At 73.4% G+C, this 51660-nt stretch carries 47 protein-coding genes (1 of these 47 cut by a window edge); 22 read left to right on the top strand and 25 right to left on the bottom strand.

Features of this window, described 5'->3' with window-relative positions:
• Positions 1 to 91 precede the first annotated feature (91 nt).
• Positions 92 to 3061: a discoidin domain-containing protein gene (locus CLV70_RS28525; RefSeq protein ID WP_170148670.1), complete on the bottom strand. Its 2970-nt coding sequence runs from the start codon at positions 3059 to 3061 to the stop codon at positions 92 to 94.
• A gap of 337 nt (positions 3062 to 3398) precedes the next feature.
• On the opposite strand from CLV70_RS28525, the gene CLV70_RS28520 reads away from it, so the two are divergent.
• The gene (locus CLV70_RS28520; RefSeq protein ID WP_106129681.1) at positions 3399 to 3992 is read left to right on the top strand and encodes a DUF305 domain-containing protein; all 594 of its coding nucleotides are present in this window, start codon (positions 3399 to 3401) and stop codon (positions 3990 to 3992) included.
• Positions 3993 to 4033: 41 nt separating this feature from the next.
• Here the strand turns inward: CLV70_RS28520 and CLV70_RS28515 are convergent, their stop codons facing one another.
• The gene (locus tag CLV70_RS28515) at positions 4034 to 5440 is read right to left on the bottom strand and encodes a DUF1996 domain-containing protein (RefSeq protein WP_106129680.1); all 1407 of its coding nucleotides are present in this window, start codon (positions 5438 to 5440) and stop codon (positions 4034 to 4036) included.
• A 347-nt stretch (positions 5441 to 5787) separates the two neighbouring features.
• On the opposite strand from CLV70_RS28515, the gene CLV70_RS28510 reads away from it, so the two are divergent.
• Positions 5788 to 6846 carry a LacI family DNA-binding transcriptional regulator gene (locus CLV70_RS28510; RefSeq protein WP_106129679.1) on the top strand — a complete coding sequence of 353 codons (1059 nt, stop codon included), beginning with the start codon at positions 5788 to 5790 and terminating at the stop codon, positions 6844 to 6846.
• Between the two features lie 306 nt (positions 6847 to 7152).
• Here CLV70_RS28510 and CLV70_RS28505 read toward each other — a convergent pair whose 3' ends face one another.
• Positions 7153 to 8253 (bottom strand): calcium:cation antiporter, encoded by a 1101-nt coding sequence (locus CLV70_RS28505; RefSeq protein WP_106129678.1) that lies wholly within the window; start codon positions 8251 to 8253, stop codon positions 7153 to 7155.
• Between the two features lie 219 nt (positions 8254 to 8472).
• Between CLV70_RS28505 and CLV70_RS28500 the strand changes: the two genes are divergently transcribed.
• Positions 8473 to 9477: a glutathione S-transferase family protein gene (locus CLV70_RS28500; protein WP_106129677.1), complete on the top strand. Its 1005-nt coding sequence runs from the start codon at positions 8473 to 8475 to the stop codon at positions 9475 to 9477.
• A gap of 126 nt (positions 9478 to 9603) precedes the next feature.
• On the opposite strand, the gene CLV70_RS28495 is transcribed toward CLV70_RS28500, so the two are convergent.
• Both CLV70_RS28495 and CLV70_RS28490 read right to left on the bottom strand, forming a co-directional pair.
• Positions 9604 to 9939, bottom strand: a complete 336-nt coding sequence (locus CLV70_RS28495; RefSeq protein WP_106129676.1) for a YciI family protein — start codon at positions 9937 to 9939, stop codon at positions 9604 to 9606.
• Positions 9940 to 9974: 35 nt separating this feature from the next.
• Complete coding sequence (locus CLV70_RS28490; protein ID WP_106129710.1) at positions 9975 to 12023, bottom strand: serine/threonine-protein kinase; 2049 nt, start codon at positions 12021 to 12023, stop codon at positions 9975 to 9977.
• A 95-nt stretch (positions 12024 to 12118) separates the two neighbouring features.
• Between CLV70_RS28490 and CLV70_RS28485 the strand changes: the two genes are divergently transcribed.
• Together CLV70_RS28485 and CLV70_RS28480 are read left to right on the top strand one after the other, a co-directional pair.
• Positions 12119 to 12919: an SAM-dependent methyltransferase gene (locus CLV70_RS28485; protein ID WP_106129675.1), complete on the top strand. Its 801-nt coding sequence runs from the start codon at positions 12119 to 12121 to the stop codon at positions 12917 to 12919.
• Between the two features lie 182 nt (positions 12920 to 13101).
• Complete coding sequence (locus tag CLV70_RS28480; protein ID WP_106129674.1) at positions 13102 to 14037, top strand: DMT family transporter; 936 nt, start codon at positions 13102 to 13104, stop codon at positions 14035 to 14037.
• 37 nt (positions 14038 to 14074) lie between these two features.
• Here CLV70_RS28480 and CLV70_RS28475 read toward each other — a convergent pair whose 3' ends face one another.
• Positions 14075 to 14719, bottom strand: coding sequence for an NAD-dependent epimerase/dehydratase family protein (locus CLV70_RS28475; protein ID WP_106129673.1), 645 nt, complete (start codon positions 14717 to 14719; stop codon positions 14075 to 14077).
• Between the two features lie 118 nt (positions 14720 to 14837).
• Here CLV70_RS28475 and CLV70_RS28470 point away from each other — a divergent pair, with 118 nt between their 5' ends.
• From CLV70_RS28470 to CLV70_RS28455, 4 genes are all read left to right on the top strand, one after another.
• Entirely contained in the window at positions 14838 to 17711 is a 2874-nt protein-coding gene (locus CLV70_RS28470; protein WP_106129672.1) for an SWIM zinc finger family protein, read from the top strand.
• Between the two features lie 191 nt (positions 17712 to 17902).
• On the top strand, positions 17903 to 18955 hold the full coding sequence (locus CLV70_RS28465; RefSeq protein WP_106129671.1) for an ATP-binding protein: 1053 nt from the start codon (positions 17903 to 17905) through the stop codon (positions 18953 to 18955).
• Between the two features lie 260 nt (positions 18956 to 19215).
• Complete coding sequence (locus CLV70_RS28460) at positions 19216 to 21753, top strand: DUF5682 family protein (RefSeq protein WP_106129670.1); 2538 nt, start codon at positions 19216 to 19218, stop codon at positions 21751 to 21753.
• Positions 21750 to 22934, top strand: a complete 1185-nt coding sequence (locus CLV70_RS28455) for a VWA domain-containing protein (RefSeq protein ID WP_106129669.1) — start codon at positions 21750 to 21752, stop codon at positions 22932 to 22934. Before CLV70_RS28460 ends, CLV70_RS28455 begins: the two co-directional genes overlap by 4 nt.
• 88 nt (positions 22935 to 23022) lie before the next feature.
• Here the strand turns inward: CLV70_RS28455 and CLV70_RS28450 are convergent, their stop codons facing one another.
• Together CLV70_RS28450 and CLV70_RS28445 are read right to left on the bottom strand one after the other, a co-directional pair.
• Positions 23023 to 23664, bottom strand: a complete 642-nt coding sequence (locus CLV70_RS28450; protein WP_106129668.1) for a 4'-phosphopantetheinyl transferase family protein — start codon at positions 23662 to 23664, stop codon at positions 23023 to 23025.
• A complete protein-coding gene (locus CLV70_RS28445) occupies positions 23661 to 24467 on the bottom strand; it encodes an alpha/beta fold hydrolase (RefSeq protein ID WP_106129667.1) in 807 nt (268 codons plus the stop codon). The genes CLV70_RS28450 and CLV70_RS28445 overlap by 4 nt, the downstream gene beginning before the upstream one ends.
• A gap of 60 nt (positions 24468 to 24527) precedes the next feature.
• Here CLV70_RS28445 and CLV70_RS28440 point away from each other — a divergent pair, with 60 nt between their 5' ends.
• On the top strand, positions 24528 to 24947 hold the full coding sequence (locus CLV70_RS28440) for a GNAT family N-acetyltransferase (RefSeq protein WP_106129666.1): 420 nt from the start codon (positions 24528 to 24530) through the stop codon (positions 24945 to 24947).
• Positions 24938 to 25381, top strand: coding sequence for a nitroreductase family deazaflavin-dependent oxidoreductase (locus CLV70_RS28435; protein WP_106129665.1), 444 nt, complete (start codon positions 24938 to 24940; stop codon positions 25379 to 25381). Before CLV70_RS28440 ends, CLV70_RS28435 begins: the two co-directional genes overlap by 10 nt.
• On the opposite strand, the gene CLV70_RS28430 is transcribed toward CLV70_RS28435, so the two are convergent.
• The 4 genes from CLV70_RS28430 to CLV70_RS28415 all read right to left on the bottom strand — a co-directional run bounded on the left by CLV70_RS28430 (position 25359) and on the right by CLV70_RS28415 (position 29309).
• Entirely contained in the window at positions 25359 to 26180 is an 822-nt protein-coding gene (locus tag CLV70_RS28430; RefSeq protein ID WP_106129709.1) for an ABC transporter ATP-binding protein, read from the bottom strand. The two genes, CLV70_RS28435 and CLV70_RS28430, sit on opposite strands and share 23 nt — an antisense overlap.
• Positions 26180 to 27211, bottom strand: a complete 1032-nt coding sequence (locus tag CLV70_RS28425; RefSeq protein ID WP_211303916.1) for a FecCD family ABC transporter permease — start codon at positions 27209 to 27211, stop codon at positions 26180 to 26182. Before CLV70_RS28425 ends, CLV70_RS28430 begins: the two co-directional genes overlap by 1 nt.
• On the bottom strand, positions 27208 to 28191 hold the full coding sequence (locus tag CLV70_RS28420) for a FecCD family ABC transporter permease (RefSeq protein WP_281260497.1): 984 nt from the start codon (positions 28189 to 28191) through the stop codon (positions 27208 to 27210). The genes CLV70_RS28425 and CLV70_RS28420 overlap by 4 nt, the downstream gene beginning before the upstream one ends.
• 104 nt (positions 28192 to 28295) lie before the next feature.
• Positions 28296 to 29309, bottom strand: coding sequence for an ABC transporter substrate-binding protein (locus tag CLV70_RS28415; protein WP_106129664.1), 1014 nt, complete (start codon positions 29307 to 29309; stop codon positions 28296 to 28298).
• 151 nt (positions 29310 to 29460) lie between these two features.
• Between CLV70_RS28415 and CLV70_RS28410 the strand changes: the two genes are divergently transcribed.
• Positions 29461 to 30603, top strand: coding sequence for a DUF5925 domain-containing protein (locus CLV70_RS28410; RefSeq protein ID WP_106129663.1), 1143 nt, complete (start codon positions 29461 to 29463; stop codon positions 30601 to 30603).
• On the opposite strand, the gene CLV70_RS28405 is transcribed toward CLV70_RS28410, so the two are convergent.
• The 5 genes from CLV70_RS28405 to CLV70_RS28385 form a co-directional block, all read right to left on the bottom strand.
• Positions 30531 to 31799, bottom strand: coding sequence for an adenylosuccinate synthetase (locus tag CLV70_RS28405; protein ID WP_106129662.1), 1269 nt, complete (start codon positions 31797 to 31799; stop codon positions 30531 to 30533). The genes CLV70_RS28410 and CLV70_RS28405 overlap by 73 nt on opposite strands.
• Positions 31796 to 32764: a hypothetical protein gene (locus tag CLV70_RS28400; RefSeq protein ID WP_106129661.1), complete on the bottom strand. Its 969-nt coding sequence runs from the start codon at positions 32762 to 32764 to the stop codon at positions 31796 to 31798. Before CLV70_RS28400 ends, CLV70_RS28405 begins: the two co-directional genes overlap by 4 nt.
• A gap of 13 nt (positions 32765 to 32777) precedes the next feature.
• Positions 32778 to 33755, bottom strand: a complete 978-nt coding sequence (locus tag CLV70_RS28395) for a protein kinase family protein (protein WP_106129660.1) — start codon at positions 33753 to 33755, stop codon at positions 32778 to 32780.
• Entirely contained in the window at positions 33752 to 34504 is a 753-nt protein-coding gene (locus tag CLV70_RS28390) for an NUDIX hydrolase (RefSeq protein WP_106129659.1), read from the bottom strand. The genes CLV70_RS28395 and CLV70_RS28390 overlap by 4 nt, the downstream gene beginning before the upstream one ends.
• Positions 34505 to 34648: 144 nt before the next feature.
• Positions 34649 to 35026, bottom strand: a complete 378-nt coding sequence (locus tag CLV70_RS28385; RefSeq protein WP_425440235.1) for a DUF1540 domain-containing protein — start codon at positions 35024 to 35026, stop codon at positions 34649 to 34651.
• A gap of 139 nt (positions 35027 to 35165) precedes the next feature.
• On the opposite strand from CLV70_RS28385, the gene CLV70_RS28380 reads away from it, so the two are divergent.
• Together CLV70_RS28380 and CLV70_RS28375 are read left to right on the top strand one after the other, a co-directional pair.
• Positions 35166 to 36299 (top strand): glycoside hydrolase family 26 protein, encoded by a 1134-nt coding sequence (locus CLV70_RS28380; protein WP_106129657.1) that lies wholly within the window; start codon positions 35166 to 35168, stop codon positions 36297 to 36299.
• 25 nt (positions 36300 to 36324) lie between these two features.
• Positions 36325 to 37152: a patatin-like phospholipase family protein gene (locus CLV70_RS28375; RefSeq protein ID WP_106129656.1), complete on the top strand. Its 828-nt coding sequence runs from the start codon at positions 36325 to 36327 to the stop codon at positions 37150 to 37152.
• Here CLV70_RS28375 and CLV70_RS28370 read toward each other — a convergent pair whose 3' ends face one another.
• Positions 37153 to 37776, bottom strand: coding sequence for a hypothetical protein (locus CLV70_RS28370; protein WP_106129655.1), 624 nt, complete (start codon positions 37774 to 37776; stop codon positions 37153 to 37155).
• Between the two features lie 108 nt (positions 37777 to 37884).
• On the opposite strand from CLV70_RS28370, the gene CLV70_RS28365 reads away from it, so the two are divergent.
• Genes CLV70_RS28365 through CLV70_RS28345 form a run of 5 tightly spaced genes read left to right on the top strand, consistent with a single transcriptional unit; the run spans position 37885 to position 40763 of the window.
• Positions 37885 to 38406 carry a SigE family RNA polymerase sigma factor gene (locus CLV70_RS28365; protein WP_245908509.1) on the top strand — a complete coding sequence of 174 codons (522 nt, stop codon included), beginning with the start codon at positions 37885 to 37887 and terminating at the stop codon, positions 38404 to 38406.
• Positions 38403 to 39134 (top strand): hypothetical protein, encoded by a 732-nt coding sequence (locus CLV70_RS28360; protein WP_106129653.1) that lies wholly within the window; start codon positions 38403 to 38405, stop codon positions 39132 to 39134. Before CLV70_RS28365 ends, CLV70_RS28360 begins: the two co-directional genes overlap by 4 nt.
• A gap of 38 nt (positions 39135 to 39172) precedes the next feature.
• Positions 39173 to 39772 (top strand): sulfite oxidase-like oxidoreductase, encoded by a 600-nt coding sequence (locus CLV70_RS28355; RefSeq protein ID WP_106129652.1) that lies wholly within the window; start codon positions 39173 to 39175, stop codon positions 39770 to 39772.
• Positions 39742 to 40491, top strand: coding sequence for a ferredoxin reductase (locus tag CLV70_RS28350; RefSeq protein ID WP_106129651.1), 750 nt, complete (start codon positions 39742 to 39744; stop codon positions 40489 to 40491). Before CLV70_RS28355 ends, CLV70_RS28350 begins: the two co-directional genes overlap by 31 nt.
• Positions 40488 to 40763 carry a DUF6510 family protein gene (locus CLV70_RS28345; protein WP_106129650.1) on the top strand — a complete coding sequence of 92 codons (276 nt, stop codon included), beginning with the start codon at positions 40488 to 40490 and terminating at the stop codon, positions 40761 to 40763. Before CLV70_RS28350 ends, CLV70_RS28345 begins: the two co-directional genes overlap by 4 nt.
• A 178-nt stretch (positions 40764 to 40941) precedes the next feature.
• Here the strand turns inward: CLV70_RS28345 and CLV70_RS28340 are convergent, their stop codons facing one another.
• The gene (locus tag CLV70_RS28340) at positions 40942 to 41322 is read right to left on the bottom strand and encodes a hypothetical protein (protein WP_106129649.1); all 381 of its coding nucleotides are present in this window, start codon (positions 41320 to 41322) and stop codon (positions 40942 to 40944) included.
• 239 nt (positions 41323 to 41561) lie between these two features.
• On the opposite strand from CLV70_RS28340, the gene CLV70_RS28335 reads away from it, so the two are divergent.
• Positions 41562 to 42365: an SGNH/GDSL hydrolase family protein gene (locus CLV70_RS28335; RefSeq protein ID WP_106129648.1), complete on the top strand. Its 804-nt coding sequence runs from the start codon at positions 41562 to 41564 to the stop codon at positions 42363 to 42365.
• Positions 42366 to 42425: 60 nt separating this feature from the next.
• Here the strand turns inward: CLV70_RS28335 and tuf are convergent, their stop codons facing one another.
• From tuf to CLV70_RS41815, 3 genes are all read right to left on the bottom strand, one after another.
• Positions 42426 to 43613 carry an elongation factor Tu gene (tuf, locus tag CLV70_RS28330; protein ID WP_106129647.1) on the bottom strand — a complete coding sequence of 396 codons (1188 nt, stop codon included), beginning with the start codon at positions 43611 to 43613 and terminating at the stop codon, positions 42426 to 42428.
• A gap of 231 nt (positions 43614 to 43844) precedes the next feature.
• Positions 43845 to 44621, bottom strand: coding sequence for a L,D-transpeptidase family protein (locus CLV70_RS28325; RefSeq protein WP_106129646.1), 777 nt, complete (start codon positions 44619 to 44621; stop codon positions 43845 to 43847).
• 17 nt (positions 44622 to 44638) lie between these two features.
• The gene (locus CLV70_RS41815) at positions 44639 to 46366 is read right to left on the bottom strand and encodes a serine/threonine-protein kinase (protein WP_281260496.1); all 1728 of its coding nucleotides are present in this window, start codon (positions 46364 to 46366) and stop codon (positions 44639 to 44641) included.
• Positions 46367 to 46660: 294 nt separating this feature from the next.
• Between CLV70_RS41815 and CLV70_RS28315 the strand changes: the two genes are divergently transcribed.
• Positions 46661 to 48754 carry a hybrid sensor histidine kinase/response regulator gene (locus CLV70_RS28315; RefSeq protein WP_106129645.1) on the top strand — a complete coding sequence of 698 codons (2094 nt, stop codon included), beginning with the start codon at positions 46661 to 46663 and terminating at the stop codon, positions 48752 to 48754.
• On the opposite strand, the gene CLV70_RS28310 is transcribed toward CLV70_RS28315, so the two are convergent.
• A complete protein-coding gene (locus tag CLV70_RS28310) occupies positions 48733 to 49347 on the bottom strand; it encodes a TetR family transcriptional regulator (RefSeq protein WP_106129644.1) in 615 nt (204 codons plus the stop codon). The genes CLV70_RS28315 and CLV70_RS28310 overlap by 22 nt on opposite strands.
• 69 nt (positions 49348 to 49416) lie before the next feature.
• Here CLV70_RS28310 and CLV70_RS28305 point away from each other — a divergent pair, with 69 nt between their 5' ends.
• Positions 49417 to 49872, top strand: coding sequence for a nitroreductase/quinone reductase family protein (locus CLV70_RS28305; protein ID WP_106129643.1), 456 nt, complete (start codon positions 49417 to 49419; stop codon positions 49870 to 49872).
• On the opposite strand, the gene CLV70_RS28300 is transcribed toward CLV70_RS28305, so the two are convergent.
• Together CLV70_RS28300 and CLV70_RS28295 are read right to left on the bottom strand one after the other, a co-directional pair.
• Positions 49824 to 50786 carry a glycoside hydrolase family 88 protein gene (locus CLV70_RS28300; protein ID WP_106129642.1) on the bottom strand — a complete coding sequence of 321 codons (963 nt, stop codon included), beginning with the start codon at positions 50784 to 50786 and terminating at the stop codon, positions 49824 to 49826. The genes CLV70_RS28305 and CLV70_RS28300 overlap by 49 nt on opposite strands.
• Positions 50783 to 51660 carry the 3' portion of a ribose-phosphate diphosphokinase gene (locus CLV70_RS28295; RefSeq protein WP_106129641.1) on the bottom strand. It continues 61 nt past the right edge of the window, so 878 of the gene's 939 nt are visible here — the last part of the coding sequence; its start codon lies off the right edge, out of view; the stop codon is at positions 50783 to 50785. The genes CLV70_RS28300 and CLV70_RS28295 overlap by 4 nt, the downstream gene beginning before the upstream one ends.

Raw genomic sequence — 51660 nt, 5'->3', positions numbered from 1 at the left:
GCAGCGATCTGGCACAACAACAAGACCGGCGCACCCGTCACCCGGTCACTGATCGCCTACGACCACTGACCGGGATATCGGAACTACTCGTCTAGACCCGGTAGACCCCGAATTCGTAGAGCGAATAGCCCCAACCGGTCGCCCGGGTGGTGCCGTTCATCCGTACGTACCGGCCGGAGCCGCTGATGTTCAGGCTGTCGAAGCCGCCGTTGCCGCTGGTGGTGCTGTAGACGGTGGTCCAGGTGGAACCGTTGTCGGACGTCTGGATCGCGTACGCCTTCGCGTACGCGTCCTCCCACGCGAGCTGCACGTGGTTGAAGGACTGCACCGAGCCGAGGTCCACCTGCACCCAGGCCGTGTCCAGCCACTCGCTCGCCCAGCGGGTGCCGTAGTCGCCGTCGACCGCGTACGCCGGCAACTGCGGCCCGTTGCTCCCGGTCGGCTGGTACGACGAGGCGGTGGCCGTACGCCCCCGGGCGAGGTTGGTGCCCGGGACCGTCGGCGGCACCACGCGCAGCGACCGCTGCTCGATGCCCACGTTGCCGTGGCCGTCGAACGCGTACACGTAGACCTTCCACACGCCGAGCTTCTCGGGCGCGCGTACGGTGAACGAGCCGTTGCCGTTGTCGGTGAAGACCACGTTCGTCAGGCCGGTGTTCCCGCTGATGTGCTTGTCGGAGTACATGAGGTTGTAGCGGATCAGGTCGCCGTCGGGGTCGGTGGCCGCCGTGGTGAGCGTGAACGTCCCGCCCGCGGGCACCGCCGTCTGGTTGCTCACCGTCATCGAGGTGATCTCCGGCGGCGTGTTCGCCGAGGCCTGCCCGGTGTACGCCTGCCGCAGCGCGTGGTAGCCCAGCCGCCGCCACCCGCCGGTGAAGGTGTTCAGCCAGACCCCGCCGAAGTCGTTCTCGAGTCCGTAGTGGAACTCGGTCGCGCCCAGCGCCACGCCGGGATGCGCCTTGATGGCGTTCCAGCTGCTCGTGTAGCCCGCGCGCTTCTGCAGATCGGACGGCTCGGTCGGCACGCCGTTGACGTCGGCGGGCACCTCCCACTCGCCGGCCGGCCCGCCCTCGGTGAGGATGTACGGCTTGGTGTAGCCGCCGTTGATCCAGTCCTGCTTGACGTTGCCGATCGCCCCGTACGAGTTGACCGCGAGCAGGTCCAGGTCGGGCGCGTACTGCTTGTAGTAGGGCCAGGCACCCGTGTACGCGTCGGTCGACGTGACCGGGTGGTTCGGGTCGGCGGCGTGGATGGCCTGGGCCACCTCGTTGACGAACCGGGCGTAGCCGACGCGCCGCGCCTCGACCTCGGCGGCGGACAGCCCGTGGTCCTGCATGGTGAGGATGACCTCGTTGCCGACGTCCCACATCAGCACGCCCTGGCGGTTCTTGAGCGCGTTGACCCGGGCGACGATCTCCGCCTTGACCGAGTTCTTGTAGGCGGTGTCGTTGACGTAGTCGGCGCCCTGGTTCAGCCAGTGCCCGACGACCACCTTGATGCCCTGCTGCGCGGCGCGGTCGAGCAGCGCCGGGGTGTTGGCGTCGTCCACGCCCCAGATGCGGATCGTGTTGACACCCATGTTCCGCAGGTCGCGCAGGTACCCGTCGGCCGCCGCCTGCGGCGGGCCGTAGGTCAGACCCTTGATCTCGTACGCCGACCCGTTGACGTTGAGCTGCCAGTTGCCCTGGGAGCCGGTCACCCGTACGGTCGACGGCCCGCCGGGGGTGGCGGGATCGGTCATCGCCGCGGGTGTCGCGCCGGTGGCCCGGGCCACCGAGACGGAGTCGACCGACAGCACGCCGCCGGAGGTCGTCTCGGGGGTCGGCGTGGTGAAGCCGGCGATCGCGTTCGGCAGCGACCCGCCGATGGCCAGGTCGAGGCGGAGGAAGAAGCCGTGGTGCACGGCGGCGTTCCACGCGGTGACGCCGACCTGGGACTCGCGGACCACCCAGGTCTGCCGCCCGTCGAGGTAGAAGCGGATCTCCTCGTCGGTCTTCGTCCGGTCGATGACCTGCGAGTACTCGTGGTAGCCGGTCTGGCAGCCGGTGCAGCTCGCGAACCCGCTCGCCCGGCCGTTGTACTCGGCGCAGGGGCCGTCGGGCGCGGTGCCGCAGTGCAGGGTCTGCGACAGCTGGCTGCGCCCGTTGACGCCGGTCATGATGTCGGTCTCGCCGACGCCGGGCCAGTTCGTGTAGTTGCCCCGGTACGCCGCACCCGTGGCGCGGAAGCCCGGCCAGTAGCCGAGGCCGTTGGCGACGTCGGGCTGCTTGAGCACGGCGCTGAACTTCAGCAGTTCGCCGGCGCGCGGCTCGAAGTCGGTGCGCTGGGTCTCGAGGCGCCCGGAGGTCCACCTTCCGGCACCGTCGCGGATCGCCTTGACGGACAGCTTGCCGGTGCCGTCGAGGGACACGTTGGCGGTCGAGTCGGTGGCTGTCTCGACCTCGCCGGTGCCCCAGTTGGCCGCGCCGCCGGGATACTGCGTGCCGGTGCGCAGCAGCCAGTTGGCCGCGCTGGGCGAGGTGTTCGCCGGTCCGGTGAAGTCCTCGCTCCACACCGGGGTCCAGTTGCCGGGCACCGGCGTCGGGTCGGTGGGGTCGGGCGTGGTGCCGCCGGTGCTGCCGTAGACCCTGAACTCCCACAGTGAGTAGCCGTAGGGGCTGCCGCGCTGGGTGCCGTACATCCGGACGTAGCGCCCGGAGCCGCTCACCGTGAGCGTCTCGGTGCCGCCGGCACCGTTGGTGGTGCCGTAGATGTCGGTCCAGGCGGTGCCGTCCGCGCTCGTCTGGATCTTGTACGCCTTCCCGTACGCGTTCTCCCACTGGAGGACGACCTGGGTGACCGTGGCGGTGGCGCCGAGGTCGACGCGGATCCACTGGGGATCGGCGAACTGGCTCGACCACCGGGTGCCGGGATTGCCGTCGACCGCGTTCTCCGCCACCACGTCGTTGCCCTCGAGCGACGAGGCGAGCGCGGGCTTGCCCTGCGAGAGCAGCGCGTCCGCGGCGTGCGCGGTCACCTGCACGACGCTCAGGTACGCGGCGACGACCGCGAGCACGACCACGAGGACGAGCCCGCGCCTGCGGGGGCCGGTGCGGGCGGGCGGCGGAACCGGTGGGCTGAGGGAAAAGGCCGGATGCACGGGGACTCCTGACGTTCGCCGGACGGAGCCGGGAGGGGAACGGAGCGCGCCTCGGATCGGGGATGGAGAGCGCTCTCCAACGCATGCCGCAGTGTTACGCCCGCTTTTCCTCCGTGTCAATAGAACGGCCCGTACGCCCCCGCCGGATCGCCCGGCCGCCGCCGCATACAGGACATACCCGCCCCCGTTCCGGCGGTCGGGACGCATTGACACGATCGAAATGGCGGTCGAGACTCGCGGTGTGCGTCGATTTCCCCCCGTGCGCTTTTCCCGCCTGAATCGATTTCCCCCGCCCGCTCGATTCGCGATCACCGGCACCCTGCTGCTCGGCCTGTCCGCCTGCGGCACCACGACCGCCCCGGGCCCGGCCGCCCCGGCCTCCGTGGCCGCCGCCGCGCCCTCGGCCGCCACGTTCGGCGGCACCGATCTGGCCTGGGTCGAGATCACCATCGCCATGGACGAGCAGCTGCTGCCGCTGCTGGACCTCGTGCCCGGCAAGGCCGCCGACCAGCGGCTCGTGCAGCTGTCCACGCAGGTCAGGGACCTGCACGAGCGGGAGCTCGGCGACCTGCGGGCCCTGCACGACGAGGCCCGGCTGCCGGCCGAGAACCCGCACAAGGGCATGCCGATGCCGGGCATGGTGACCCCGGAGCAGGTCGCCGAGGCCGCCGCCGCGCGCGGTGCCGCCTTCGACGACCTGGTCGTGCGGCGCCTCACCGCGCACCTCGAGCAGGGCGTCACCCTGGCCGAGAGCGAGCGGAAGGCCGGCGTCGAGCCGCGCACCCGGGCGCTCGCGGAGCAGGTGCTCGACAGCCGGCGGACGTACCTTTCTCTGCTGACGTCCTTTTCCTGAAATGGTCCGGGCCCCGCATTTCACGGGACCCGGACGATCGATCACGGCAGTTCGTAGTTCTCGTTCAGGGCGGCGCCCCGGTCCGGCTTGTACTGGTCGTAACCGCGCGGGTCGCACTGCAGCCCGCCGTTGATGCAATGGGTCACGAGCGCCCGCAGCGTCGGCGCGTCCCACGCGTTGTAGAAGTCGTAATGGAACGAGTAGCCGCGGCCGCTCGACAACCGCACGTTCGCCATGTTCCCGCTCACCGGGAAGGCCACCTTGAACTCGATCATCGGTACCGCCACCGGGTGGCTGGCCGGGCAGATCCCGACCACCGGGTACGCCATGTGGCTCTTGTGGTCCGGCGTGTCCAGGTGGAGGCCGTCCCAGCAGCTCGGCGCCTGGTAACGCATGTTGAGCTGGCTACCGGCCACGCAGTTCGCCGGGAAGTCCCAGTTGCGGACGCTGTCGCCGCACTCCCAGCCCTCGACGGCGCCGGGCGCGTTGCGGAACTCGTCCAGCGTGGCCGACGGGCTGCCGACCACGTAACGCAGGCCGGGCGGGGACGGGCGCACGCTGCGGTAGTCGATGACGCCGCTCTTGTAGTAGATGACCTGCCGGCCCACCGGCTGCACGGCCGTGTCGCCGTTGAGCAGCGTCGGCATCCAGTAACCGGTCTTGTCGCCCGGCGTGATGCACGACGTCTGCCCGGCCTGGAGGCTGGCCAGCGTGGTCGCCGCGTTCGTGGTCGTGTTGCCCATGAACGTGTGCGAGTGCGAGGCGCCCGGCATGTTCGGGAAGACGATCGGGTCGTCCGGCAGGTTCGACCGGCTCACCGAGCAGTTCGCCTGGAACTCGTGGTGCGTGGTCGGCGGGTTGGTCGCCGGCGGCACGGCCGTCGACGGTACGACGCCGGTGACGGGCGGGTTCGCGAGCACGTAGCCGCTGCCGCCCGGGTCGGGCTGGGCGCCGGTGAGCGAGCCGTACACCTTGAACTCGTACAGGGAGTAGCCGTAGCCGGTGCCGCGCTGGGTGCCGTACATCCGGACGTAGCGCCCGGAGCCGCTCACGTTCAGCGTCTGGGTGCCGCCGGCGCCGGTCGTGGTGCTGTAGATGCTGGTCCACGCGTTGCCGTCGGGGCTCGTCTGGATCTGGAACGCCTTGCCGTACGCGGTCTCCCACTGCAGGACGACCTGGGTGACCGTCGCGGTGCCGCCGAGGTCGACGCGCAGCCACTGCGGGTCGGCCCACTGGCTGCCCCAGCGGGTGTCGGCCCGGCCGTCGACCGCCGCGGCGGCCGGCGACTCACCGTTCTCCAGCGACGACGCGAGCGCCGGACGGCCCTGCGAGAGCAGGGTGTCGGCGGCGTGCGCCTGCTGGATGCCGACCGCGAGCAGCGAGCCCGCCAGCACGGCGGCACCGATCGGGGCGACGAGCCGTCTGAGCCTTCTTCTCGTGGGTGTCATGGGTCCTCCAGGGGACGGGTTCCCGGGCCGGACACCTCGCGGCGGTCGCCACGAGCTGCGGGGAAAGGGCCGCGGGGGTACGGGGAACGCGGAGAGCGCTTTCCGAAGTGTTACGCCGCTATTGCACGGACGTCAATACGCCCGCGCGGTTCCGGAACCGGCTCTGCCCGTTCACCCGTCAATCGCCGCCGCCGCTGCCGCATCCAGCCCCATCCCGGTCCCATCCCGGGCCGTTCCGGTCTTATTCCCGCCGCATCCCGGCCGCGGCCCGACCGCGTCCGGCTCTTGCCGGAGAGCGCTCTCCGGCTGTGCTATAAAGACGTCATGGAGACTCGGAGGTCCGCTCGATGACCACCACGGGCGGACGCGTGCGCGTCGGCGAGCGGCTGCCGACGCTGGAGGACGTGGCCCGCCTGGCCGGGGTCTCCCGGGCGACGGTGTCCCGCGTGATCAACGGCATCCGCAACGTCGACCCCCAGCTGCACGAACTCGTCTGGGACGCGGTCGGGCGCACCGGCTACGTGCCCAACCGGCTGGCCCGCTCCCTGGTCACCCGGCGCACCGGCACCATCGCGCTTGTCGTGTCCGACTCCGAGAGCCACGACGACGACCCGTTCATGGGCCGCTTCTTCGCCGACCCCTATTTCGGCCGCGTCGTCGGCGGCCTGATGAGCGTCCTGCGTACGGCGGGGATCCAGCTCGCCCTGCAGATCGTCGGCACCGAGGACCAGCGCACCCGGCTCGTCGGCGACCTGCGCCACGGCCAGGCCGACGGCGTCGTGGTGCTCTCCCTGCCGGGCCACGACCCCCTGCCCCGGATGCTCACCGACGCGGGCGTCCCGGCCGTGATGATCGGCCGCCCCGCCGACCCGGTGCCGATCAACTACGTCGACCTCGCCAACGACGCCGGCGCCGCCCTGGCCGCCGACCACCTCGTCGCCCGCGGCTGCCAACTCGTCGGCATGATCGCCGGCCCCGCCGACGTCCCCGCCAGCAGCGACCGGATCACCGGCTTCCGCCGCTCCATGGCCCGCCACGGCCACGGCTGGGTCCCCCAGGTCTCCGGCAACTTCACCCAGGAAAGCGGCGAGGCGGCGATGCGCACCCTGCTCGCGGACCACCCGCACCTCGACGGCGTCTTCGTCGCCAACGACCTGATGGCCCTCGGCGCCCTCCTCGCCCTGCGCGACGAGGGCCGCACGGTCCCCGCGGACGTGGCGGTGGTGGGCTTCGACGACAGCAGCGCGGCCACGGCGGCCGACCCGGCCCTGACGACGGTCCGGCACCCCCTCGAGGACATGGCCGCCGAGGCGGCCCGCCTCCTGATGACCCGCATCGACGACCCGGACATGCGAGTCTCCTCCGTCATCTACGAACCCACCCTGATCAAGCGCCGCTCCGCCTGACCCCGCCCGCCCCGGCTTCACGCGCTCGACGACCTGCGCCTGGTCCGCCCCGCTGGGCTCGAGCTGATCGGTCCGGCCCGCGCCGCCGGGAGCCGGACGGTCGTCCCCTTGCTCTTCCGGCTCCGGTTCCGGCATCGCGCCGGCCGCCCGATCCGCCCCGGCGCGGCCCGCGCCGCACGCCTTCCCCCAGCCACCCGCGCCCGCCCTCTCCCAACCACCCGCGGCGCGCCAGCCCACTCCCAGCCTCTGCCGGTCGCCGGTCGGCGCGGCCTGCGACCAGGCCCTCCGCTCACCCCCTCTCCGCTGTCACGGGCTGGCGGCGAGGAAGAGGAAGACGCCGAGGAGGCTGAGGTGGATGCCGCCCTGGAGGACGTTCGCGCGGCCCGGGACCACGGTCAGTGAGCCCACCACCACCGTCAGGGCCAGCAGCACCGTCTGGGTGCCGCCGAGGCCGAGCAGGAGCGGGCCGTCCAGCCAGATCATCGCGATCGCGATCGCCGGGATGGTCAGGCCGATGCTCGCCATCGCCGAGCCCAGCGCCAGGTTGAGGCTCGTCTGCATGCGGTCGCGGGCTGCCGCGCGTACGGCCGCGATGGTTTCCGGGAGCAGGACCAGGAGGGCGATCACGACGCCGACGACCGACTGGGGCAGGCCCGCGCCGGCGACCGCGGTCTCGATCGCCGGGGAGACGCCCTTGGCGAGGCCGACCACCGCGATCAGCGCCACGAGCAGCAGGCCTAGGCTGGTCAGCGCGGCGCGGCCGGTGGGCGGGTCGACGTGCTCCTCGCCGTCGATGACCTCGCCGGCGGTCGTGATGGGCAGGAAGTAGTCGCGGTGCCGGCGCGTCTGGACCAGGACGAACAGGAGGTAGAGCCCGAGCGAGGCGACCGCGGCGAAGGCGAGCTGGGCGGGCGAGAACTGCGGGCCCGGGCGGCTGGTCGTGAAGCTCGGGAGAACCAGGCTGAGGGTGGCGATCGTGGTGACGGCGGCGAGGGCTCCGCCCGTACCCTCGGGGTTGAAGACCGCGATCCGGCGGCGGACCGCGCCCACCAGCAGCGACAGCCCGAGGATCCCGTTGCAGGTGATCATGACGGCGGCGAACACCGTGTCGCGGGCGAGCGACTGGGTCTTCTCCCCGCCGCTGATCATCAGCGTGACGATCAGGGCCACCTCGATGATCGTCACCGCGACGGCGAGCACCAGGGAGCCGAAGGGCTCACCGACCTTGTGCGCGACCACCTCGGCGTGGTGCACGGCGGCGAGCACCGCGCCCGCCAGCAGCAGCCCGCTGATGATCACCGCGGGCGGTGGCAGGTCACGGCCCCACGTCAGGACGAGCGCGACGACGGCCGCCCCGGGCACGTACGCGGTCCATCGGGCGAGGTACGAGTTGATCTTCACTGCCATCCGTCAACCCTGCCAGAATCCGCGCCCCGTCGCCCGGTCCTGGGCTTTCGGGGTGACCATTCACGCACGTCGCCGGGTGGGGCGATCCGCCCATGAGCCCCCGGCGAATGGATCGCCCCGCCCGGCCCTCGGCGTGAGCGACGGTCCGAACCCTTACGGAGCTACGACAAAAGCCTTTGAGGTTTGCTTCGACGGCGCCGGGGCGGGAATGGTGGACGCATGGCTTACGTCTCGACGTCCGGGGAGTTCACCCGCGACCAGCGCTACATCGCCTCCCGGATCACGGCCGACGGCCGCGACGGCTATCCGGTCGAGGCGGGCCGCTACCGGCTTGTGGTCAGCCGGGCGTGCCCGTGGGCGAACCGCGCGATCATCGTACGGCGGCTGCTCGGCCTCGAGGACGCGCTGTCCATGGGGGTGGCGGGGCCGACGCACGACGAGCGGAGCTGGACGTTCGACCTCGATCCGGGCGGGCGCGACCCGGTGCTGGGCATCGAGCGGCTGCAGGAGGCGTTCTTCAAGCGCTATCCGGGCTACGAGAAGGGCATCACCGTGCCCGCGATCGTGGACGTGCCGACCGGCCAGGTGGTGACCAACGACTTCGCCCGGATCACCATCGACCTGTCGGTGGAATGGGCGGCACACCACCGCGAGGGCGCCCCCGCGCTCTACCCGGAGGAGCTGCGCGCCGAGATCGACGACATCAACAAGGTCGTCTTCGCCGACGTCAACAACGGCGTCTACCGGGCCGGCTTCGCGGGGTCGCAGGAGGCGTACGAGAAGGCCTACCACCGGCTCTTCGACCGGCTCGACCTGCTCTCCGAACGCCTCGAGGACCGGCGCTACCTGGTCGGCGACACGATCACGGAGGCGGACGTCCGGCTGTTCACGACGCTCGTGCGGTTCGACCCGGTCTACCACGGGCACTTCAAGTGCAACCGGAGCAAGCTGACGGAGATGCCGGTGCTGTGGGCGTACGCGAGGGACCTGTTCCAGACGCCCGGCTTCGGCGACACGATCGACTTCTCGGACATCAAGCGGCACTACTACGAGGTGCACCGCGACATCAACCCGACCGGCATCGTCCCCGCCGGCCCGGACCTGAGCGGCTGGCTGACCGAGCACGGCCGCGAGAAGCTGGGCGGCCGGCCCTTCGGCGACGGGACGCCGCCGCCCCCGCCCCGCGCCGGCGAGGAGGTCCCGGCCGGCCACGGAGCCACCTGACCCGGCAGCCGCCCCGCGGCCGACGAGCACCCGGGCCCGCGCACGGCCGGGCCCGCGCACGGCCGGGCCCGCGCACGGCCGGGGCCACGAAAGACAGGGAGCCCGGGAGGGAGCCGCGAGCGGCGTTCAGGGGCCCGGCATCGGCGGGCACTCCAGCACTTCGATCCAGTTGCCCTGGAACAGTCGCAGGTGGGGGTGCTCGGCGAAGATCCCGTCGGCCTCGTCCTGGGAGGCCGCCTCGACGATGGCGTACCCCGTCTTGCTGTCCGTGAAGTCGTCGCTCCCCTCGGCGGTGACCCGCCGCTTGCGGAACAGCGGCGAGCCGTTGTCGACGATCGCGTCCGCGTGGTTTCGCGCCCACGTCGCCCAGGCGTTCAGGAACTCGGCCTGCTGCTCATCGCTCACCTCGGGCTTCTGCGCGTCATCGGCGGCACCGTGGTAGATGGCGAGGAATCTGCTCATGGGCGCAGGCTAGTGGACCCTCGGCCGGGCAGCCGTCAGGCAGGGCGGATCGCCGTCAGACGGGTGGCCGTGCCGTTGCTGGTGGTCACCGCGACCAGGGCACCCGGGTTCTCGGCCAGCCAGATGCGGAAGTTCGACACCGATATCTTGCCGCTGCCCTCGCCGGTCCGCACGGCCGCGGGGACGTCGCCGATCGGCCCCTCCCACACCCTGAGGGCCGGCGACCTCCGGACCGGGATCGTGACCTTCTGCCGGCTCTCGACGACCTGGTACGGGTCGCTGCACAGCAGGTCGTCCGGGTCCACCCGGAACTGCTCGCAGTAGTCGGCGCTGTCCAGCACCCGCACCGGCTGGGCCACCGCGGCGCGCTCGTCCGGGTCGTACGAGTAGAGCCTGACGACCGACGTGCCGGAGCCGGTGGCCGGGTCGGCGAAGGGCGTCCGCTCGCCCGCCACCGGGGACCGCAGCTCGACGTCGGCGAAGGACACCGACGCGCTGTCGCCGGCCGACTCGTTGAGCACCCCCAGCTCGATCCGGCCCGCGACCAGCAGCGGCTCGGTGAGCGGCAGGCTGAGCAGGGCCGCGCCGTCGACCGTCAGCCCGGCCGTGCCGTCGCGCACGGCGATGCCCACCCGGTGCGTGCGGCCGGGCCGGAAGGCGGTCGTCGCGGCCGTACGCTCGCCGGTGAACCCGTTGCCCGAGTTCGTGTCGATCCCCAGGCGGACCTCTTTCTCGCAGAAGGAGGCTACGTAGCCGCTCGTGCCGACGTACCGGAACCAGATCACCGCGCACGAGCCCCGGGTGACGATGCCGGTGTCGACCGCGATCGTGTGGTCGCCGGTGAACGACTCCTCCGGGCCCCGGCACCGGTAGAGGCTGGCCTCGTGGGTCGTCGCCAGCATCCGGCGGTCGAAGGTGCACCATCCCCTGGCGTGCGTGGTCCGCTCGTCGGCCTTCCACAGCCCTGGCCGGTCGAGACGGTCGGACACCGACGGCCCCTGGAGCAGCGGCGTGGCGGGGGCGGCCGGCGCCGGGGACGGCGACGCCGCCGGGCCGGACACGAACGAGGCCGACGTCTGGTCGCTGCGGCCGCGCGACACCGCGAGGCCGATGCCGGCCGAGACCACGGCGGCCGCCGCGGAGGCGGCGACGAGACGGGTCAGCCGCCGGCGGCCGGCGCGCGGGGCGGGACGCGGCACCCGTCCGGTGTGCTGTGCCGCCTCGGCGGCCCTGAGCAGCTCCGGCCGCTGCGCCAGCCCTCCCCCGGTCTCCGCCTCGAGCAGCAGGTCGAGCAGCTGGTGGGCGGTCGGCCGGTCGGCCGGGTCCTTCGCCAGGGCCCGTTCCACCAGGGAACGCAGCGGCCCCTCGATCCCGGTGAGGTCCGGCGGCTGGGTCAGGATCCGCGCGGCCGTGGCGGCCGGCGAGTCCGTGCCGAACGGCGTGCGACCGGTCGCGGCGTAGGCCACCACGACTCCCCACGCGAACACGTCCGCGGGCGCGCCCGCCCGCCGGTCCGAGTCGGCCTCGAACCGCTCCGGCGCCATGTACGCCACCGTGCCGACCATCTGGTCCGGCCTGGTGTGCCGGCTGGTCACCTCCAGCGCCCGTGCGATCCCGAAGTCGATCACCTTGGGCGTACCCAGCGAGAAGAGGACGCTCTGCGGCTTCAGGTCGCGGTGGATCACGCCCGCGCCGTGGATCGCGGCCAGCGCCGTGGCGACCCCGACGGCCACGCTGTGCAGGGTGCCGCCGTCCAGCGCGCCCCGCTCCCGGATCACCTGGGAGAGGCTGGGTCCGTCGACGTACTCGACCACCAGGTACGGCGTCTCGTGGTCCGGGTCAGCGTCGAGCACCGCCGCCGTGCAGAAGCCGGGCACCTCCCGTGCCCGGTTGACCTCGCTGCGGAAGCGGCCCCGGAACTCGGTGTCCCAGGCGTACTCGGGACGCACCATCTTCACGGCCACCAGCCGGCCGTCCGGCGAACGCCCCAGGAAGACCGTGCCCATGCCGCCCTGGCCGAGACGCCGGAGCAGCTCGTAGCCGCCGAGCCGGCGCGGATCCCCGGGCATCAATGGTTGCGTCACCCGCAGCACGATACCCATCGGCGGGCCGCTCCTGGCCGGGGACCGACCGGGGGCCCTGGCCTAGAATGGCCGCACATCCATAGTGGAGGGCCCTGATGACCGACCAGATCGACAGCTCGACGCCGCAGCCGGCGCGACGCTACAACTACTGGCTCGGTGGCAAGGACAACTTCGCCGTGGACCGGGCCTCGGGCGACGAGATTCTCAAGACCTTCCCGACCGCCCGCATCGCCGCCCTCGAGAACCGGCGGTTCCTCCAGCGGGCGACGCACTTCCTGACCGCGGAGGCCGGCATCCGGCAGTTCCTCGACATCGGTACGGGTCTGCCGACCGCCGACAACACCCACGAGGTCGCCCAGCGGGTCGCGCCGGAGTCCCGCGTGGTCTATGTCGACAACGATCCGATGGTGATGGCCCACGCCCGCGCCCTGCTGACCAGCACGCCGGAGGGGCGGACCACGTACATCGAGGCGGACCTCCGCGAGCCCGCCAAGATCCTCGCGAACGAGGATCTCCTGGAGACCCTCGATCTCCGCGAGCCGGTCGCGGTCATGCTGGTGGCGGTGCTGCACTTCATCGAGGGGTACGGCGCGGGCAAGCCGATCGTGCGCACCCTGATCGACGCCATGCCCAGCGGCAGCTATCTGGCCGTGACCAACTCGACGAAGGACCCGCTGCCCCCGGAGACGGCGGCCCTCTACGACGCGGCCCTCGCCTCGGGCATCACCAACATCTGGCCCCGCGACCGCGCCGAGTTCACCGACCTGTTCGACGGGCTGGAGCTGGTGGAGCCGGGCGTCACCCCGGTCAGCGAGTGGCGGGCCGTGACCGACCCGGCCGAGCGCCCCGACCCCGCCCACGTCGCGATGTACGGCGCCGTCGGCCGTAAACCGTAGCGGCTCCGGGCGGGTCATCCGCTACGGTCGGTGCGTGCACAGCTTCCCGGCCATTCTGCCGCCGCCGCGCTCCTGACGGAGCGACGAGCCGACAGCCGGACAGGTCACCCCTGACCGGCCGTGATCTGCCGCCCTCGCTCCGTTGACGTCGTCCTTCACGACTCAATCCCCGGAGCGAGCACATGTCCCGGTTGTCCCTGTCCCCGCAGTCCCGCACGGCCGCACGCGGCGGCCTTCTCCCCATCGTCGTCGCCGGCATCCTCTGGGGTACGACCGGCGTCGTCGTGCAGCTGGTCCGCCGGTTCGCCGACCTCGGCCCGGTCGGCATCGGCTTCTACCGCCTGGCCATCGCCGCGGCGGTCCTGCTCGCCTTCACCGCCCGGCAGCTCTGGCCGGTCCTCGTCACGCTCCGTCCGCAACGGTGGCGCCTCCTGCTGATCGGCGCCGGCCTCGGCGCGTACCAGGCGCTGTACTTCCTGGCGGTCGCCTGGGGCGGCGTCGCGGTCGCCACCGTGGTCAGCCTCGGCCTCGCGCCGGTCCTCATCGCCGGGTGGGAGGCCCTGCGCTCCCGGCGCCGCCCGGAACCCGCCGCGCTGGGCAGCATCACCGCGGCGATCGCCGGCCTGGCCCTGATCACCGGAGGCACGGGGGCACCGACCGGCACCGCGCCGGAACCGCTGCTCGGGCTCCTGGCCGCGCTGGGCTCCGGCCTCGGCTACGCCGCCACCACGGTGCTGAGCCGGGACGTCACCCGGTTCGTGCGGCCGCTGGTGCTCACGTCGGCCTCGACCGCCGTCGGTGCGGTGACGCTTCTGCCGGTCGCGCTGCTCACCGGCGGGCTGGCGGTGCCCGTCGGGTCGGCCGCGGCGGGGATGCTCGCGTACCTGGGGGTCGTCACCACGGCGATCGCGTACGGGTTGTTCTACGCGGGCCTGCGGACCACGGCGGGCAGCGTCGCCGTGATCGTGACGCTGCTGGAGCCGTTGACCGCGGCGGTGCTGGCCGTCGCGATCCTCGGCGAGCGGCTGACGCTGCCGATCGCGGCGGGCGGCGGGCTCCTGCTCGGCGCCGTCGTGGTCGCCTCACTCACCCACCGCAGACCCGCGGCCGGCGACTGACGCGGATCAGCGCGGGCCGGGTCGACGGCTGCGGCGGTCAGCGGAGGTCGGCGTTCTCCACGATGTGGGTGGGGAATCCCGTGCGCGCCGCCCGCAGCATCGCCCGGCCCAGCGCGTCCGTCGTCGTCGCGATCCGCGGGAACCACCGGATGATCAAGGGCGTCAGCGGGGCGAGCAGGTCGTAGCCGACCCGGTAGAGGCGGGTGCGGGACGTCGCGCCGTGCGTGGGCTGGATGAAACCGGGGCGGAACGCGTACCCGTGCTTGAAGGTCTTGATGATCTCGAGCTCTGCCCGGCTCTTGACGCGGGACCACATCGTGCGGCCGTCCGGGTTGGAGCCCGCCCCCGACACGTAGACGAACGTCAGGTCCGGGTTGCGCGCGGCGAGGGTGTGCGCGGCCACGGCCGGGTAGTCGTACGTGATGCGGGTGTAGGTCTGCTCGTCGACGCCGGCCGAGGAGATGCCGAGGCAGTAGAAGCACGCGTCGTAGCCGTCGAGGCGGTCCTCGATCGCGGTGAGGTCGCCGGCGTCCGGGACCGTCAGCTCGGTGAGTTTCGGGTGGCGCAGGCCCGTCGGCCGGCGCCCGACCGTGAGCACCCGCGTCACGTCCTGGGCCAGCAGGGACTCGCGGAGAGCGCCCTGGCCGATCATGCCGGTGGCACCGAAGATGATGACCTTCATCCGTACGTCCTCCGCGTCCCGGGCCCGGGAGCCAGCATAGCCCCGGCGGATCCGTCCGTGACCTGGGAAATCCGTCCCGGTGGGCGAAAACGTCGTACCCGGCTCATAGAGTGCACCGGTGCCCGTTGAACGCTGGTCCACCGCCCAGGTCACCGCCGTCGCCCCCGACCCCGGTTCGTTGCGGGGTGCCCGCAGCGTCGGCACCGCCGGCAAGTGGCAGGAGACCGGCCTCTCCGGCGACGTGCTGTGGGGGCTGTGCAGGGGCAGCGGCCGCAATCCTTACCAGGTGTGCGTCGACCTTTCCGGGCCGGCGTACAAATGCTCCTGCCCGAGCCGCAAGTTCCCCTGCAAGCATGCCCTCGGCCTGCTCCTGCTCTGGGCCGAGGGCGCCGCACCCGGCCCGGCCACCGAGGCGCCCGCGTTCGTCACCGAGTGGCAGGCGGGCCGGGCGGTGCGGGCCGCGAAGGCCGCCGCGCCCCGCACCGACGGCCCGGCCGATCCCGAACTGGCCCGCAAACGGGCGCAGCAGCGCGAGGAGCGGGTCGCCGCGGGCATGGCCGAGCTGTCCCGCTGGCTCGACGACCAGATCCAGCAGGGACTCGCCGGCGCGGAGCGATCCGGCGCCGCGCCGTTCGAGACCATGGCCGCCCGGCTGGTCGATGCGCAGGCTCCCGGGGCGGCCTCGGCCGTGCGCCGGCTCGGTGGCCTCGCCGGGATCGGGCCGCAATGGGCCGACCGCCTCCTCGGCGATCTGGCACTGCTGCGCCTGCTGGTCTCCGCCCACGAGCGGCTCGCGTCGCTCACCCCGGCGATGGTCGCGACCGTACGCTCACGCATCGGTTTCCCGGTCTCCACCGAGGACGTGCTGGCCGGCACGCCGGTGCACGACCAGTGGCAGGTGCTCGGCCAGACGGACAGCGACGACGGCGCCCTGACCACGCGGCGCACGTGGCTGCGCGGCGTCGACAGTGGACGGTTCGCGCTCCACCTCGCCTTCGCCGCACCCGGGCAGACGCTCGCCGCCGACCTCGTTCCCGGCACGTCGTTCGAGGGCAGCCTGTGCTTCTATCCCGGCGTGGCTCCCCTGCGGGCGCTGATCAAGGACCGGCGGACCAGCCCCCGACCGCTGTCCCGCCCGAGCGGCGCCGGCACCGTCCGCGAGGCGCTGCGGGCCTGGGCGGCGGTGCTCGCGGCCGAGCCGTGGCGGTTCGACGTACCGATGCTGCTGGCCGGGGTGGTGCCCAGCGCCGACGGCCACCTGACCGACACCGCCGGGGATTCGCTCTCCCTGGCACCCGGGCATCGCGAGCCGTGGTGGCTGCTGGCCGCGGCCGGCGGGGCGCCCGCGACGGTCGCCGCCGAGTGGACGCCGGCGGGCCTGCGACCGCTGGCCGCCTGGGTGGACGACCGGTTCGTGCCGGCCGCTCCCCCGGTTCCCGGCGGCGCCGCGCCCCGCGCCCCCGAGCTTCCCCCCACCCTGCTGGCGGCGGCGCTGGTCGGCACGGGCCGCCGTCCGTTCACGGCCTCCACCGTGGAGGTCGGCGAGCGACCCATCACCCTGGGCCCGGGTGCGAGCCTCCTCGACGCCGCCGCGGCGGCCCTGCTCTATCGCCGCGCCGGCACCACCCCGGCCATCGCCCGTCCGCCGATCGAGGCCGCGCCGCCCGAGCCCGGCCCCCGCCTGCCCGACGCGGCCGGCGCCCGCCTGCTCCGGCTGCTCAGCGACGGCGGCGCACCCGGCGGCAGCCAGCAGGCGCAGGAGCTGCTCGGCCAGTGGCTCGCCGCCGCTGCCGCGCACGGCGGACACGTGCCGCCCGAGTCGCTGCCAGCCCTGCTAGACGCCGGCCGCCGCAACGCCGTGGTGCGGCCCGCGATCGGGCAGGTGGCCGGCGAGCGCGGCCGGTGGCTGGCTGCCCTGCGCCCCGACTGGCGGTGGTTGCGCGACGAGGCCCCCGGCGCGGCGGCCGGGGACGACCCCACGATCTGGGACACGGGTACGGGCGGACAGCGCCTCGCCCACCTCACCCGGCTGCGCGCCCAGGACCCCGCCGCCGGCCTCGCCCTGCTGCGGAGCACGTGGCCGACCGAGACCTCCGAGGACCGGGCCCGGTTCGTGGGCGCGCTGGCCACCGGCCTCTCCCCGGACGACGACGCCTTCCTCGACTCGGCGCTCGACGACCGGCGCAAGGAGGTCCGCGAGGCCGCCCTCGACCTGCTGCGCCGGCTCCCCGGCTCGAGCCTCGGCCGGCGCATGGCCGCACGCGCGACGGCCGCCGTCACCCTCGAACGCCGCACCCTGGGACGCGACCGGGTGGCCGTCACGCCACCCGCCGAGCTCACCGCCGACCTGCGCCGCGACGGGGTGGGGGCCCAGCCGGCCCGCGGCACCGGCCTCCAGGGCTGGCTGCTGGAGGAGATCGTCGCCGGCACCCCGCTGACCACCTGGACCGAGGCGTTCGGGCGCCCCGCGGCAGACGTCGTCGACCTCGCGCGCGGCAACGACTGGGAGTCCGCGCTGCTGCACGGCTGGGCCAAGGCGGCCATCGTCCAGGGCAGCGCCGACTGGGCCTCCGCGCTGGTCCGCAACGACAGCCGGGAGGGCGCCGCCGGGCTGCGCGAGGCGGTCCGCTGGGACCTCCACCTGCTGCTGCCCTCCGCCGACCTCGCCCGCATCGCGGCCGACTTCCTGCGCCGCGAGGACCACCTGGCACACCGGCTCCTCGCGGTGCACCCCGGCGCCTGGCCCGACGAGCTCGCGGTCGCGGTCGTCGAGACCATCGCCCACCGCGCCCGCACCGACCGGCACAGCTGGCAACTCGCCGAGCTGTGCCGCGCCGCCGCCACCGCCATGCCCCCGGCGTACGCGACCCCCGTCGCCCGGCTCGCCACCCAGCTCGACCAGGACTCGGCCGACCCGTCCCGGATCCGTCCGATCGCGGACCTGGCCCGCACGCTCACCTTCCGCCACGAGATGCTCCAGGAGTTCCAGTGACCGACCGCACCGCCCCCCGCCCGTCCGACGGCGGGCTTCCCTCCGGCCCTGCGGGCTCCGCCCCTTCTGCCGGCACCGCGGGCTCTTCCGGGCCTTCCGGGTCCCCGGCTTCCGGCCCCTCCGGCTCGGGCTCTTCCGGCTCCTCGGGCTCCTCCGGCTCTTCCGGCTCGTCCGGGGGCGGGCTTTCGGCTTTGCGGCCGCATGCCGAGGATCAGTATGCCGAGGAGCTGGCCCTGCTCGCCGCGACCGACGACCGGCCCCGGCCGCCGGGCTGGCGCCTGTCCCCGCAGGCGGTGGTGACCTACCTGCTCGGCGACGGCGCGAAGATCACCCCCAAGTACGTCGGGCCCCGGCGGCTCATGGAGGTCGCGGTGTCCACCCTGGTCACCGACCGGGCCCTGCTGCTGCTCGGCGTGCCGGGCACGGCCAAGACGTGGGTGTCCGAGCACCTCGCCGCCGCCATCAGCGGCGACTCCACCCAGCTGGTGCAGGGCACGGCGGGCACGGCCGAGGAAACCATCCGGTACGGCTGGAACTACGCGCGCCTGCTCGCCGAGGGACCGTCGGAGGCGGCGCTCACCCCGAGCCCCGTCATGCGCGCGATGCAGACCGGCACGATCGCCCGCGTCGAGGAGCTGACCCGGGTGCCGTCCGACGTGCAGGACGCGCTGATCACCATCCTGTCCGAGAAGACGCTGCCCGTGCCCGAGCTCAACACCGAGGTCCAGGCGCAGCGCGGCTTCAACCTGATCGCCACGGCCAACGACCGCGACCGGGGCGTCAACGAGCTGTCGAGCGCCCTCCGGCGGCGTTTCAACACGGTGGTGCTGCCCGTGCCCGCCTCCGCCGACGACGAGGTGGAGATCGTGGCGCGGCGGGTCGCCCAGCTGGGCCGCTCGCTCGATCTGCCGGAGGTGCCGACCGCGCTCGAGGAGATCCGGCGGGTCGTGACGGTGTTCCGCGAGCTGCGCAACGGGATGACCGAGGACGGGCGGACGAAACTCAAATCCCCGACCGGCACCCTCTCCACCGCCGAGGCCATCTCCGTGATCACCAGCGGCATGGCCCTGGCCGCCCACTTCGGCGACGGCAACCTCCACGCGAGCGACGTGGCGGCGGGCATCCTCGGCGCGGTCGTCAAGGACCCCGTCTCCGACAGCGTGGTCTGGCGCGAATACCTGGAAACGGTCGTCCGCGAACGCACCGACTGGCGCGACTTCTACCGGGCGGCCCGCGATGCCTGACCCCCGACCGACCCCGGCGCGGCCCGCAATGCCCGAGCACGCAGCGACATCGACACGACCCACAACGCATGAGTGCCGGGCGGTGTGGGCGCGGCCCACGACGCCCCCACGCCGGGCGGGATCGGCGCGACCCGCGAGGCCCTCACGCCGGGCGGTGTGGGCGCGGCCCGCGACGCCCTCGTCTTGGGCGGTGCGGGCGCAGTTCGCGGGGTGTGAGGGGCGCGGTGGGGTCCGCCGGCACGGTGGCGGGTGGCCGTTCGATGGCTGAACGTCTCTACGGGATCCGCCACCACGGGCCGGGCTCGGCCCGCGCCGTGGTCGAGGAGCTCGACCGCCAGCGGCCGACCGTGCTCCTGGTCGAGGGGCCACCGGAGGCCGACGACCTGGTGCGCTGGGTCGCCGACCCGGGCCTCGAACCGCCGGTGGCGCTGCTCGGCTACGCCGCGGACGACCCCCGCCGTTCCGCCTTCTGGCCGTTCGCGGTCTTCTCGCCGGAATGGCAGGCGATCCGGTGGGCAGTGCGCAACGACGTCCCGGTGCGCTTCTTCGACCTCCCCTACGCCTACCGCCTTGCCGGCTCGCAGGACGCGGCACCTGACGTCGCCGGACCCGGCGGCACGCTGCCGGAGGTGTCCGGGCCCGGCGACCCGGGACACGCCGACGCCCCGCACGGGGCCGCCGGCCCGGGCAGCGACGGGCAGCGGCGCACTCCACCGGGGGATTCCGGCCGGCCACGGACCGGTGGACGCGAGCAGGAGAACCCCGCACCCGGGCAAGCCGCGCACGAGGACACCCCACCCGGGCAAGCCGGACACGAACACGTCGCGCCCGGGCACGGACACGCCGCACCCCGGGAAGCCGCGCACGAGGACACCCCACCCGGGCAAGCTGGATACGGAGACGTTCCACCCCCGGAAGCCGGGCATGAGGATGTTGCGGCCGGGGAGGCGGAGGGCGGGCTGCCGGGTGGGCGGGTGCGGCCGGTGGATCCGATCGGGGAGTTGGCGCGGGCTGCCGGTTATGACGATCCCGAGCGGTGGTGGGAGGACGTTGTCGAGCATCGGGGGATGCCCGCCTTCGAGGCCATCGCCGAGGCTATGACGGCGATCCGGGAGACGTCCGCCGAGGATCCCGAGGATCTGGTGCGGGAGGCGTACATGCGGACGGTCTTGCGGGAGGTGCGGCGGACCCACGACGAGATTGCCGTGGTGTGCGGAGCTTGGCATGTGCCCGCGCTCGCTCGGAAGGTCACCGCGAAGGAGGATGCCGCGGTGCTCAAGGGGCGGAAGAAGGCGAAGGTTGCCTTCACGTGGGTGCCGTGGACGTACGGGCGGCTCGCCTCGTGGTCCGGGTACGGGGCCGGGGTGCGGTCGCCGGGGTGGTACCACCACCTTTTCACCGCCGGCGGGGACGTGGTGCCGCGGTGGCTGGTCGACGCGGCCGGGGTGTTGCGGGGTGAGGGGGTGCCCACGTCGTCCGCGCATGTCATCGAGGCGACCCGGCTTGCCGAGGCGCTGGCCACGTTGCGGGGGCGGCCGCTCGCCGGGCTCGCCGAGGTGACCGAGGCCGCCGAGGCCGTCATGTGCGACGGGGAACCGCTGCGGGGCGAGCTCATCGGGCGGAAGCTGGTCGTCGGGGAGCGGCTCGGGGGCGTGCCCGACGACATGCCCGCCGTACCGCTGGCACGTGATCTTGCGGCGCAGCAGCGCGCCGTACGGTTGAAGCCGGAGGCCCTGGAACGGGTTCTTGAGCTGGACCTGCGCCGCGACATGGACCTGGCACGCAGCCGGCTGTTGCACCGGATGCGGGCGATCGGGGTGCCGTGGGGCGAGCCCGAGACCGCCCGGCGCGGGACCGGGACGTTCCGGGAGCAGTGGCGGCTGCGGTGGCTGCCCGACTTCGCGGTGCAGCTGGTCGAGGGCAGCATGTACGGGACCACGGTCGTCGCCGCGGCCACCGCGAAGGTGACCGGGGCGGCCCGGGACGCGGCCGCGCTCGGCGACGTGACCGCGCTGGTCGAGGTGTGCCTGCTCGCCGAGCTGGGGGACGCGTTCCCGGCGGTGCTCGCCGCGCTGGACACCCGGGCCGCGCTCGACGCCGACATCAACCACCTCATGGCGGCGATTCCGGCGCTGGCGCGCACCCTCCGGTACGGCGACGTGCGGCGTACCGATGTCGCCGGGCTGGCCTCCGTGACCGCCGGACTGCTCACCCGGGTCTGCGCGGGGTTGCCCGCGGCGGTCGGGTCACTGTCCGATGAGGCGGCCCGGGAACTGCGCGGGTACGTGGACGGCGTGCACCGGGCGGTCGGCCTGCTGGACGACGACGAGCTGCGGGAACGCTGGCTGACCACGCTGGGGTCGGTGTCCCGGCGGGACGGGCTGCACGGGCTGATCGCCGGGCGGCTGACCCGGCTGCTGCTCGACGCCGGGCGGCTCGACAGCGGCGAGGTACGCCGGCGGCTGCGGTTGCCGCTGACCGTGGGCACGCCGCCCGCGCACGGCGCCGCGTGGGTCGAGGGGTTCCTGTCCGGCGGCGGGCTGCTGCTGGTGCACGACGACGCCCTGCTGGAGCTGATCGACGAGTGGCTCGCCGACATCCCCGCGGACGCCTTCGGTGACGTGCTGCCGCTGCTGAGGCGTACGTTCGGCGCCTTCGCCACGGGTGAGCGCCGCGCGATCGGCGAGCGGATAGCCGGCGGCGCGGTGGCGCGGGCCGAACCGCTGGTGCTGGACCACGACCGGGCGGCCACCGTGCTGCCGACGCTGAGCGCGCTGCTGGGGCGGGAGATCGCATGACGGAGATCGAGGATCCGGCGAAGCGCGAGCGGCTGCGGCGGTGGCGGCTCGTGCTGGGCGGTCCGGCCGACGATTCGCTGGGTGCGGCCGAGGGTCGCGACGCCCGCATGGACGCGGCGCTGGCCGCGCTCTACGACGGAGGCGAGGACGGCGAGGGGCCGCGCACCTCCCGGTCGGCGGGGCTCGGCGGTTCCGCCCCGAAGGTGGCCCGGTGGCTCGGCGACATCCGGGAGTATTTTCCCAGCACGGTCGTGCAGGTCATGCAGGCGGACGCCATCGAGCGGCTGGATCTGACCCGGCTGCTGCTGGAGCCGGAGATGCTGGCCGCGGTCGAACCGGACGTGCACCTGGTCGGCACGTTGCTGTCGCTGAACCGGGTGATGCCCGAACGCACCAAGGACGCGGCGCGGCAGGTGGTGCGCAAGGTGGTGGCCGAGCTGGAGAAGCGCATCAGCCAGAAGACCCTCGCGGCGGTCAACGGGGCGCTGAACCGGGCCGCGCGGATCAACCGGCCGCGGCACGCCGACATCGACTGGGACCGCACCATCCGCGCGAACCTCAAGCACTATCAGCCGGAGCATCGCACGGTCGTGCCGGAACGGCTGGTCGGGTACGGGCGCCGCACCACCGCGGTGCAGCGTGACGTGGTGCTGTGCGTCGACCAGTCCGGGTCGATGGCGGCGTCCGTCGTGTTCTCCGGGGTGTTCGCGGCGGTGCTGGCGTCGATGCGGTCGCTGCGGACGTCCCTGGTGGTCTTCGACACGGCCGTGGTCGACCTGACCGAGCAGCTGAGCGACCCGGTCGAGGTGCTGTTCGGCACGCAGCTCGGCGGCGGCACGGACATCAACCGCGCCATCGGGTACGGCCAGCAGCTGATCACCCGGCCGCGGGACAGCATCTTCGTGCTGATCAGCGACCTGTACGAGGGCGGCGTCCGGGAGCAGATGCTGCGCCGGGTGGCGGAGATGACGGCGGCGGGGGTGCAGGTGGTGGTGCTGCTGGCGTTGTCCGACGAGGGCGCGCCCGCCTACGACCACGAGAACGCGGCGGCGCTGGCGGCCCTGGGGGTGCCGGCGTTCGCGTGCACGCCGGACGCCTTCCCGGACCTGATGGCGGCGGCCATCGAACGACGGGACCTGATGTCCTTCGCCCAACGCCTGAGCAAGCAGCCCAACGCCTGAACAAGCAGCCCAACGCCCGAGGAAGGAGCGCCCGAGCAAGCCCAGCCGCGGAACGAGATCCAGCGCCCGAGGAAGGAGGGACGCCGCGCTACGACGGGTCGAGGACGATTGCTGTCAGGACGATGCCGTCGTCGACCAGGAACCGTCCGTGCAGTTCCGTGAACGGTCCCGTCCGCAGCAGCCGGGCCGTGAAGGATCCGGCCTCCGGGTGGAAGGTGACCGCCGCCTCCTCGAAGCCCAGCCACTCCCCCGTGCGCGGGAACCACACCTTGTAGACCGACTCCTTGGCGCTGAAGAGCAACCGCTCCCACCACGTGCCGGAGCCGGCGGCGGCAAGGGCGCTCAGGTGCTCGCGCTCGCCGGGCAGCGACACCAGGTCCAGCACCCCGGCCGGCAGCGGGCCGTGGACCTCCGCGTCGATGCCGATGCCCGCCACGTCCGCCGCGTGGGCCACCGCCGCCGCCCGGTAGCCCGCGCAGTGGGTCAGGCTGCCCACGACGCCGGCCGGCCAGATCGGTGCTCCGCGGTCGCCGCGCAGGATCGGGGCCGGGGGTTCGCCCAGCGACGCCAGGGCCTGCCGGGCGCAGTGCCGCACCGTCGTGAACTCGGCGCGGCGTTTGGGCACCGCGCGGGCGACCAGCTCCTCCTCGGCCGGGTACAGGGTCGCCGACGGCGGGTCCTCGCGGGCGTGGGCCGAGCGTACGGACGCCGGCAGGATGCGCTCGATCATGCCGCGAGGAACCGCAGGATCGCCTCGTTCACGGCCTCGGGCCGTTCGAGGTAGCCGTAGTGGCCCGCGCCGGCGATCTCCTCGTAGACCGCGCCGGGGATCGCCGCCGCCAGCTCGCGGCCCCGGGCCGGCGGTGCCACCAGGTCGTCGGCGAACGACAGCACCAGGGCCGGCACGCCGATCCCCGCGTACGCCGGACGCCGGTCGGTGTCCAGGGCGGCGTCCATCTGGGCGCGGAGCCCCGGATCGTTCCAGGTGGTCGGCGACAGCTCGAGGATGTCCAGCCAGTCCTGCACCACGGCCGGGTCGGCGAGCGTGCGCGGCGACAGGTTCTGCAGGGCACGCGTGGCCGCGTCGTACGCCCGGGGCAGCTTCACGCCGGAGTCGGCGAGTTGCCGTTCCGCCGCGGCCAGGGCCAGCGACATCGGGTCGGGGCGGGCGCGGGAGGCGATCAGGACGGCGCGGGACGCCAGCTCCGGGCGTACGAGAAGCAGCTCTTGAATGATCAGTGACCCCATCGACGTGCCGACCAGGCGGCACGGGCCGCCGGCCACCTCCTCGATCAGCGCGGCCGCGTCGGCGACGAGGTCCGCGACCGTCAGGGAGGGTCCGACCGGGCCGCTGCGGCCCGCGCCGCGGTTGTCGAGGGTGATGGCCCGGTATCCGGCGGCGACCAGCGCGGGCACCTGGTGCAGCCACCAGGTGCGGCCCCGCGCGCCGGTGCCCGGGATCAGCACGACGGGCGCCCCGCGGCCGGACTCCTCGTAGTGCAGGGTGACCTCGCCGGCGACGATCGTGGGCATGCCGGAACCCTACCGGGGGACAGCCACCCGGCGCGCTCCGCGTGATCCTAAGCTGGGCGGGTGACGATCACGTACGGCTGGCGGGCCGGGTTCGACGACGCCACGCTGGACGCGTTGCACGCGGCGGGTTTCGGGACCGAGCCACGGGGAACGGACTGGTCGGCCCGGGTACGCCGGCACAGCCTCGGCTGGGTCTGCGGCTACGCGGGCGAGCGCCTCGTCGGCTTCGTCAACGTGCCGTGGGACGGCGGCGAGCACGCGTTCCTCGTCGACACGGTCGTGGCCGCGGACGTGCGCGGTGCCGGAGTGGGCACCCGGCTGGTGGCGACCGCCGCCGCGGCGGCACGGCGTGCCGGATGCCACTGGCTGCACGTGGATTTCCTGCCCGAGCTGTCGGCGTTCTATCTGCAGGCGTGCGGCTTCCGGCCGACCGCCGCCGGACTACTAGCACTCGAGAGAGGGTCATCACCATGCCACTGACCGGCGAATACGCCCCCAGCACCTCCGCCTGGGCCCGCGAGCAGGCCGAGAAGTTCGAGTCCAGCAACGGCGCCGAGGCCAACGAGCTCCAGGGCAAGCCGGTGATCCTGCTCACCTCGGTGGGCGCGAAGTCCGGCAAGCTGCGCAAGACCCCGCTGATGCGCGTCGAGCACGACGGCGAGTACGCCGTGGTCGCCTCCCGCGGCGGCGCGCCCACCCACCCGGTCTGGTACTGGAACCTGATCAAGAACCCGCACGTCGAGCTGCAGGACGGCGCCGAGAAGCACGACTACGAGGCGCGCGAGGTGCACGGCGAGGAGCGAGCCGTGTGGTGGGACCGGGCCGTCGAGGTGTGGCCGGCGTACGCGGACTACCAGACCAAGACCGACCGCGTCATCCCGGTCTTCGTCCTCACCCGGCGGCCGGCGGGCTGACCCGGCGGGCGGAGCGGCGGGCGCGCGCGGCCGGCACCACGAGCGGCGTGCCCGTCTGCGGGTCGGGGATGATCTCGCACGGCAGCCCGTACACGTCCTCGACGAGCTCCGCCGTGATCACCTCGCGGGGGTCGCCGGAGGCCACGATCCGGCCGGCCTTCATGGCGATGAGGTGGGTGGCGTAGCGGCACGCGTGGTTGAGGTCGTGCAGCACGGCGACCAGGGTGCGCCCCTGCTCGTTGAGGTCGGCGCACAGGTCCAGCAGGTCGATCTGGTAGGCGATGTCGAGGTAGGTGGTCGGCTCGTCGAGCAGCAGCAGGCCGGTCTGCTGGGCCAGCGCCATCGCCATCCACACGCGCTGGCGCTGGCCGCCGGAGAGCTGGTCGACCGGGCGGTCCGCGAGGTCCGTCACGCCGGTGGCGTCCATCGCCGCGGCGACCTGGTTCTCGTCCTCCGGCGTCCACTGGCGCAGCAGCTTCTGGTGCGGGTACCGCCCGCGGGCCACCAGGTCGACGACCGTGATGCCCTCGGGGGCCGTCGCCGTCTGCGGCAGCAGGCCGAGCCGGCGCGCCACCTCCTTCGCCCGGTACGAGCCGATCGCCTGCCCGTCGAGCACCACCGTGCCCCGCTTCGGCGCGAGCAGCCCGGACAGCGCGCGCAGCAGCGTGGACTTGCCGCAGGCGTTGGGCCCGACGATCACCGTGAACGAGCCGTCCGGGATGGTCACGCCGAGGCCGGACGCGATGACCCGCTGGTCGTACGCCAGGGTCAGGTCCGTTCCCGAGAGCCGTGCCGTCATCAGCTTCCCCTCCGCCACTGCACGCTGAGCAGCCACGCCAGATAGACCCCGCCGACCGCTCCGGTGATCACCCCGACGGGCAGCTGGGCGGGGGCCAGCAGCCGCTGCGCGACGAAGTCGCTGAGCACCATCAACAATGCCCCGGTGACCGCCGACGGGAGGAGCTGCGGCGTCGCCGAGCCGGTCAGCCGCTTGGCGATCTGCGGCGCGGACAGGGCCACGAACGCCACCGGCCCGGTCGCCGCCGTGGCCACCGCGCACACCGCCACGGCCAGCAGCACGAGCACGGGGCGGGTGCGGTCCACGCGTACGCCCAGCGCCCGCGCGGAGTCGTCGCCCAGCTCGAGCATGGTCAGCCGCCGGCTCAGGAGCAGCAGCAGCGGGGTGAGCACGAGCAGGGCCAGGCCGAGCAGGCGTACGTACTGCCACGTGCGGCCGTTGAGGGTGCCGACCAGCCAGGTGGCGGCGGCCTGGGCCTCCTCGAGGCGGGCGCGGCTGATCAGGTAGCTGTTGACGGCGACGAGCATGGCGCTGATGCCGATGCCGACCAGCACGAGCCGCCGGATCGCGCCGCCGCCGAGCGCCGCCAGCCCGTACACGATCAGCGCGGTGACCAGGCCGCCCGCGATGGCGCCGGCCGCCGCGCCGCCGGGCCCGGCGCCGAGCACGAGGATCGCGAAGACCGCGCCGGAGGCCGCGCCGGTGGTGAAGCCGATGATGTCCGGGCTGCCCAGCGGGTTGCGCGACAGGCTCTGGAACACCGCGCCGGACATCGCGAAGGCGGCGCCGGCGAGCAGCGCCAGGGTGACCCGGGGCAGGCGCAGGTCGAGCAGGATGAACCGGTCGGCGCGCCGGCCGCCGCCGCCGAGGATCTCGGCGATGTCGGCGAACGGGAGGCGCACCCCGACCGCCGAGACGGTCCAGGCGGCCATCGCCGCGGCCGCGACGACCAGCAGCGCGGTGACGCCGAGGGTGCGCAGGTCGAGGCGGAGGGCCACGCCGGCGGCCCGGACGGTGACCTTTCGGCTCACAGCGGCACGATCCGGCGGCGCAGGATGACGGCGAGGAACACGGGCGCGCCGAGGAACGCCGTGATCAGTCCCGCCTGGAGCTCGCCGGGCCGCACCACGACCCGGCCGGCGATGTCCGCGAGCAGGAGCAGGATCGGGGCCAGGACCAGCGAGTACGGCAGGAGCCACCGCTGGTCGGGCCCGACGAGGGAGCGGGCGATGTGCGGCACGGCCAGCCCGACGAAGGCGACGGGCCCGACGGCGGCCGTGGCCCCGCCGCACAGCAGCGTGATGGCGAGGGCGGCCAGCACCCGGGTGCGGTGGAGGTTGGCGCCCAGCGCGCGGGCGGTGTCCTCGCCGAGGGCGATGACGTTGAGGGAGGGGCCGAGCCCGAGGGCGAGAAGGACGCCGACGGCGAGGAAGGGCAGGACCCCGTACAGGACGGGGAGGTCGCGCCCGGCGAGGGAGCCGACCATCCACAGCCGGTAGCGGTCGAAGGTGGTGACGTCGACGAGCGCGACCGCGTTGACCACGGCGAGCAGGGCGGCGCCGATGGCCGCGCCGGCCAGGGCCAGCCGTTCCGGCGAGGCGCCCGCGCGACCGCGCGTGCCGAGCAGGTAGACCAGGGTGAACGCGCCCGCGGCGCCGGCGAAGGCGAACCAGATGTAGCCGGTCAGCGAGCCGACGCCGAGCACCCGGATGGCCAGCACCACGGCCGCCGCCGCGCCCGCGTTGATGCCGAGGATGCCGGGGTCGGCGAGCGGGTTGCGGGTCAGCGCCTGCAGCAGCGCGCCGCCGAGCCCGAACGCGATCCCGGCGGCGAGGCCGAGCAGCGTCCGGGGCAGCCGCAGGTCGAGGATGATCCGCACGTCCTCGGCCCGCGCGGGTGAGCTCGGATGGCCGTCGAGCGCGTCCCAGACCGTGCCGAGCGGGATCGCCTTGGTGCCGACCGCGATGCTCAACGCCGCGACGGCGACCAGGGCCGCGGCGGCGGCGAGCAGGCCGAGCCCGCGCGTGGTGAGCCCGCCCCGGGCGCGCACGCGCGCCTCCAGCGGGGCGTACCCGGCGCGTTCGGCGGCACGGTGGTCCCGCTCGGCGACCGCGGTCACGCCAGGGCGTCCTTGACCATCGGGACGAACTTCTCGAGCGTGTACGGCGTGCTCAGCACCGAGTTGGTGGAGAACGCGTTGGCCAGGTCGGCGTCGTCGATGATGAGCAGCCGGCCCGCCTTCGCCGACGGGATGCTGTTGAGCACGGCGTCCTTCTTCAGCTCCGCGCCCGCGCCGATGGCGAAGATCACCGTGAGGTCGGCATCGAGCAGGCCGACGCGCTCCTTGGAGATCTCGGCGTAGAAGTTGGCGGGCTTGAGGTCCTCGATCTTCGTGGAGTTGGCGAAGCCGAGGGCCTCCATGAACTGCACCCGGCCGTCGCCGCGGGTGTAGGCGCCGTACTGGCCGCCGAAGGCCGCCGCGACGACGACGCTCTTGCCGGCGAAGCCGGGGTTGGCCGCCTTGGCGTCGGCGAGCGCCTTGTCGTTGGCGGCGACGAGCGCCTCCCCCTCGGCCCTGCGGCCCAGCGCCTCGGCGATGAGCAGCGTCTGGTCCTTGAGCGTGGTCCCGTACGGCTGGGTGCCGGCCGGCCCGCTGAGGGTGGGTGCGAGCTTCTCGAGCTGCTCCCACTTCGCCTTGTCGTTGTCGCTCTTGGTGAAGGTCACCAGGTCGGGACGCAGCGTCGCGACCTGCTCGAAGTTGATCTCCGGGCCCTTGAGGACGGTCGGCTTGGCGCCGCCGAGCCGGTCCTGCGCCCACGGGCCGACGCCGACCGGCCAGGCCTGGAACCAGTCGAGGATGCCGGCCGGGACGACGCCGAGGGCGAGCAGCACGTCCGCGTCCGCCCAGCCGAGCGACACGACGGTCTTCGGCGCGGCCTCGACGGTGGTGGTGCCGAACTGGTGGGTGGCCTTGGCCGGGAACGTGCCGCCGCCGGCGGGGGCCGAGCCGCCGGCCGGGGCGGGGCTGTCGCCCACGTCGTCCCCGCAGGCCGCGAGCAGCCCGGCCGCCGCGACGCCCGCGGCGCCCAGGAACAGCCGGCGGCGCGAGAGGTGCGGGTGGGTTGCCATGGGGCCTCCATCGATATGTGTGCTGGTCAACGCTAGTTAGGTAACCCTCACCTTACCGAGTCGGCGCGATCATGGGAAATCGCCGGATCGAGAGGACCATCTTGCGGGAAAAGGGGATGCCCGGGCCCCGCTTCGAGACGATCATGGGTTGATGCGTACCCCCCACCAGTCCGTCGACCGGCTCGGCAGCCGCCCTGTGGAGCCGGCGGCCACCCCGCCCGTCCACCCCCTGCCACTGTCCGGTGCCGTCGACGACGGCGACCGGCTGGTGGACGTGGTGGACCTGCTCGCCCTCGACGCGTTCGTCACCGGCCGCGAGCCGTACGGCCGCACCAGCTACCTGGAGAACGTCCGCGCCGACGCCACCCTCACCACCGACGACGCGCGCGTGGTCCGCGACGCCCACGAGGAGGACAGCCACGGCCGGATGTCCGTGGGCGAGGGCTGGACGCTGCACGTGACCCGCTGGAAGCAGAGCCGCCGGGCCCGCGTCACCGTCACCGCCGTCACCGCCGAGCTCGCCGAATCGGTGCTCGCCGCGGCCGTCGAGAACGCCGTCGAGGAGCCCGAGCCCGCCGCGGACAGCGTACCCATCGGCTTCTGGCACTTCGGGCCGCACGGGCCGCGGCGGGTGCAGCGCGAGATCGACGCCGCGCCGTGGGAGAAGATCCGCGGCAACTACGCCGACCCGGTGGCGCGCACCCTCGAACGCCTCATGGCCATCGACGGCACGGCGGTCAACGGGCGCCTGCTCCTGCTGCACGGCGAGCCCGGCACCGGCAAGACGACCGCCCTGCGCGCCCTCGCGCAGCAATGGCGCTCCTGGTGCCAGGTCGACTGCGTGCTCGACCCGGAGCGGATGTTCGGCGACCCGGCGTACCTGATGAGCGTGGCCCTGGGCAGCGGCGACGACGACGAACCGCGCTGGCGGCTGCTCATGCTCGAGGACTGCGACGAGCTGATCAGCGGCGACGCCAAGGCCAGCGCCGGCCAGTCGCTGTCGCGCCTGCTCAACCTCACCGACGGGCTGCTCGGCCAGGGCCGCAACGCGCTCATCGCGATCACCACCAACGAGGACCTGGCGTCGCTGCACCCCGCGGTGGTCCGGCCGGGCCGGTGCCTGGCGAGCATCGAGGTCGGGCGCCTCCCGTACGCGGAGGCCACCGCCTGGCTCGGCACGGCAACCGGCGTGCACCCGAGCGGCGCCACCCTGGCCGAGCTCTACGCCCTCAAGACCGGCGCCGCCCCGGTCACCGTGCCCCGCACCGCCCCCTCGACGGGCATGTACCTGTAGCGCTTGTCGGTGCGGTTCGGGCCGTGCGACTCGATCCGCACCGGCGCGTCCAGGAGTTCGCCGATCCCGGTCGCCCAGTCGCGCGGGCGGTGGAGGCAGGCGGGCCGGGCCGCGGTCAGCATCGCGGTCAGGCGGGCCTGGTGGTCCAGGTCGCGCAACGGTCCCGGTTCGATCCGGTCCACGCGTACGCCGCCGGCCTCGTAGGCGGTGCAGACGCGCAGCTCGGGACAGCGGGCCGGGGCGTCGAGGTGGGTGATCGCGAGGGCGTCCACGCCGCCCGCCACCTCGACGGCGTACCGGTGGGCGACGGCGTCGAAGTGGCCGACGCGGAAGGCGCCCTGCCATTCGCCCACGCCGTTGTGGCGCTCCGGGAGGTCCAGCGGCGCCTCGGTGACGAACGGGCCCGCGCCGTGCCGGGTCGTGTACGTCCGCACCACCCCCAGCCGCTCGAACGAGTCGCACAGCTCGGCCACGTTGCCGAACGTCGTCGTCGACCACGTCGTGTACGGGTGCCAGCCCCGCCACTCGTCGAGCAGCACCCCCTGCGCGCCCTCGAACACGCACGGCCCCTCGCGCAGCAACCGGTCGGTGTGCGAGCCGTCCACGATGGACACCGTGGCACCGAACGCGGTGAAGGCCGCGAGCACGTCGTCGAGCGGCGGCGCGTCGAGCGGGCCGTGGGTGGCGGTGAGGCGGTCCCGTACGGCCGCGAGCCGCCTCCGCAGCGCCCGGGGCGAACGGGAGTCCGCGACCCGTGGGGCGTCGGCGTGGCTGAGGGCGTACTCCATGGTCTGCCCGATGCCCATGCCGCACGAACCGTGCCGTCCCCCGCCGCGCCGCCGCTCCCGGACCCGGTTGGCGGCGCGATGCCACGGAGTGGCGAGCAGGGCGTCACCGTCGACGGTGAGCAGGTGGAACGGGTTGCCGAGCGCGGCGGCCTCGGCCGCCAGCGCGAGCGGGTCGACCACGACGAACCGGGTCAGGTGGGTGGGCACCCCGTGGAAGGTGCCCGACCCGAACTGGGCGAAGGTGTGGTGCCGGCCGCCGGGGACGACGACGTTGTGGGCGGCCTGCGCTCCCCCGTTGAAGCGCAGGACCGCACGCACCGGGCCGGTGCCGCACAACGCGTCCACGATCGTCCCCTTGCCGGCGTCGCCGTAGCCGAGATCGACCACGGCGACGTGCCCGCCGGTCACAGCCGCTCGTTGCCGCTGCCGCCGCCGGCACCGCCCAGGTCGAGCGGCGACCGGACGACCGCGCCCCGGCCCGCCCCGATCGGCGCGAGCGCCCGGCCGACCGACGGGCCCGCCGGCGAGCCGACCTCCACCAGGTCGGCCAGGCCCGCGTCGAGGTCGATCGCGTTCTCGCCCAGGCCCACGGTGAGCGCGATCGTCTCGCACACCGCGTCCAGGTCGTCGAGCTCGATGACCTGCTGGCCGAGCAGCTTCCGCCAGTGCGCGAGGATGTCCTTGTCGCCGCCCCAGCCGGCCGCCGTCGGGATGATGTAGTAGACGTCCCAGCTGCGCCGAAGCTCGGCGATCATCGCCTCGACCGTGATCGGCTCGCGCAGGTCGTCGCCGATGAAGCGCTTGACCTCCTTCGGCTTGACCTGCGCGTACGGCATCTCGTCGCCGATCAGGAACAGGTAGCCGCGCCGGCCGCGGCGGGTCATGCTGTCCAGCGCGGTGTGCCGGGCCATGAAGTACATGGCGAGCTCGTACGACTCCGTGCGCTGCCCGCCGCCCCCGCCCTCGAGGACGATCCGGGCCAGGTCCTCGTCCATCCGGTTGTCCGACTCGAACTGCCCGACCTGCAGCGGCACCCGGTCGCAGGTGGCGTCGCCGACGGCGCCGAACATGATGTGCGGGTCCTGCGCGTAACCCTTGCGGGTCAGCAGCCCGAGCAGCTGCGGCAGCTTGGTCTGCAGCACTCGCGGGACGGTGAGCATCGAGCCGGTGACGTCGAACAGCACGGCGATCGGCGTGCTGCGGGGGTGTTCGTCGCTGTCGCGGCTCTCCCGGACGGTCACGCCCTTGGGGTCGAGCGCCGGGTGGGCCTTGCGGGCGCCGCTGTCGCTGTAGGCGAAGGCGCTCTTGCCGGTGGCGGCCCGGTAACCGGCCGCGGCGGAGTAGACATCGGTGGACCAGCGTCCGCTTCCCATGGTGATCTCCTCTTTATCGGGCCGGCAGCGCGAAGGGGCGGAACCGGCGGGGGCCGTACAGGTTCTCCAGCAGCTCGTCGAACTCGCCGAGCAGCTGCCACGCGTCCTGGGGACGCATGCGGGGTGCGGCGTAGCGGCAGCCGGCCGCGAAGCGCCGCAGGGCGGCCGGCGGGTCGGCGATCAGCCGCAGCATCAGCCCGGTGGCCATGTGGATGTCGGTGGCGGCGGTGGCCGACCCCCGGCCGGTCACCTCGGGCGGATACGCGTCGCGGTAGCGGGCGACCACAGCCGGCACGGTCGCGCCCGGGGCCACGCTGTAGCACCAGTCGACGAGGACCAGGCCGTGCTCGCCGGGGTGGATGAGCACGTGCTCGGGCAGGACGGCGCCGTGGACCACGCCCGCGCGGTGCGCCCAGCCCAGGCCGGTGAGCAGCCGCCGCCACATCCACGCGACGTCGCGCGGGTCGAGCCGGTGTTCGAGGCCGGTCAGCGGGACGAAGCCGTCCTGGCGGGCGAGGATGCTCGCCGTGCGCCGGACCCCGGCCGCGTCCTCGTGGGTGAACGACTCGATCAGCCGGGGCGCGTAGGCGCGGTGCCGCGGGTCGCCGTCGCGGTGCAGCGTGGTCAGCGCGCTGATCTCGGCGCGCATCAGGTCGTTGTCGGCCGGCTGCCGCGGCATCTTCAGCAGCGCGTCGTCGTCGAGCGCGTGGAGGTCGGCCAGGTCACCGCTCGCGACGAGCGACCCGAGCCGGTAACTGGCCCGCGGGGTGTTCAGCTGCCGCGGGCGGGTGTCCGCCCAGAGGGCGGAGAGCTTGGCGGCGGCCCGCGTCGCACTCTCGCGCCGTCCCGCGGGTGCGACATCCGGGTGCACGATCTTCAACAGCATCCGGTACGCGTGCGCGGGCCGGGCAACCGCAAGCGGCCCGTTCAGCAGATCAGGAAACCTCCGGGCGCCCTCGATCGCCGCCACCGCCTCGTCGAACGTGATCATCGGACGTCCTCCTCGCGGGCCGGGCGCAGCAGGGCCGGATGCAGCAGCCGGGCGTCGCCCGCGCGATAGAGCCGGGGCTTCGGCCCGCCGCGCTCCCCCGCCCGCGCGGCCGTCTCGCCGGTGCTCTCCACGAACCCGGGCACCGACAGCACCTTGCGGTGGAAGTTGCCGGCGTGCAGCTCCTCGCCCCACACCGCGGTGTAGACCGCCCGCAGCTCGGCGATGGTGAACTCGGGCCCGACGAAGGCGGTGGCCAGCGGCGTGTACTCGAGCTTCGCCCGGGCCCGGTCGAGCCCGTCGGCGAGGATGGCCGCGTGGTCGAAGGCGAGCTCGCCGGCCTCGTCGACCGGCACCCAGAACGCCCCGCTGGCGTCGGTGCCGGCCCGGGGGTCGGGCAGGCTGGGCGCGAAGGCGAGGTAGGCGACGGAGAAGACCCGCATGCGGGGGTCGCGGCCGGGGTCGCCGTACGACCGCAGCTGCTCCAGGTGCACCCGCTCGAGCGGCCCCTCCCCGGGCCGCAGGCCGGTCTCCTCGCCGAGCTCGCGCAGGGCCGCGGCGTCGAGCGGCTCGTCGCGCACGAACCCGCCGGGCAGCGCCCGCCACCCGGCGAAGGGGTGCCCGCCGCGCTCGACCAGCAGCACGTGCAGCCGCCCGTCCCGGATGGTCAGCGCGACGACGTCGACCGTGACCGCCACGGCCGGGAACGCCGCCGGGTCGTAGCCGTCGAGGAAGCTCCGCTCGTCCGTCATCGTCCGTCCAGTTGCTCTCAAGGTGAGTATTACTAGGTCTGAGAACAACCTAGCGTCTTCTCACCCTGAGGTCAACACCCCCCGCCGCCGGGGCGAAGAAAAAGGCCGCCGCCCCGAACGGGCGACGGCCGGAAGGCGAGGCTGCTACTGCGCCTCGAAAGTGAGGCAATCGGCGCGATCGACGGCGGCCCCCACGGTGATCGCCGGAGCGTGGCATTCCAGATCGGTGTTGTGCACGCATTCGGCCCGCTTGCACGCGCCCACCTGAGCCAGCGCCCGGCCCATTCCGCCCTGCGCGCCCTCGACGAACGTGTCGCATTCCGAACTGGCCCGGCCGATCGTGATCGCGAACGCCGTACAGCCGTTGTGGTTGTAGCCGCAGCCGCTGACGGTGCAGGTCTGCACGCGCGGCATCTCCATCATCTGAGTCATCGGAACCCCCTTCACCCGCCTCGACGATAAACCATTCGAGACGCCGTCACCCGGCACCGTGATGACATTTCCGGAAATGGTTTCCGCCATTATTAAGGTAAGGCAAACCTGCATTTCCGGCGCCGGCGGCGCACCCCCGGGCGGGCACGGACTCGGCCGAACGCCGCCCCCGCCGCCGGTGGAACTGTCAGACTTCGGCGAGGGGAAACGATCGCCGGGAGAGCAACGCATGGCCGGGGGACGATGGCGCGGCCGGCGGTCGCTGCTGCTGGGCGTGTTCGCCGTGCTCGTCGTGCTCACCGGCCTCGGCGTCGGCGTGGCGACCACGGAGGACGACCCGCCGCCCGTCCCCGCACCGGCGACCGCCTCGCCGGCGTCACCCTCGCGTGCCGCCGCCCGTACGGTGAACCCGAGGAATCCGTTGTCGGCCCGGCAGCTGATCGCGCTGCCCCGCACCGACGGCTCCTGGCCCGGCGCCAACGGGCTCTCCGGCGTCAACGGCGACCCGCTCTTCGACACCGCGCACGTCAAGGCGTTCTGCACGGCGCGCGGACGGGCCTGCCGCATCGCACAGACCTACACCGACCGCACCTCCTGGGAGTCGATGACCCGCGGCACCGGCTGGACGTTCGAGCTCTTCGCCGACTTCGAGGGCATGCTGGTCGTCTCCCAGGGCCTGGTGCCGGACGGCGCCGCCGCCGACCTGCCGGCCTGCGCCCGGGGCGAGCACGACGCGGACTGGCGGGCGTTCGGCACGCTGATGCGCGGCCACTACCGCGGCGACTCGGTGGTGCGCCTCGGCTGGGAGTTCAACGAGCAGACCTCGTCGTGGCGCGCGGACGACCCGCGGACCTGGATCGACTGTTACCGGCGGGCCGCCGACAACATCCGCGCGACCAACCCGGACGTGCTGCTGGACTGGACCATCAACGCCCACAACACCCCGGCCGGCGTGTGCGGCGGGGTCAGCACCAACTGCTACCCCGGCGACGACTATGTGGACATCATCGGCATCGACAACTACGACCACTACCCGTGGTCGCCGACGAAGGCCGCGTTCGACCGTACGGCCACCCGCCCGGAGGGCCTCACCTGGCTGTACGACTTCGCCCGCGCCCACGGCAAACCGTTCTCGGTAGGCGAATGGGGCGTGGTGCCCACCGGCGACGCGGGCCGCGAGAACCCGAGCTTCGTGAAGTGGATGCACGACTGGTTCGCGACCCACGCGACGCACCTCGCCTACGAGGCGTACTTCTCGGACTGCGGCGCGGGCGGCGTCCAGTCCAGCCTCTTCCGCACCGACGCGCCGTGCCGCCGCAACCCGCGGTCCGCCGCCGAGTACGCCACCCTGTTCGGCGGCTGAGCTCCCGAGGGGGAATCATGGGCGCATGGAGAAGCGCGCGCTCGTGCTCGGCGGTGGCGGCGTCACCGGGGTCGCCTGGGAGATCGGCCTGCTGCACGGGCTCGCCGAGCGCGGCCTCGACCTGAGCGGCGCCGACCTGTTCGTCGGCACGTCCGCCGGTTCCGTGGTCGCCGCCCAGCTCACCAGCGGCACCCCCGTCGCCGAGCTGTACGCCCGCGAGCTCGCCGACACCTCCGGCGACACCAACGCGGTGTTCGGCACCCGGGCGCTGCTCGGCTTCGTGGTCGCCGGGCTGTGGCCGGGCGACCGGGCGAAGGGCCGGGCCCGCCTCGGCCGCGCCGCGCTCAAGGCCCGCACGGTGCCGGAGTCGGAGCGGCGCACGGCCATCGCGGCCCGGGTCCAGCGCGACGAGTGGCCGGCGGCGCGCCTGCTCGTGCCCGCCGTCGACGCCCTGACCGGCGAGGTACGCGTCTTCGACCGGGACAGCGGGGTGTCCCTGATCGACGCGGTCGCCGCCAGCTGCGCCGTGCCGCTGGTGTGGCCGCCGATGACGGTGGCGGGCCGGCGCTACGTGGACGGCGGGGTGCGCTCGGCCGCGAACGCCGACCTGGCCCGCGACTACGACCGGGTGATCGTGGTGGCGCCGCTGACCGCCGCGGTCCGGCGCCGCGACCGCCCGGCCTCCCAGGCCCGGACGCTGCCCGGGCGCACGGCCGTGATCAGCCCGACCGACGCCGCCCTCACCGCGATCGGCCGCAACCCGCTCGACCCCTCCCGCCGCGCCCCGGCCGCCGAAGCGGGCCGGATGCAGGCGGCCGGAGAGGCCGACCGGGTCCGAGCCACCTGGCTCTAGCTAGCCGACGGCGACCACGTCGTGGCCGGCCGGGAGCGCCTTGCCGGCGGCGTCGAAGGCGCGCACATCGGTCACCTCACCGGTGCCCGGTGCGAACCAGAAGGCCTTGACCGAGGAGTCCTCGCTCCAGGCCGCGATCTTCGCGGTGACCGTACGCTTGCCGGCCTTCGCCGTGATCCGCTCGGCCGCCCCGACGTAGTAGCCGAACGCCGGGGTGGGCTCGCCGTTGACCTCCATGGCGCCCTCGATGCCGTGGAAGCCCGGCGCCTTCGCCGGCCCGACGACCTCGTTGACCATCACGTCGGCGCTGACCGCGCCGCTCGCCTGCCGGCGGCCGGCCATCAGGCCGAAGTCGGTCTGCGGCAGCTCCTTGTCCTTCACCGGGACGAAGGCGAAGACCCAGGTGCCCTGCTTCGCGGCGATTCCGGTGTCGATGACCGTTCCGATGGCGTCCGGGGCGACGGGCGGCTCCGGAATGGACACCGGCACCTCGCCCGCGGACGCCGTGCTCCTCGGTGCCGGTTCCTGCGCGGCGTTGGCCGCGACGGCGCCGGTCACCGCCACCGCCACAGCGATGCCGGTCACGCCGGCGGCCAGGATCCAGCGGTTGCGGGACAGGGTCATTGTTCGGCTCCCTCATGATGGGCGGATGGTGCGAGACGTTGATCGAGACGGGCGAGGGCGCCGGAAGGTTGCCGCAACCTTTTGCGGCCCCCGGCCGTCATGGCTGTCGTGAGATCTGGTCGACGAGGTGACGACGAGTTCGTCGAGTTCGCGCGCGCGAGCTCGGCGCGGCTGCAACGCGCCGCATACCTGCTGACCGGGGACCGGCATCAGGCCGAGGAGGCGGCCCAGGCCGCGCTCGTCCGGGTGTACGCCTCCTGGGGAAGGGTGCGCCGCAAGGACCCGTACGCGTACGCCCGCACGGTCCTGGCGAACCTGATCACCGACCAGTGGCGCCGCCCGATGCGCGAGTACGCGACCGAGCAGCTCCCCGAGCAACCGGTGGCGCGGGACGTGGCCGACGACGTCACCCGGCGGCGCTGGCTGATCGGCGCGCTGAAGGCGCTCTCCCCACGGGAGCGCACGGTCATCGTGATGCGGCACCTCTTCGACATCACCGAGGTCGACGTGGCACGCGAGCTGAACCTGTCGCTGGGCACGGTGAAGAGCCTCAACTCGAGGGCGCTCGCCAAGCTCCGGATCTCTGTCCCGTCCCCCCGCCAGGGTATGGAAAGCGGTGCCACCCGATGAACGACCTCGACGACCTGAAGGACGCCATGCACTCCCCGCCGGATTTCGAGCCGCGCGAGCTCGACCTCGGCGCGGTCATGATCCAGGGCGGCCGGCTGCGCCGCCGCCGGCGCCTCGCCGTCGGCGCCACCTCCGCCGCCGCCGTGCTGGTGCTGCTGGTCGGGGGCGGACAGCTCGTCCGCGCCGGCGGCAACCGGCCCGACGGCGGGGAGCGGGCCGCGGCCTCGGCGACCGCGACGGCGCCGGGCTCCGCCGGGCCGGCCGGCGGCGTCCAGGGCGACGTGATCTCCACCGGCCTGACCGCCCCCGGCGGCGAACCGATGGTGCTGTGGTTCCAGCCGCTCTCCGGCACGAAGCTGCCGGCGATCGGGCTGGTCGCCGGGCGGCGTGCCGCGGGCGGCGCCCTGGCCGCCGACGTGATCAGCAACGACGCCGAGGGCGAGGACCGGACGCCCGGCTTCCACGCGGCCCAGGCGCCGATGATGGTGGACGACCGGCCGACCCCGGCGTTCGGCTACTTCGTCGGGGACCCGGTGAAGATCACCGTGGAGGCGAACGGCCGCCGGGTCACGGCGCGACTGGCCCGGTGGAGCGACGATCCCTCGGTCGTGGCGTTCTGGTTCGACCCGGCCGAGGTCAAGCCGGATGCCACATTGAAGAAGCTCACCGCGTACGGGAAGAACGGGGAGCCGTTGCCGGGCGCGGGCGTGAGCTTCGCGGTCGGGTGACCTGTCGCCCGGCCTGATCGTGGGGTTTACTGCTCGGCATGAGCATCATCTCCCCCGGGTTCGGCGGGCGGCGCCGCTCGTCGCGGCCCGACCTGCCGCCCGGGCAGTACCTCACCGAGGACTTCCCGGTGCTGTCCGCCGGGCCGACGCCGCGCATCCCGCTCGACCGCTGGACGTTCACCATCTCCGACGAGACCGGTGGGCGCACGAGCTGGTCGTGGGACGAGTTCCAGGCGCTGCCGCAGGAGGACTTCACGGTCGACATCCACTGCGTGACGAAATGGTCCAAGTTGGGCACCACCTGGCGTGGCGTCTCGCTCGACACCCTGTTCGAGAACGTCGAGTCGGCCGCCGACTTCACCATGGTGCACGGCTACGGCGGCTACACCACGAACGTCCCGCTGGAGGATCTGCTCGACGGCAAGGCCTGGATCGCGCACACCTTCGAGGGTGAGCCGCTGCACCCGGAGCACGGCGGCCCGGCCCGGCTCGTGGTGCCGCACCTCTACTTCTGGAAGTCCGCGAAGTGGGTCAACGGCATCCAGATGCTCCCGCAGGACGAGCCCGGCTTCTGGGAAGAGGCCGGCTACCACTTGTACGGGGACCCATGGCGCGAACAGCGCTACCAGGGCGACTGACCTGGCGGGCGGCCACCGTGGCGGAGGCCCGGTGGGAGACGCCGTCCGCGCGCACCCTGGTGCTCGACGTGCCGCAGTGGCCCGGCCACCTGCCCGGCCAGCACGTCGACGTACGCCTCACCGCCCCGGACGGCTACTCGGCCCAGCGCAGCTACTCGATCGCCTCGGCGTGGCGCGACGGCGCGAAGGTGGAGCTCACCGTCCAGCGGGTCGAGGACGGCGAGGTGTCGTCGTACCTCACCGACGTGCTGGAGCCGGGGCAGCAGCTGGAGCTCCGCGGCCCGGTCGGCGGCTGGTTCGTCTGGCGTGCCGCCCCGCCGCCGGTGCTGCTCGTGGCCGGCGGCTCGGGCCTCGTCCCGCTGATGGCGATGATCCGGGCGCGCGGCGACCTCCGTGGCCGCCAGCCGTTCCGCCTCGTCCACTCCGTACGCACCCCGCAGGACGCCCTCTACGGCGCCGAGCTGGCCCGCCGGGTCCGCGACGACCCGGGCCTGGACGTCCACCACGTCTACACCCGCAAGACGCCCGACGGCTGGCCGGATCCGCCGGCCCGGCTGGGGGTGGCCACGCTGAACACCCACGGCTGGCCGCCGGACTTCGCGCCGGACGTCTTCGTCTGCGGCCCCACCGCGTTCGTCGAGGCGTCCGCGGACATCCTCGTCGCGCTGGGCCACGACCCGAAGAAGATCAGGACCGAACGGTTCGGGGGTACGCCATGACGTCCGGCTTCGAGATCGACGGCAACGCGATGGGCGGAGACCTCGGCGAGATCTTCGCCGTCGACCTGACCGGGGCGGTGGCGACCTGCGCCGGCTGCGGCCACCCGAGCCCGGTCGCGGCCCTGCGGCTGTGGGGCCCGTCCCCCGGCCTGGTGGCCCGCTGCCCGTCCTGCGAGGACGTGATCATCCGCCTGGTCCGCGGCCCGGAGCAGGCCTGGCTCGACCTGCGCGGAGCGGTGAGCCTGCGCATCCCCCTGCCCCCACGCCCCTGACCACCCGCCACCCAGCCCCGCCGCCACCCAGCCCCGCCGCCGACCCGGCCGACGGCTCCCCCACGGCCCGCCGGGCGTGCGTGGCCTGCCGTCCTGAACGCCCGCTCCCCGGCGGCGGACGGCGTGGTGGCGTCGGTAGGTGTCCGTCCGCCCCCGCCGCCCCGGCGGGCGGCGCCGGTCAGTCGCGGAAGGTGCGGCGGAGGCGTTCGGCGAGGCCGGCCGGGCGCGGGGCCACCGGGGCGGGCCGCCGGTTCGCCACCGGGCGGGACCGGCCGATCGGCTGGTCGTAGTCGGCGCGGGCGATCGCCTCGATGATCTGCTCGTCGGCGAAGCCCTCCGAGCCGGGGATCGAGGGGACGAAGCCGACCAGCACCCCGTTGCGCATGATCTGCGCCTCGAGCCCCGCGGTGCCGTCGTTGTCCCAGATCGCCTCGCGGCCGTCCGGCAGCACGACGCGGATGCCGTACTGGGTGATGCCGGCGTGCGGGAGCTTCACGTGCGCGAAGACGTTGCGCCCGCGCAGGGTCTCGACGACCCGGCGAGCCCTCTGCTCATCCATGTCCCGACGCTAATCCGCCGAACTGAGGACACGCTGAAGATCGGCTGTGGCGCCGGTGAAAGCTCGTAGCGATACGAACACGATTGATCACTGCATGACATTCATGCAGGTCACATCGATGCATGTTACTACGAGGTAACAGGAATGTCACCGTGTTTCTTTCCCCGAAGCCTTGACTTACTCTTCGGTAACCGAAGCGCTTCGGCCCCCACCCTTCGCGGATCCGGAGGCCACCCCCGATGAGCAGACGTACCACCGTTCTCGCCTGCCTCGTCTCGTCCATCCTGCTGACCGTCGCCACCGCGGCCCCCGCCGCCGCCGCGACCCCTGCGTCCGAGTGGGACTACGTCGCCCTCGGCGATTCCTACTCCTCCGGCGTCGGCGCGCCCGGCCAGTCCGGCACCTGCCTGCGCAGCCCGAACGCCTACCCCGGCCTCTGGAACGCGGCCAACCACCCGGCGACGTACCGCTCGGTCGCCTGCAGCGGCGCCACCACCGGCTCGCTGCGGTCCTCGCAGCTGTCGGCGCTGAACCAGGGCACCGACCTGGTGACCGTGACCATCGGCGGCAACGACGTGGGCTTCGCCTCGACCATCATCACCTGCACGCTCTCCAGCGACAGCGGTTGCGCCGCCAAGGTCGACGAGGCGCTGGAGATGCTCGAGGACGAGATGCCGGCCACGTTCGACGCCACGTACCGCGAGATCCGCGGCAAGGCTCCGAACGCAAGGGTGGTCGTCCTGGGTTACCCCATCCTGTTCGACGAGACCGCCCCGAGCTGCGGCTTCGCCGGCATGAGCATCCCCAAGCGCAAGTCGATCAACAAGGGCGCCGCCGAACTCAACAAGGTCATCAAGGCGCGTTCCCAGGCGGCCGGCTTCATCTGGTCGGACGTCACCGACGAGTTCGCCGGCCACGGCATCTGCGGGCCCAGCGCGTGGCTGCACGGCCTCACCCTGATCCCGCCGACCGACTCCTTCCACCCGACGAGCAACGGCTACAAGTACGGCTACCTGCCCGCCCTGAACTCCGTCCTGCCCTGACCGCGGCGGAAGGGGCCACCCGAACCGGATGGCCCCTTCCCTCGTCCGTGGACGCAACAGCTAGTCGAGCAGCTCGGTCACGGTGCCGGCCGCGACCGTACGGCCACCCTCGCGGACCGCGAAGCCCAGCCCGGCGTCCATCGGGACCTCCTTGCCGAGGTGCACGGTCAGCTCCACGGTGTCGCCCGGCATGACCATCGGCAGGTCACCGAGGTCGATCGCGCCGGACACGTCCGTGGTGCGGAAGAAGAACTGCGGCCGGTAGTTCGCCACGAACGGCGTGTGCCGGCCACCCTCCTCCTTCGTCAGGGCGTACATCCGCGCCCGGAAGCTCCGGTGCGGGGTGACGCTGCCGGGCAGCGCCACGACCTGGCCGCGCTGCACCTGGTCGCGCTTGATGCCGCGGAGCAGGACGGCGGCGTTGTCGCCCGCCTCCGCGGTGGGCAGCGACTTGCCGAACGTCTCGAGACCGGTCGCCACCGTGGCGACGGTCGGGCCGAGGCCGACGACCTCGACCGGATCCCCGACGCGCAGCACGCCGCGCTCGATCTTGCCGGTGACCACGGTGCCGCGCCCGCTGATGGTCAGCACGTTCTCGATCGGCATCAGGAACGGCTCACCCAGCTCGCGCGGCGGGACCGGCACGTACGCGTCGACCGCGTCGAGCAGATCCAGGATCGACCGCGTCCACCGCGGGTCGCCCTCGAGGGCCTTCAGCGCGCTGACACGCACCACCGGCACCTCGTCGCCGGGGAAGCCGTACTCGCCGACGAGCTCGCGGACCTCCAGCTCCACCAGGTCGAGCAGCTCCTCGTCCTCGACGGTGTCGCTCTTGTTGAGCGCCACCACCAGGTACGGCACGCCGACCCGCTGGGCGAGCAGCACGTGCTCGCGGGTCTGCGGCATGGCGCCGTCCTGGGCCGAGACCACGAGGATCGCGCCGTCCACCTGCGCCGCCCCCGTGATCATGTTCTTCACGTAGTCGGCGTGACCGGGCATGTCGACGTGGGCGTAGTGGCGGTTGGCGGTCTCGTACTCGACGTGGGCGATGTTGATGGTGATGCCGCGGTCGTGCTCCTCCGGGGCCTTGTCGATCCCGTCGAACGCGACGTACCGGTTGGTTGCCGGGTCGCGGTCGGCGAGGACCTTCGTGATGGCGGCGGTCAGGGTCGTCTTGCCGTGGTCGACATGACCCATCGTACCGATGTTGAGATGTGGCTTCGTACGGACGAACTGGTTCTTGGCCATGAGAGTGTCCTCACTGGATGCGAGAGACGGAAAGGAAGTCAGAACCCACGCAGGGGCGAGCGACCCTCCCCCTGGGTTCTGTCGCTACCGGGGAAGGGTCAGCTTCGGGTATCGGCGCCGGGAAGCACGCACGCGGGAGCCACCGGCAGGGAGAACCCCGCGGGCAGCTGCGGACCGGGCGCGAACATGGCGATCACGGTAGGCGGTAACGCCGGCGGACGCGACCGTATTTCACACCCGGCCGATGTCCGCCAGCGGCGCCATCACGATGCGCGGGGTCTTCGCCGGGTCGAGCCATCTGAGCACGGCGAGCAGGTCGGCGCGGCGCAGCGAGACGCAGCCCGCGGTCGATCCGGCGCCGTTGACGTGCAGGAAGATGGCCGAGCCGCGCCGCACGTTCGCGGGCCTGCTGGTCACGTACTGCGAGTGCGGGGCGTCCCAGCGGATCGTCGAACCCCACGGGCGGTTGAAGTCGATGACGGCGGCGTACTCGTACTGCTTCGGGTAGTCGGCGAGCCGCTCGGACTCGCCCTTGCGCCACGTGCGGGTGCCGGACGCCCACGGCTGGAACAGGTTGTACGTCTTCGGGTCGCGGTTGTCGCCGACCCAGTAGTCGCCGCTGTCGGCGTGCGTGTACGTCACCCGGGTGCCCGGATCGGCTTTGAGGCCGAACGCCGACGTGATCCGGAACGTGCCCATCGGCGTCGTGCCGGTGTCCTGCACCCGCCGGGTGGCCCACTCCCAGCCCGCGTACCCGTTGCGCGCCGGCATGCCGGCGAACTTCTGGCTCCAGCTTCCGCCGCTGTTCTTCTGGTACGTCCGCAGCGTCGCGTACGACGACGTGCGCGCGTTGCCCGTGACGACCACGACCTGCCCCGAGTCGCCGATGTTCCGCAGCCGCGACGGGTGGTACGGCGGCACCGCCGCTTCCGCGGACAGCGCCCGCACCACGCCGAGCCCCAGCAGGACGGCGCCGATCGCCAGCCCGGCCGCCGCCATCCTGCGCATGGCTCGGACCCTACCGCTCAGAACGCGAACTGGTGACCCTTCGCGGCACCCGTCTGGACCCTGCCGTCGCTGGTGAAGCGCCACGACATCACCAGCTCGTAGCGGTGCCCGGCGCGCGGGCTCGCGGTGTCCCGGCAGTCGTGCGACCGGGAGCCGTCGCGGAACGTCAGGCCGGTGCACGTCCGCTGCGGGACCGTACGGCCGGTGTCCACGTCGCGCAGGGACAGCGCGAGGGTGGCCGTACCGTCGCGCGGGGCGGTGAGAGTGGCGGCGAGCTGCACCTTCGCGCCGACCTGGTGGCAGGGCTCCACCGCCATCGGGTTCGGATAGCTGATGGTGAACTGGCGGTTGCAGTCCCACGGCCCGTACGTCTTCTCCACCAGCGGCTCCCTCGTGGGGGTCGCCTTGCGGGGGCGGGGAGTCGTGGTCGCGACCGCCCGGACGGCGGAGCCGGCGTGCAGTGCCGCGGCGGCGGGATTGCCGCCACCCTTGTGGTCGCGGGCCGCCCGCGACGGCGACGGCGCCGCGGAGGCGACGGCGGAGGACACCGGCCCGGGTATGCCCGTCCGGGTCAGGGGCGCACCGCCGGCAGTGTCGGGCTCGGCCTCCGGGCGGGCCAGGTGCCACGCGGTCGTCGCCACGCCGGAGGCCAGCATCGCCGAGCAGACCAGGCCGATCATCGCCCACGGCCGGGCCCACCGCCAGCTCGCCGGCTGGTTGCGGCGGCGGGGCGGGGAGAGCTTGCGCATGCTCGCCAGCGACGGGTGCGGCCCCGGGCGGACCGCCGGGGGCTCCGGGTCGGGCGTCCGGGACTCGCGCGGCTTCGCCGGCCGGGCCGGGTCGGGGGCGGCGAGCGCGGGGGCCTCGGCGAGCGAGCGTTCGAGGGCTCCGAGGTCGAGAACCAGCTCACCGGCGGACGGGCGCAGCCGGGGCTTCTGCTCGAGGCAGCTCGCGATGAGCTCCCACAGCGCGTCGGGGATTCCCGGCCGGCGTTCGGGGCGGCCCTCCAGGTGCAGCCGCATGAGGTCGCTGACCGTGTCGCTGTCGTACGGCGGCCGCCCCGACACGAGCTCGTAGAGCAGCACGCCGAGGGCGTACACGTCGGCGGCGGGGGTGATGCTGGAGCTGTGGAAGGCCTCCGGCGCCATGTAGTGCGGGGTGCCGACGACCGCGCCGGTGGTGGTGAGGCTGGGCGTGTTCAGCACCCGGGCGATGCCGAAGTCGGTGAGCCGGATGTCGAGCCGTCCGTCCTCGCCGTGCAGCAGGATGTTGTCCGGCTTGAGGTCGCGGTGCACGATGCCGAGCTCGTGCGCCTCGGCCAGCGCGGCGGCGACCTGGGCGCCGAGCCGGGCCGCCTCGCCCGGCGCCACGGTGTGATGCTCGCGCAGGTAGTCGCGCAGGCTTCCGCCGGGCACGAGGTCCATCACCAGCCCGAGCGACTCGCCGACGCTGAACAGGTCGCGGACCCGTACGACGTTGCGGTGCCGCAGCATCAGCAGGATCGTGCGCTCCTGCACGAAGCGGGTGACCAGCTTCGGCTGGCGCAGCAGGCTCTCGTGGAGCAGCTTGACCGCGACCGCCTCGCCGGAGGCCCGGTCCACGCCGCGCCACACCGTCCCGGTCGCGCCCTGTCCGATGGGGCGGATGAGGATGTACGAGCTGCCGACGCAGCGGCCGCTCAGATCGAGGGTCGACGCGCCGCCGGAATCCTGGCGTGCGCCGCTGCTCGTGAGATCCTTGTCCACCGGTGGTCGTGTCCTTCCGCCCGCCGCGATTCCGCGACATCCGACTCGGCCGACCGGAATGATGCTGTTTGTCCGTATCAATGCGCAACCCCACACGTCGGAGTTCGCACGTGAGGTAGGTGTCCCGCGCCACCCGTCACGGAAACGGCAGCCCGTCGTTCATCGCTGTAGAACCGCCGCTGAGCTGGTAAAACAGCATGTTGCAGGAGTGGCTGCCGGGACCGGGGCCGGTTACTCGGTTGCATTCCTGGCGAACCGCCCGCACCGCGGGGCCGTTCCCCCGATAGTGGCCACATGGGTGTCATGGCTTATCCCCTCCGGTACGCACTGGCCGACCTGGCGCTGGCGCTCAGCCGCGACGCCGACGACACGGACAAGGTGCGCTCGACCGCCGCCCGGGCCGCGGCGGACATGCTCGGCGACGGCGCGGGCGTGCAGTTGCTGCGCGACGACGGCCGCTACGACGCCATCACGTACCACCATGCCGACGATCAGGTGGCGCCGGCGTACGCCCACCTGCTCGACCGCGCCGGCGAACTACCCGACGACGACTTCTCCACCAGCCTCGCCGCCAGCCGGCGTCCCATCGTCCTCGCCGCCGACGGCCGCGAGCCGCTGACCGAACTCCCCCGCCCCCGGCACTCGGCGTACGTCGACCCGGGCGGCCCGGCCCCCGAGGTGCACGCGGCCGTGCTGTGCCCGGTGATCGTCGACAACACGTACGCGGGCTACCTGGTGCTGACCCGCGCCCTGCCCGGCGCGATCTACTCCGCCGCCGAGGTGGAGCTGGCCCGCGACATCGCCGGCGAGCTGTCCCTGGCGCTGTCCCACGCGCGGGCGATGGAACGGCTGCGGGCCAGCGAGGAACGCTACCGCCGGGTGCTGGAGACCATCCCCGAGGGCGTGCTGCAGCTCGACGACGAGGGCGTCGCCACGTACGCGAACGAGCCCATCGGCGTCGTCCTCGGCCTGCCCCGCGCCCAGCTCGTCGGGGTGTCGCTGCGCGGCTTCCTCGACAAGCACGGCCAGGCCGAGCTGAGCCGGCGCCTCACCGAGTGCAAGGCCGGCCGCTCCACCGTCGGCGCCGCCAAGCTGCTGCGCGCCGACGGTTCCCAGCGCAGCGTGCGGATGAGCATGATGCCGCTGCAGGACGAGCACGGCCGGCCGGCGGGCGTGCTCTGCATGGTCACCGACACCACCGACCACATCGACGCCAAGGGGCTCAAGCGCCAGCTCGACCACCTGCGCCGGCTCGACAGCATGGGCCAGCTCATCGGCGGCATCTCGCACGACTTCAACAACCTGATGACCGTGGTCGCCGGCTCCGCCGACATGATCGCGACCACCACCGCCGAGGACGCCCCGCAGCATCAGATGGCCAAGGACATCCTGGACGCGGTGGCCAAGGGGCGGACCCTGACCCATCAACTGCTGGCCTTCGGGCGTACGGAAGGCAACCGGCCGGAGATCATCCCCATCCCGGACCTGCTCACCGACGTGCAGAGCCTGTTCAGCCGCACGCTCGGCGAGCGGATCGGCCTGGACCTGGCGTTCGGCCCGGACGTCTGGCCGGTACGCGCGGAGCGCGGCCCGCTGGAGCAGGCGCTGGTCAACCTCGCGGCGAACGCCCGCGACGCGATGCTGCACGGCGGCATGCTGCGGGTGGCCGCCACGAACGAGATGGTGGAGCCGGGGCAGCTCGCCGAGGGCGCGCCGGCCGGCCGGATCGTGCACATGGTCATCCAGGACACCGGCGTGGGCATGACCGACGAGACCCGCCGCCGGGCGCTGGAGCCGTTCTTCACCACCCGGCCCACCGCGGCCGGCCTGGGCCTGGCCACCGCGGCGGGCATCGTGCAGGGCATCGGCGGCCACATCACGCTGGAGTCCCAGCCCCGGATGGGCACCACCGTGCACCTCTACCTGCCGGCCGCCGAGGAGCGTCCGGCGCCGTCCATCGACCGGCAGCTCACCCCGGCCGTCATCGGCCGCGTCCTCATCGTCGAGGACCAGCCGGAGGTCGGCCAGCTGGTGCAGCGCCTGATCGAGCCGGCCGGCTACGAGATCACGGTCGCCACGGACGCGCTCCAGGCGGTCACCCAGGTCGCCTCGGGCGCGCAGCCGGACCTGCTGATCACGGACGTCGTGATGCCGGCGATGACCGGGCCGGAGCTGGCCGCGGCGCTGCGTACGCACCACCCGGACCTGCCGGTCCTCTACATGTCCGGCTACACGGCGGCGTCGCTGGGCCCACAGCTGCATCTCGACGCGAACAGCATGCTGGTGGAGAAGCCGTTCACCCGCTCGACCCTGCTCGGCGCGATCCGTACCCTCTGCGGCCCGCAGCCGGCCCGGGAGCAGGCCGGTCAGCCGGAGGCCGCCGGATAGTCGAGGCCGGCGGCCAGCAGGTCGAACGCCTGCCCGGTCAGCTCGGACTCCGGCGCCTCGCGGCCGGCGGCCCGCCAGGCGACGACCGCCGGCTGCACCGCGCAGAGCAGCACCGAGGCCACCAGGTGCGGCCGGGGGTCCGCGGCGGGATCGACCCCCATCCGGGCGCCGACCAGCCGCGCCACCTCGTCGAGCCGGGCGGCCCCCCGCTCCACCCGCGCCGCCGCCAGCGCCGGGCTGACCGAGATCAGCCGCTGCAGGCTGCCGAAGCGCGCCTCGGCCTCGTACGCCCGCACGACGCCGACCGCCGCCGCGCGCATCGCGGTCAGCACCGGCAGGCCGGCCGGCTGCCCGGCGAACGCCTCGAGGACCGCCGTGATCTGCTCGTCGGCGAGCGACAGGGCGACGTCCTCCTTCGACGTGAAGTACCGGAAGAACGTCCGCGGCGAGACCTCCACCGCCTCGGCGATCTCGTCGATCGTCGTGGCCTCGAAGCCCTTCTCGCAGAACAGCGTGTGGGCCGCGTCGATCAGCGCCTCGCGCGTCCGTCGCTTCTTCCGCTCCCGCAGCCCGTCCGTGCCGCCGTTCACCATGCTGCGAGCGTACGGTATTCGGCGTTTGTCAGTTGACGACAGTTGTCAGTGAGTGACAGAATTTCGGCCATGCCCAGACCCCCCGCGGCGACGTCGCGCTACTGGAAACTCCAGCGCCAGCTCGCGCGCTTCAACACGTTCCTGTTCCACAAGACCGGCGGCAAGGTGGGCGGTTCCTACTTCGGCGGGGCGCCCGTGCTGCTGCTGCACCACGTCGGCCGCCGGTCGGGCCAGGCCCGGATCAGTCCGCTGATCTACCTCGACGACTCGCCGCGGCTGGTGATCGTGGCGTCGAAGGGCGGCGTGGACGCGCATCCGGCGTGGTTCCACAACCTGATGGCGATGGCGCAGACCGAGGTCGAGTTGCCGGGCGGCGGCCGGCGCCGGGTCCGCCCGCGGGTCGCCGAGGGCGCCGAACGGGCCCGCCTGTGGGAGCGGGCGGTGGGGATCTACCGGCCGTACGCGACCTACGCGACCTACACCGAGCGGGAGATCCCGGTCATCGTGCTCGAACCCGTGCCCTGACCGGCCGCGGCCGTGGCCAGCAGGTGGAAGGCCTGCGCCTCCGCGGACGCGCCCGGCCGGTCGAAGTGCGGGGAGCCCGCCGCGCCGCGGACCACGCCGTGCGCGTCGACTTCGCGGGCGGCGGCGGCGAGCAGATCCCGGCCGGTGCCGGCGTAATCCGGCGGCAGCCAGCCGTCGGCCGCGCCGGTCAGTGCGGCGTAGGCGAACATCTGCGCGGCGTTGGTCTCCCGGAACGTCGCCGGGTCGTCCAGAACGTCGTGGAACAGCCCGTCCGGGCGCCGCAGGGCGAGGCACGCGTCGAGCACCTCGCGGCCGTGCGCCGCGAGCCGGTCGCGGCCGGGCAGGTCCGGAACCAGCCGCAGGGTGCGGGCCACCGCCGCGACGACCCAGCCGTTGCCGCCTCCCCAGCGGGCGGCGCGGCGCGGCGCACCGGTCTCCTCCGACCAGATCGCCGAGTACAGCCCGTCGCGGCAGAGCCGGGAGCGGTGCCCCTCGACCTGCTGCCAGGCGAGGTCGGCGCGCCCGCTCAGCGCCAGGAACGGCACGGTCATGTAGACGGTGTCGGCCCAGACCTCCCGGCCGCCGAGCAGGTGGAAGAGCGTGCCGTCGGCGGCCCGGGGAGCGCCGGACACCAGCCAGGCGAGCTGCCGGCGGGCCGCGTCGGCAAAGACCGGGTCTCCGGTACGCCCGTACGCCGCGAGCACGGCCTCCCCGCACGCGGCCCCGTTGACCGCGCCCGCCTCGCCGTCCACGTCGCCGAGCCGCCCGTCCGCCGCCTGCCGGGTCACGGCCGCCCCGGCCAGCAGCACCGCCAGGTCGTCGCGGCCCAGGTCGAGCGCGGCCTGCGCGGCGACGCCCTGCTCCCACGACTGCCGCTGCATCGCCAGCAGCGCGGTGAGCACCCGGTCGATCATGCGAACAGGGCGCTCACCGACTCGCCGTTGTGGATCCGGCGCATCGCCTCGGCGAGGGCCGGCGCCACCGACAGCACGGTCAGCTTGTCGGTGCGGTTCGCGGCCGGGATCGGCACGGTGTTGGTGCAGACGATCTCCTCGACGTCCTTCTCCGCGGAGAGCCGCTGCACCGCGTCGGCGGCGAACAGGCCGTGCGTGCAGGCGACCCGGATGCTGCGCGTGTTGCGCTCCCGCAGCCGGCCGAGCAGCTCGAACACGGTGCTGCCCTTGGCGATCTCGTCGTCCAGGATGATCACGTCGCGGTCGGCGACCTCGCCGATGACCGAGCTGATCACGACCTTGTCGTCGGCATAGCGCTGCTTGGCACCGGCCGCGACCTCGATGCCGAGCATCCGCGCGAAGGCCGCGGCCTCCTTGGCGTTGCCCAGATCCGGCGAGACCACCACGGTGTTGCTCAGGTCGTAGCCGCGGAAGTGGTGGGCCAGCTCGCGCAGGGCGTGCAGGTGGTCGACCGGCACGCTGAAGAAGCCGTGCACCTGCGGGGAGTGCAGGGTCATGGCGAGGATCCGGTGGGCGCCCGCGGTCTGCAACAGGTCGGCGACCAGGCGCCCGCCGATGGAGATGCGGGGGGCGTCCTTCTTGTCGCTGCGGGCGTACGCGTAGTGCGGCAGGACGACGGTGATCCGGCCGGCCGAGGCGCCGCGCGCGGCGTCGAGCATGAACAGCAGCTCGACCAGGTTCTCCTGGACCGGCGGGACCAGCGGCTGGATGAGGAACACGTCCCGCTCGCGGCAGTTGCCCTGGAGCTGCACCTCGATGCAGTCGTTGGCGAACCGCGACGTCTTCGTCGGCATCAGCGGCACCCCGAGGTGCT

The sequence above is a fragment of the Pseudosporangium ferrugineum genome (assembly GCF_003002065.1).
GTDB classification, from domain to species: domain Bacteria; phylum Actinomycetota; class Actinomycetes; order Mycobacteriales; family Micromonosporaceae; genus Actinoplanes; species Actinoplanes ferrugineus_A.
Note: the sequence above shows the minus strand (reverse complement) of the source record. Positions and strands in the feature narration are given on the sequence as shown.

Excerpts from the sequence above, each read along its gene's own strand:
- CLV70_RS28315 (WP_106129645.1), top strand. The coding sequence starts at position 46,661 with ATGGGTGTCATGGCTTATCCCCTCCGGTACGCACTGGCCGACCTGGCG.
- CLV70_RS28380 (WP_106129657.1), top strand. The coding sequence starts at position 35,166 with ATGGCCGGGGGACGATGGCGCGGCCGGCGGTCGCTGCTGCTGGGCGTG.
- CLV70_RS28410 (WP_106129663.1), top strand. The coding sequence starts at position 29,461 with ATGCGTACCCCCCACCAGTCCGTCGACCGGCTCGGCAGCCGCCCTGTG.
- CLV70_RS28415 (WP_106129664.1), bottom strand. The coding sequence starts at position 29,309 with ATGGCAACCCACCCGCACCTCTCGCGCCGCCGGCTGTTCCTGGGCGCC.
- CLV70_RS28460 (WP_106129670.1), top strand. The coding sequence starts at position 19,216 with ATGGCTGAACGTCTCTACGGGATCCGCCACCACGGGCCGGGCTCGGCC.
- CLV70_RS28510 (WP_106129679.1), top strand. The coding sequence starts at position 5,788 with ATGACCACCACGGGCGGACGCGTGCGCGTCGGCGAGCGGCTGCCGACG.
- CLV70_RS28445 (WP_106129667.1), bottom strand. The coding sequence starts at position 24,467 with ATGCCCACGATCGTCGCCGGCGAGGTCACCCTGCACTACGAGGAGTCC.
- CLV70_RS28325 (WP_106129646.1), bottom strand. The coding sequence starts at position 44,621 with ATGCGCAGGATGGCGGCGGCCGGGCTGGCGATCGGCGCCGTCCTGCTG.
- CLV70_RS28450 (WP_106129668.1), bottom strand. The coding sequence starts at position 23,664 with ATGATCGAGCGCATCCTGCCGGCGTCCGTACGCTCGGCCCACGCCCGC.
- tuf (WP_106129647.1), bottom strand. The coding sequence starts at position 43,613 with ATGGCCAAGAACCAGTTCGTCCGTACGAAGCCACATCTCAACATCGGT.
- CLV70_RS28375 (WP_106129656.1), top strand. The coding sequence starts at position 36,325 with ATGGAGAAGCGCGCGCTCGTGCTCGGCGGTGGCGGCGTCACCGGGGTC.
- CLV70_RS28390 (WP_106129659.1), bottom strand. The coding sequence starts at position 34,504 with ATGACGGACGAGCGGAGCTTCCTCGACGGCTACGACCCGGCGGCGTTC.
- CLV70_RS28480 (WP_106129674.1), top strand. The coding sequence starts at position 13,102 with ATGTCCCGGTTGTCCCTGTCCCCGCAGTCCCGCACGGCCGCACGCGGC.
- CLV70_RS28370 (WP_106129655.1), bottom strand. The coding sequence starts at position 37,776 with ATGACCCTGTCCCGCAACCGCTGGATCCTGGCCGCCGGCGTGACCGGC.
- CLV70_RS28505 (WP_106129678.1), bottom strand. The coding sequence starts at position 8,253 with ATGGCAGTGAAGATCAACTCGTACCTCGCCCGATGGACCGCGTACGTG.
- CLV70_RS28355 (WP_106129652.1), top strand. The coding sequence starts at position 39,173 with ATGAGCATCATCTCCCCCGGGTTCGGCGGGCGGCGCCGCTCGTCGCGG.
- CLV70_RS28395 (WP_106129660.1), bottom strand. The coding sequence starts at position 33,755 with ATGATCACGTTCGACGAGGCGGTGGCGGCGATCGAGGGCGCCCGGAGG.
- CLV70_RS28350 (WP_106129651.1), top strand. The coding sequence starts at position 39,742 with ATGGCGCGAACAGCGCTACCAGGGCGACTGACCTGGCGGGCGGCCACC.
- CLV70_RS28400 (WP_106129661.1), bottom strand. The coding sequence starts at position 32,764 with ATGGGAAGCGGACGCTGGTCCACCGATGTCTACTCCGCCGCGGCCGGT.
- CLV70_RS28360 (WP_106129653.1), top strand. The coding sequence starts at position 38,403 with ATGAACGACCTCGACGACCTGAAGGACGCCATGCACTCCCCGCCGGAT.
- CLV70_RS28500 (WP_106129677.1), top strand. The coding sequence starts at position 8,473 with ATGGCTTACGTCTCGACGTCCGGGGAGTTCACCCGCGACCAGCGCTAC.
- CLV70_RS28300 (WP_106129642.1), bottom strand. The coding sequence starts at position 50,786 with ATGATCGACCGGGTGCTCACCGCGCTGCTGGCGATGCAGCGGCAGTCG.
- CLV70_RS28455 (WP_106129669.1), top strand. The coding sequence starts at position 21,750 with ATGACGGAGATCGAGGATCCGGCGAAGCGCGAGCGGCTGCGGCGGTGG.
- CLV70_RS28495 (WP_106129676.1), bottom strand. The coding sequence starts at position 9,939 with ATGAGCAGATTCCTCGCCATCTACCACGGTGCCGCCGATGACGCGCAG.
- CLV70_RS28435 (WP_106129665.1), top strand. The coding sequence starts at position 24,938 with ATGCCACTGACCGGCGAATACGCCCCCAGCACCTCCGCCTGGGCCCGC.
- CLV70_RS28515 (WP_106129680.1), bottom strand. The coding sequence starts at position 5,440 with ATGACACCCACGAGAAGAAGGCTCAGACGGCTCGTCGCCCCGATCGGT.
- CLV70_RS28305 (WP_106129643.1), top strand. The coding sequence starts at position 49,417 with ATGCCCAGACCCCCCGCGGCGACGTCGCGCTACTGGAAACTCCAGCGC.
- CLV70_RS28335 (WP_106129648.1), top strand. The coding sequence starts at position 41,562 with ATGAGCAGACGTACCACCGTTCTCGCCTGCCTCGTCTCGTCCATCCTG.
- CLV70_RS28345 (WP_106129650.1), top strand. The coding sequence starts at position 40,488 with ATGACGTCCGGCTTCGAGATCGACGGCAACGCGATGGGCGGAGACCTC.
- CLV70_RS28485 (WP_106129675.1), top strand. The coding sequence starts at position 12,119 with ATGACCGACCAGATCGACAGCTCGACGCCGCAGCCGGCGCGACGCTAC.
- CLV70_RS28340 (WP_106129649.1), bottom strand. The coding sequence starts at position 41,322 with ATGGATGAGCAGAGGGCTCGCCGGGTCGTCGAGACCCTGCGCGGGCGC.
- CLV70_RS28310 (WP_106129644.1), bottom strand. The coding sequence starts at position 49,347 with ATGGTGAACGGCGGCACGGACGGGCTGCGGGAGCGGAAGAAGCGACGG.
- CLV70_RS28385 (WP_425440235.1), bottom strand. The coding sequence starts at position 35,026 with ATGGCGGAAACCATTTCCGGAAATGTCATCACGGTGCCGGGTGACGGC.
- CLV70_RS28475 (WP_106129673.1), bottom strand. The coding sequence starts at position 14,719 with ATGAAGGTCATCATCTTCGGTGCCACCGGCATGATCGGCCAGGGCGCT.
- CLV70_RS28430 (WP_106129709.1), bottom strand. The coding sequence starts at position 26,180 with ATGACGGCACGGCTCTCGGGAACGGACCTGACCCTGGCGTACGACCAG.